The organism is Micromonospora sp. NPDC050417, from assembly GCF_044458865.1.
Lineage (GTDB): Bacteria > Actinomycetota > Actinomycetes > Mycobacteriales > Micromonosporaceae > Micromonospora_G.
This window is the reverse complement of record NZ_JBITIH010000033.1, coordinates 1-55,499: the sequence shown is the minus strand read 5'-3', so window position 1 is coordinate 55,499 and position 55,499 is coordinate 1. Positions and strand designations below refer to the sequence as shown.

Annotated in this window: 43 protein-coding genes; 26 read left to right on the top strand and 17 right to left on the bottom strand. The window is 70.8% G+C overall.

The window, feature by feature from the left end:
- Together ACIBF5_RS30170 and ACIBF5_RS30165 are read right to left on the bottom strand one after the other, a co-directional pair.
- Positions 1-135: glycogen/starch synthase (locus tag ACIBF5_RS30170; RefSeq protein WP_396816330.1), on the bottom strand; the 135-nt coding region annotated here is incomplete at its 3' end.
- Between the two features lie 282 nt (positions 136-417).
- Complete coding sequence (locus ACIBF5_RS30165; RefSeq protein WP_396816329.1) at positions 418-2,352, bottom strand: amylo-alpha-1,6-glucosidase; 1,935 nt, start codon at positions 2,350-2,352, stop codon at positions 418-420.
- A 53-nt stretch (positions 2,353-2,405) separates the two neighbouring features.
- Here ACIBF5_RS30165 and ACIBF5_RS30160 point away from each other — a divergent pair, with 53 nt between their 5' ends.
- The 4 genes from ACIBF5_RS30160 (at position 2,406) to ACIBF5_RS30145 (ending at position 8,993) form a co-directional block, all read left to right on the top strand.
- A complete protein-coding gene (locus tag ACIBF5_RS30160; RefSeq protein ID WP_396816325.1) occupies positions 2,406-5,129 on the top strand; it encodes an MGH1-like glycoside hydrolase domain-containing protein in 2,724 nt (907 codons plus the stop codon).
- Between the two features lie 140 nt (positions 5,130-5,269).
- Positions 5,270-5,803 carry a (2Fe-2S)-binding protein gene (locus ACIBF5_RS30155; RefSeq protein ID WP_396816324.1) on the top strand — a complete coding sequence of 178 codons (534 nt, stop codon included), beginning with the start codon at positions 5,270-5,272 and terminating at the stop codon, positions 5,801-5,803.
- Complete coding sequence (locus tag ACIBF5_RS30150) at positions 5,800-6,792, top strand: FAD binding domain-containing protein (protein ID WP_396816323.1); 993 nt, start codon at positions 5,800-5,802, stop codon at positions 6,790-6,792. Before ACIBF5_RS30155 ends, ACIBF5_RS30150 begins: the two co-directional genes overlap by 4 nt.
- Positions 6,789-8,993: a xanthine dehydrogenase family protein molybdopterin-binding subunit gene (locus tag ACIBF5_RS30145; RefSeq protein WP_396816322.1), complete on the top strand. Its 2,205-nt coding sequence runs from the start codon at positions 6,789-6,791 to the stop codon at positions 8,991-8,993. Before ACIBF5_RS30150 ends, ACIBF5_RS30145 begins: the two co-directional genes overlap by 4 nt.
- Positions 8,994-9,129: 136 nt before the next feature.
- Here the strand turns inward: ACIBF5_RS30145 and ACIBF5_RS30140 are convergent, their stop codons facing one another.
- Genes ACIBF5_RS30140 through pdhA form a run of 3 tightly spaced genes read right to left on the bottom strand, consistent with a single transcriptional unit; the run spans position 9,130 to position 12,754 of the window.
- Positions 9,130-10,521 (bottom strand): dihydrolipoamide acetyltransferase family protein, encoded by a 1,392-nt coding sequence (locus ACIBF5_RS30140; RefSeq protein ID WP_396816321.1) that lies wholly within the window; start codon positions 10,519-10,521, stop codon positions 9,130-9,132.
- Positions 10,518-11,540 (bottom strand): alpha-ketoacid dehydrogenase subunit beta, encoded by a 1,023-nt coding sequence (locus tag ACIBF5_RS30135; protein WP_396816320.1) that lies wholly within the window; start codon positions 11,538-11,540, stop codon positions 10,518-10,520. Before ACIBF5_RS30135 ends, ACIBF5_RS30140 begins: the two co-directional genes overlap by 4 nt.
- The gene (gene pdhA, locus ACIBF5_RS30130) at positions 11,540-12,754 is read right to left on the bottom strand and encodes a pyruvate dehydrogenase (acetyl-transferring) E1 component subunit alpha (RefSeq protein ID WP_396816328.1); all 1,215 of its coding nucleotides are present in this window, start codon (positions 12,752-12,754) and stop codon (positions 11,540-11,542) included. The genes ACIBF5_RS30135 and pdhA overlap by 1 nt, the downstream gene beginning before the upstream one ends.
- Before the next feature lie 72 nt (positions 12,755-12,826).
- Between pdhA and ACIBF5_RS30125 the strand changes: the two genes are divergently transcribed.
- A complete protein-coding gene (locus tag ACIBF5_RS30125) occupies positions 12,827-13,330 on the top strand; it encodes an Lrp/AsnC family transcriptional regulator (RefSeq protein WP_396816319.1) in 504 nt (167 codons plus the stop codon).
- Between the two features lie 3 nt (positions 13,331-13,333).
- On the opposite strand, the gene ACIBF5_RS30120 is transcribed toward ACIBF5_RS30125, so the two are convergent.
- The 4 genes from ACIBF5_RS30120 to ACIBF5_RS30105 form a co-directional block, all read right to left on the bottom strand.
- Entirely contained in the window at positions 13,334-13,903 is a 570-nt protein-coding gene (locus ACIBF5_RS30120; protein WP_396816318.1) for a DUF4291 domain-containing protein, read from the bottom strand.
- A 63-nt stretch (positions 13,904-13,966) separates the two neighbouring features.
- Complete coding sequence (locus ACIBF5_RS30115) at positions 13,967-14,968, bottom strand: hypothetical protein (protein ID WP_396816317.1); 1,002 nt, start codon at positions 14,966-14,968, stop codon at positions 13,967-13,969.
- Entirely contained in the window at positions 14,965-15,636 is a 672-nt protein-coding gene (locus ACIBF5_RS30110; RefSeq protein WP_396816316.1) for a hypothetical protein, read from the bottom strand. The genes ACIBF5_RS30115 and ACIBF5_RS30110 overlap by 4 nt, the downstream gene beginning before the upstream one ends.
- A gap of 73 nt (positions 15,637-15,709) precedes the next feature.
- Positions 15,710-17,401, bottom strand: coding sequence for a fibronectin type III domain-containing protein (locus tag ACIBF5_RS30105; RefSeq protein WP_396816315.1), 1,692 nt, complete (start codon positions 17,399-17,401; stop codon positions 15,710-15,712).
- Between the two features lie 255 nt (positions 17,402-17,656).
- Here ACIBF5_RS30105 and ACIBF5_RS30100 point away from each other — a divergent pair, with 255 nt between their 5' ends.
- Positions 17,657-18,160 carry a hypothetical protein gene (locus ACIBF5_RS30100; protein WP_396816314.1) on the top strand — a complete coding sequence of 168 codons (504 nt, stop codon included), beginning with the start codon at positions 17,657-17,659 and terminating at the stop codon, positions 18,158-18,160.
- A gap of 214 nt (positions 18,161-18,374) precedes the next feature.
- On the opposite strand, the gene ACIBF5_RS30095 is transcribed toward ACIBF5_RS30100, so the two are convergent.
- Complete coding sequence (locus tag ACIBF5_RS30095) at positions 18,375-18,947, bottom strand: snapalysin family zinc-dependent metalloprotease (RefSeq protein ID WP_396816313.1); 573 nt, start codon at positions 18,945-18,947, stop codon at positions 18,375-18,377.
- 169 nt (positions 18,948-19,116) lie between these two features.
- Here ACIBF5_RS30095 and ACIBF5_RS30090 point away from each other — a divergent pair, with 169 nt between their 5' ends.
- On the top strand, positions 19,117-19,851 hold the full coding sequence (locus ACIBF5_RS30090) for a hypothetical protein (protein WP_396816312.1): 735 nt from the start codon (positions 19,117-19,119) through the stop codon (positions 19,849-19,851).
- Between the two features lie 153 nt (positions 19,852-20,004).
- Here the strand turns inward: ACIBF5_RS30090 and ACIBF5_RS30085 are convergent, their stop codons facing one another.
- On the bottom strand, positions 20,005-20,283 hold the full coding sequence (locus ACIBF5_RS30085) for a hypothetical protein (RefSeq protein ID WP_396816311.1): 279 nt from the start codon (positions 20,281-20,283) through the stop codon (positions 20,005-20,007).
- A gap of 130 nt (positions 20,284-20,413) precedes the next feature.
- Here ACIBF5_RS30085 and ACIBF5_RS30080 point away from each other — a divergent pair, with 130 nt between their 5' ends.
- Positions 20,414-20,554: a hypothetical protein gene (locus ACIBF5_RS30080; RefSeq protein ID WP_396816310.1), complete on the top strand. Its 141-nt coding sequence runs from the start codon at positions 20,414-20,416 to the stop codon at positions 20,552-20,554.
- 388 nt (positions 20,555-20,942) lie between these two features.
- On the opposite strand, the gene ACIBF5_RS30075 is transcribed toward ACIBF5_RS30080, so the two are convergent.
- The gene (locus tag ACIBF5_RS30075) at positions 20,943-22,853 is read right to left on the bottom strand and encodes a chorismate-binding protein (RefSeq protein WP_396816309.1); all 1,911 of its coding nucleotides are present in this window, start codon (positions 22,851-22,853) and stop codon (positions 20,943-20,945) included.
- A 338-nt stretch (positions 22,854-23,191) separates the two neighbouring features.
- Between ACIBF5_RS30075 and ACIBF5_RS30070 the strand changes: the two genes are divergently transcribed.
- The 3 genes from ACIBF5_RS30070 to ACIBF5_RS30060 all read left to right on the top strand — a co-directional run bounded on the left by ACIBF5_RS30070 (position 23,192) and on the right by ACIBF5_RS30060 (position 27,758).
- Entirely contained in the window at positions 23,192-24,562 is a 1,371-nt protein-coding gene (locus ACIBF5_RS30070; RefSeq protein WP_396816308.1) for an FGGY family carbohydrate kinase, read from the top strand.
- A gap of 140 nt (positions 24,563-24,702) precedes the next feature.
- Complete coding sequence (locus ACIBF5_RS30065) at positions 24,703-27,339, top strand: nitrate- and nitrite sensing domain-containing protein (RefSeq protein ID WP_396816307.1); 2,637 nt, start codon at positions 24,703-24,705, stop codon at positions 27,337-27,339.
- On the top strand, positions 27,336-27,758 hold the full coding sequence (locus ACIBF5_RS30060; protein WP_396816306.1) for a roadblock/LC7 domain-containing protein: 423 nt from the start codon (positions 27,336-27,338) through the stop codon (positions 27,756-27,758). Before ACIBF5_RS30065 ends, ACIBF5_RS30060 begins: the two co-directional genes overlap by 4 nt.
- Before the next feature lie 89 nt (positions 27,759-27,847).
- Here ACIBF5_RS30060 and nhaA read toward each other — a convergent pair whose 3' ends face one another.
- A complete protein-coding gene (nhaA, locus tag ACIBF5_RS30055) occupies positions 27,848-29,158 on the bottom strand; it encodes a Na+/H+ antiporter NhaA (protein ID WP_396816305.1) in 1,311 nt (436 codons plus the stop codon).
- A gap of 173 nt (positions 29,159-29,331) precedes the next feature.
- The gene (locus tag ACIBF5_RS30050) at positions 29,332-30,336 is read right to left on the bottom strand and encodes a phosphotransferase family protein (protein WP_396816304.1); all 1,005 of its coding nucleotides are present in this window, start codon (positions 30,334-30,336) and stop codon (positions 29,332-29,334) included.
- 686 nt (positions 30,337-31,022) lie between these two features.
- Here ACIBF5_RS30050 and ACIBF5_RS30045 point away from each other — a divergent pair.
- From ACIBF5_RS30045 to ACIBF5_RS30035, 3 genes are all read left to right on the top strand, one after another.
- The gene (locus ACIBF5_RS30045) at positions 31,023-31,511 is read left to right on the top strand and encodes a sigma-70 family RNA polymerase sigma factor (RefSeq protein ID WP_396816327.1); all 489 of its coding nucleotides are present in this window, start codon (positions 31,023-31,025) and stop codon (positions 31,509-31,511) included.
- A 146-nt stretch (positions 31,512-31,657) separates the two neighbouring features.
- Positions 31,658-32,422 carry a hypothetical protein gene (locus tag ACIBF5_RS30040; protein ID WP_396816303.1) on the top strand — a complete coding sequence of 255 codons (765 nt, stop codon included), beginning with the start codon at positions 31,658-31,660 and terminating at the stop codon, positions 32,420-32,422.
- Positions 32,423-32,480: 58 nt separating this feature from the next.
- Positions 32,481-34,601, top strand: coding sequence for a hypothetical protein (locus ACIBF5_RS30035; protein WP_396816302.1), 2,121 nt, complete (start codon positions 32,481-32,483; stop codon positions 34,599-34,601).
- On the opposite strand, the gene ACIBF5_RS30030 is transcribed toward ACIBF5_RS30035, so the two are convergent.
- Positions 34,567-35,709, bottom strand: a complete 1,143-nt coding sequence (locus ACIBF5_RS30030) for a cobalamin biosynthesis protein CobQ (protein ID WP_396816301.1) — start codon at positions 35,707-35,709, stop codon at positions 34,567-34,569. The two genes, ACIBF5_RS30035 and ACIBF5_RS30030, sit on opposite strands and share 35 nt — an antisense overlap.
- 73 nt (positions 35,710-35,782) lie before the next feature.
- Positions 35,783-37,663, bottom strand: a complete 1,881-nt coding sequence (locus ACIBF5_RS30025; protein ID WP_396816300.1) for a ricin-type beta-trefoil lectin domain protein — start codon at positions 37,661-37,663, stop codon at positions 35,783-35,785.
- A gap of 441 nt (positions 37,664-38,104) precedes the next feature.
- Here ACIBF5_RS30025 and ACIBF5_RS30020 point away from each other — a divergent pair, with 441 nt between their 5' ends.
- The 3 genes from ACIBF5_RS30020 (at position 38,105) to ACIBF5_RS30010 (ending at position 43,165) form a co-directional block, all read left to right on the top strand.
- A complete protein-coding gene (locus ACIBF5_RS30020) occupies positions 38,105-39,544 on the top strand; it encodes a LysM peptidoglycan-binding domain-containing protein (RefSeq protein WP_396816299.1) in 1,440 nt (479 codons plus the stop codon).
- A gap of 241 nt (positions 39,545-39,785) precedes the next feature.
- Positions 39,786-41,879: a S8 family serine peptidase gene (locus ACIBF5_RS30015; RefSeq protein WP_396816298.1), complete on the top strand. Its 2,094-nt coding sequence runs from the start codon at positions 39,786-39,788 to the stop codon at positions 41,877-41,879.
- The gene (locus ACIBF5_RS30010) at positions 41,876-43,165 is read left to right on the top strand and encodes a S8 family serine peptidase (protein ID WP_396816297.1); all 1,290 of its coding nucleotides are present in this window, start codon (positions 41,876-41,878) and stop codon (positions 43,163-43,165) included. Before ACIBF5_RS30015 ends, ACIBF5_RS30010 begins: the two co-directional genes overlap by 4 nt.
- A 285-nt stretch (positions 43,166-43,450) precedes the next feature.
- On the opposite strand, the gene eccCa is transcribed toward ACIBF5_RS30010, so the two are convergent.
- Complete coding sequence (eccCa, locus tag ACIBF5_RS30005) at positions 43,451-47,473, bottom strand: type VII secretion protein EccCa (protein ID WP_396816326.1); 4,023 nt, start codon at positions 47,471-47,473, stop codon at positions 43,451-43,453.
- A 236-nt stretch (positions 47,474-47,709) separates the two neighbouring features.
- Here eccCa and eccD point away from each other — a divergent pair, with 236 nt between their 5' ends.
- The 9 genes from eccD to ACIBF5_RS29960 all read left to right on the top strand — a co-directional run.
- Positions 47,710-49,113: a type VII secretion integral membrane protein EccD gene (gene eccD, locus ACIBF5_RS30000; RefSeq protein WP_396816296.1), complete on the top strand. Its 1,404-nt coding sequence runs from the start codon at positions 47,710-47,712 to the stop codon at positions 49,111-49,113.
- A gap of 3 nt (positions 49,114-49,116) precedes the next feature.
- Positions 49,117-50,520, top strand: coding sequence for a type VII secretion protein EccB (gene eccB / locus ACIBF5_RS29995; RefSeq protein ID WP_396816295.1), 1,404 nt, complete (start codon positions 49,117-49,119; stop codon positions 50,518-50,520).
- Positions 50,521-50,659: 139 nt separating this feature from the next.
- Positions 50,660-50,992 carry a hypothetical protein gene (locus tag ACIBF5_RS29990; RefSeq protein ID WP_396816294.1) on the top strand — a complete coding sequence of 111 codons (333 nt, stop codon included), beginning with the start codon at positions 50,660-50,662 and terminating at the stop codon, positions 50,990-50,992.
- Positions 50,993-51,073: 81 nt separating this feature from the next.
- The gene (locus ACIBF5_RS29985) at positions 51,074-51,367 is read left to right on the top strand and encodes a WXG100 family type VII secretion target (protein ID WP_396816293.1); all 294 of its coding nucleotides are present in this window, start codon (positions 51,074-51,076) and stop codon (positions 51,365-51,367) included.
- A gap of 165 nt (positions 51,368-51,532) precedes the next feature.
- On the top strand, positions 51,533-51,910 hold the full coding sequence (locus ACIBF5_RS29980; protein WP_396816292.1) for a hypothetical protein: 378 nt from the start codon (positions 51,533-51,535) through the stop codon (positions 51,908-51,910).
- Between the two features lie 38 nt (positions 51,911-51,948).
- On the top strand, positions 51,949-54,258 hold the full coding sequence (locus ACIBF5_RS29975; protein WP_396816291.1) for a hypothetical protein: 2,310 nt from the start codon (positions 51,949-51,951) through the stop codon (positions 54,256-54,258).
- Between the two features lie 15 nt (positions 54,259-54,273).
- Complete coding sequence (locus tag ACIBF5_RS29970; protein ID WP_396816290.1) at positions 54,274-54,708, top strand: YbaB/EbfC family nucleoid-associated protein; 435 nt, start codon at positions 54,274-54,276, stop codon at positions 54,706-54,708.
- Positions 54,705-55,034, top strand: a complete 330-nt coding sequence (locus ACIBF5_RS29965; RefSeq protein ID WP_396816289.1) for a hypothetical protein — start codon at positions 54,705-54,707, stop codon at positions 55,032-55,034. The genes ACIBF5_RS29970 and ACIBF5_RS29965 overlap by 4 nt, the downstream gene beginning before the upstream one ends.
- A gap of 83 nt (positions 55,035-55,117) precedes the next feature.
- On the top strand, positions 55,118-55,499 hold a 382-nt coding region (locus tag ACIBF5_RS29960; RefSeq protein ID WP_396816288.1), incomplete at its 3' end, for a hypothetical protein.

Here is a 55,499-nt window from a genome sequence, read left to right as displayed (position 1 = left end):
GGCGAGGGCGATGGAGAGGGCGTGGACGTGTCGGCCGAGTCCGCCGACGAGGACGGGTGGGTATTCCCAGGAGAGCATCAGAATCCGCTGCCGGCGGGCGGTCCGGATGTCTATTACCTCGGCCTTAGGCGACATGGTCCGGCCCTCCAAGTCTGTGTGGGGCATGCACGGGTAGGCACCTGGGCGGGTGCCGTGACACGTCCTTTGGGTTGTGGCCAATCCTGCCGGTACCGAGATAACCAGCGAAGACGTGGCCGTTGCGGTCATGTAACGGGCAACGGTCAGCTTTGTCCAGACCGCGAATGAGGTTTTGTCAGACGGATCGAAATATGTGCATCGAGTACGTGGAAGATGCGCGTCGATCGGGTTGCGCGGATGTGTCGGCGGTGTGGCTGTGGAACCTGCGCGGTCGGGAATTCAGCTCCGGCGGACGCGCAGCACCTCGCCCACGGACCACGCTTGGAATGGGCACCCGGTGGCCGTGTGTGGTGGTAGGCCGTCTGCCGTCTCGCTAACCGAGCCTAAGCCAAATTCGGGCAAATGAGAATCTATGCCGATCAACATTTCGTCAGTCGACATTCCCGCCCGCCGACAGGCGTCCAGCCAGGGTCCGATCATCCACGGCCAGACGGTGCCCTGGTGGTACGCGCCGTCCCGCTCGGCCGGGCCACCCCGGTGCCGGCCGAGGAAACCGGGGCTGTCCTGGGCCAGGCTGCGCGGGCCGAGCGGGGTGAGCAGCGCCGCGCCGAGCAGCCGCAGCACCGCCGGGTCCGGCGTCAGCGGCGCGTACGGCAGCGACCAGGCGAGCAGTTGGTTGGGGCGGAGCAGGTCGTCGTCGTGCAGGGTCGCGCCGCCCAGCGGGTAGGTCGGTGCCGGTGCGTCGACCACGTCGTAGAGCCAACCCACCGGGCTCGGGAACCGGTGCCGGAACGACGCCAGCGCCTGCTGGTGGGCCCGGGGCGCGGCACCGGCGTCCTGTTCGAGCAGGTCCGCGACGGCCCCGACAGCGGCGAGCGCGTTGATCCAGAGCGCGTTGACCTCCACCGGCTTGCCCGCCCGGGGCGTCACCGGGATGCCGTACACCCGGGCGTCCATCCAGGTCAGTGCCTCACCGCTGGCGCCCTGGGTGAGCAACCCGTCGTCCGGGTCGACGTGGATGCCGTACCGGGTGCCGGCGAGGTGGCCGTCGACCACCGTGCGCAGCGCCGGCAGCAGCTCGTCGGCGAGGTCGGTGTCCGAGGTCAGCTCGACGTGCCGGGCCACCGCGTGCAGGAACCAGAGGGTGGCGTCGGCCGTGTTGTACTCCACCCGGCCGGTGTCGGCGGTGTTCGCCAACATGCCCTCGGAGAGCGTCGCCGCGTACGCGCGCAGCAGCTCGCGCCCCTCGTCGGCCCGCCCGGTGTGCAGGAACAGTCCCTCGTAGGCGGTCATCGTGTCCCGCGACCAGGCGCCGAACCACGGGTAGCCGGCCACCACGTCCGGCCCGGTGCCGGTCCGCACCACGAACGCGTCGGCGGCCAGGGCGAGGGTCGCCTCCACCGGGCCGGCAGGTTTCGCCGCCGCCGCCACCCGCCGGTTGCGGCGCCGGGCCTCGGCGACGATCTCGGTCGCCACCGGCGGCTCCTCGGCCAGGTCCTGCGCCCAGGCGAGTACGGAGACCGTGTCGCCGGGGCCCGTCAGCTCGCCGGTGAAGGTGCCCGCGTGCCAGAGATCCTCCTCGGCGAGCAGTCCCCGGGCCGCCTCCTCACGGTGGTGCACCCCGTGCCACCACTGGCCGACCGGTTTCCAGTCCGGTCCGGAGAGCCGGTACGCCCCCTCGACGACCGCCCCGCCGGCGACCGGCTCGACCCGGGGCGCCGGCCCGTCCGCGCGCCGCTCGGCGTGCGCGTCCCGCCAGGTGCAGGCCGCGGCGAGGGTGAGCCGTACCGGGCCGCCGGAGATCAGCCGGTGGACCACGGCGACGCAGGGCCGCCCGTACGTCATCGCCAGCTCGCGTTCGATCACCAGGTCACCGACCCGCCAGCGCCAGCGGGGAAGCCCGTCGACCAGTTCGAAGCGTTCGAGCCGTTCGAAACCGCGCGGGTCGACGTCGCCGGAACGCCACTCGTGGGTGGCGAGCCGGACCTGCGCGCCGGAGGGGAAGATGATCGCCGGGTCCAGGCTGACCAGGCCGAGTCGGCGGGTGGCCGGGGTCTCCCCGGCAACCACCAGCAACCCGTGGTAGCGCCGGGTACGCAGTCCGCTGACCGTGCCCATCGCGTATCCGCCCCGGCCGTCCGGGACCAACCACTCCCGGCTGGCACCCGCGCTCAACTGTCCGCAGACCTGTGGACCGAAGCCGATCTCGATCAACGTTCCTCCCGAGAGTCGCCCCACGAGGGTGTCTGTAACACGCCCCAGGAACAATGGCGAGTGTGGTCAAGTTCGTACGAGGGATCTTCCGACGGAAGATCGAGGAAGCGGAGGTGATCAGCGACGTGCCGGCCGCCGCAGACCCGGGAGACAACGCGGAGCGGATCCGGTTGGCTCAGGCCGACTCGGGCGAGCAGGCCTGGCGACAATGGGGTCCCTATCTGTCGGAGCGGGCCTGGGGAACGGTTCGCGAAGACTACAGCGAACACGGTACGGCCTGGGACTACTTCCCGCATGATCATGCGCGCTCCCGTGCCTACCGGTGGAACGAGGACGGTATGGCCGGCGTCTGCGACGACCGGCAGACGTTCTGCTTCGCCCTCGCACTGTGGAACGGCGCCGATCCTATCCTCAAAGAGCGCATGTTCGGGCTCGGCAGCGACGGTGGCAACCACGGTGAGGACGCCAAGGAGTACTGGTGGTACCAGGACTCGACGCCGACCCACTCGTACATGCGCTGGCGTTACCACTACCCGCAGACCCGCTACCCGTACGACGACCTGGTCTCGGTCAACGGTCTGCGGGGCCGGGACGAGACCGAGTACGAACTGGTCGATACCGGAATTTTCGATGACAACCGCTACTGGGCGGTGACGGTCGACTACGCCAAGGCGTCACCGACCGACATGTGCGTGCTGATCACGGTCGCCAACCGGGGTGACGAGGAAGCCCGGCTGCACGTCCTGCCCACCCTCTGGTTCCGCAACACCTGGGCCTGGGGTCTGCCCGGTCGCGACGCCGTCCCGACGATCACCGGCGCCCACGCCCGGCTCGTCGGCGAGCACGGCATCCTCGGCCAACTCGTCCTCGCCGGCGACGGCGAACCCACCCCGCTGCTCTGCGACAACGAGACGAACGCCGAACGACTCTGGGACCTGCCCGGCCGCAGCCCCTACCCCAAGGACGGGATCAACGACCACGTGGTCTCCGGCGCGGCGACGGTCAACCCGGCCCGCGAGGGAACCAAGGGGGCGCTGCACTACGTACTCGACGTGCCAGCCGGCGGGCAGGCGGAGATCCGGCTGCGGCTGACCCTGACCGCCCCGCCGCCGAGCACCACCCCGGCCCCGGCACTCGACCTCGGCGCCGACTTCGAGACCACCCTCGCCGCCCGCCGGGCCGAAGCCGACGCCTTCTTCGCCCGGATCATCCCGGACACCGTCCCGGCACCCGAGGCGCAGGTCGCCCGGCAGGCCATCGCCGGACTGATGTGGGGCAAGCAGTTCTACCACTTCGACGTGCAGCAGTGGCTCGACGGCGACCCCGGCTCGGCGCCCCCGCCACCCGGCCGCCGGCACGGGCGCAACAGTGCCTGGTGGCACATGAACAGCTTCGACGTCATCTCCATGCCCGACCCCTGGGAATACCCCTGGTACGCGGCCTGGGACCTGGCCTTTCACTGCGTCACCATCGCCCGGGTCGACCCGGGCTTCGCCAAGGCCCAACTGGTCCTGCTGCTGCGCGAGTGGTACCTGCACCCCAACGGGCAGATCCCGGCGTACGAGTGGGCGTTCGCCGACGTCAACCCGCCGGTGCACGCCTGGGCGGCGCTGCGGGTGTTCGAGATCGACGGCGGGCGCGACTTCGACTTCCTCGCCCGGGTCATGCACAAGCTGCTGCTCAACTTCACCTGGTGGGTGAACCGCAAGGACGTCAACGGCAACAACGTGTTCGAGGGCGGCTTCCTCGGGCTGGACAACGTCGGACCGTTCGACCGCTCGGCCGCGCTGCCGGTCGCCGGGGTGCTGGAGCAGTCCGACGGCACCGGCTGGATGGCCATGTACGCGCTCAACCTGCTCGACATGGCGCTCGCCCTGGCCCAGCACGACCCCACGTACGCGGACATCGCCACCAAGTTCTTCGAGCACTTCGCGTACATCGCCGCGGCGGCGTACAAGCAGGGGCTCTGGGACGACGACGACTCCTTCTTCTACGACCAGCTCCGCCTCCCCGACGGCAGCAAGGTCCCGCTGAAGGTCCGCTCGGTGGTCGGCCTGCTGCCGTTGGCCGCCACCACCCGGCTCAGCGCGAAGACCCTGCACCGGCTGCCGGAACTCGCCGCCCGGCTGCGCTGGTTCCTCACCCACAAACCGGAGTACGCCGACGTGCTCGGCGCCCGCCGGTTGGCCCCGGACGGGCGCCAGCAGCGACTGCTCTCCATGGTCGGCCCCGACCAGGTGGTACGCCTGCTCGCCCGGATGCTCGACGAGGACGAGTTCCTCTCCCCGTACGGGCTCCGGACGCTCTCCCGGCAGCACCTGGAAAAGCCGTTCACGGTCTCGCTCGGAGGGCAGGACTTCACCGTCGGGTACGAGCCGGCGGAGTCGACCAGCGGCCTGTTCGGCGGCAACTCCAACTGGCGCGGCCCGATCTGGATGCCGACCAACTTCCTGTTGATCCACGCACTGCGCGACTACGCCGCCTTCTTCGGCGACGACCTGTTGATCGAGTATCCGACCAGGTCCGGGGTGAAACGTACGCTGAGCGAGATCGCCGACGACCTCTCGCACCGGTTGATCTCGCTCTTCGTACCGGACGGCTGGGGTCGGCGCCCGATCTACGGCGCCTGCGACCTGTTCCAACGCCACCCGGACTGGAAGGACCTGATCGCCTTCCCGGAGTACTTCCACGGCGACAACGGCGCCGGTCTGGGCGCCTGGCACCAGACCGGATGGACCGCCCTGGTAGCCGACCTCATCCTCACCGCCCGCCGGTAAGGAAGGGCCCCTTGTTATCGCTTTTTGTAGAGGAAGGGGCCCTTCCTAACCGCGTGTGGGGGTAGGTTCTCGGCAGGGCACCCCCGCGTACGTCAGCCCGTGGACACCACCCCTCACACCTGCGGTGAAGGGTCGTATCCATGGTCGTTGGACATCCCGCCGACGTCGACGTGACGCTTCGAGTGAACGGGCAGACGCGGCGGTTGCGGGTGGAGAGCCGCGTCACCCTGCTCGACGCGTTACGCGACCACCTCGGCCTCACCGGCACGAAGAAGGGCTGCGACCAGGGCGCCTGCGGCGCCTGCACGGTCCTGCTCGACGGCAGATCGGTGGTGTCGTGCCTGGTGCTGGCGGCACAGTGCGACGGCCGGGAGGTGATCACCGTCGAAGGGCTGGCACCCGACGGCGGGCTGCACCCGGTGCAGGAGGCGTTCGTCCGGCACGACGGGTTCCAGTGCGGGTACTGCACCCCGGGGCAGATCATGTCGGCGGTCGCGCTGCTCGCCGACGGGGGCACCCGCTCCGACGACGAGATCCGCGAGCTCATGAGCGGCAACCTCTGCCGCTGCGGCGCGTACCCGAACATCGTCGCCGCGATCCGCGAGCTGGCCGGCGCCGCCGCTACGCCCGCCGGAGCCGGCACCGGGCCGCGAGCGGACGGTGAGGCACGATGACCGCCTTCGAGTACGTCCGTCCCGACGACGTCACCGGTGCGGTGGCGATGGTCAGCGCCGACCCGGCCGCCGCCTATCTCGCCGGCGGCACGACCCAGCTCGACCTGCTGCTCAAGGACGGTGTGGTCACGTCGGACCGGCTGGTCGACATCGGCCGGCTCCCGCTGCGCGGAATCACCGAGGGCGTCGGCAAGCTCAACGTGGGAGCGCTCACCACCATGGAGGAACTCTCCGCCGACCCGGTCGTACGGCGGCGGCTGCCGTTCGTCCACGACGCGCTGCTCGCCGGTGCCTCGCCCCAGCTTCGCAACATGGCGACGATCGGCGGCAACCTGCTGCAACGTACCCGGTGCCGGTACTTCCGGGACGCGGCGGTGCCGGCCTGCAACAAACGCGCGCCGGGCTCCGGCTGCGCGGCGGTCGCCGGCCGGGCGCGGATGCACGCGATCCTCGGCGCCAGCGAGAAGTGCATCGCCGTGCACGCCTCGGACCTCTGTGTACCGTTCGCGGCGCTCGACGTCGAGGTGCACATTCGGGGCACCGGCGGCCGGCGCAGCGTTCCGCTGACCGAGTTCTACCTGCTGCCCGGCGACCGGCCGGAGATCGAGACGGTGCTCGCACACGGTGAGTTGATCACCCATGTGGAGGTGCCGCTGCCGCCGTCCGGGACCCGCTCGGGCTACCTGAAGGTGCGCGACCGGGCGTCGTACGAGTTCGCGCTCACCTCCGCCGCCGCGGCCCTGGTGATCGAGGACGGCACGATCGTGTGGGCGAGGCTCGCTCTCGGCGGTGTCGGCACGGTGCCGTGGCGGGCCCGCGAGGCCGAGGCGGTCCTCACCGGCGCGGCGCCGACCGTCGAGACGTACCGGGCGGCGGCGGAGGCGACGATCCGCGACCCGTTCACCGTGCCCGGCACCGCGTTCAAGGTGGAGCTGGTCAAACGTACGATCGTCCGGGTCCTCCGCGACGTCGCCGAGGCCCGACCGTGACCGCCGTGATCGGCCGGGACATCCTCGGCGATCCGGTCGACCGGGTCGACGGGCCGGTCAAGGTGACCGGTGCCGCCCCGTACCCGTCGGACGTCACCTACCCGGGCCTGGTCCACGCGGCGCTGGTGCAGTCCACCATCGGCGCCGGGACGATCAGCCGGATCGACACCGTGGCCGCCGGTGCGGCGCGGGGGGTCCTGACCGTGCTCACGTACGAGAACGTGCCGGCGCTCGCCGAAGCGCCGAAGGTGTTGCTCAGCCCGGCGCCCCGGTTCCCGTTGAAGGACAACCGGATCGTGCACTACGGCCAGCACGTCGCGATCGTGGTGGCGGAGACCGTTGAGCAGGCGGTGGCGGCGGCCCGGCTCGTGCGGGTCGACTACGCGACGACGGAGGCCCTGCTCGACATCGACGACCCCCGGGCCCCGGTCGACCGGAACCCGTGGGGGATGGAGAACAGCCGAGGTGACGTCACCGCCGCCCTCGCCTCGGCCGAGGTGACCTACGACGAGACGTTCACCATCTCGGCGGAGACCAACAACCCGATGGGGCTTTTCGCCACCGTGGCCCGATGGGAGGATGACCGACTGGTCGTCCACGAGTCGACCCAGTGGCCGATGATGGCCCGGCAGGTCCTGGCGACCATGTTCGGCCTCCCCGAGCAGAACGTACGCGTGCTCGTGCCCTTCATCGGCGGCGGATTCGGTGCCGGCCTCCGCCTGCCGCCGCACGCGGTGCTGACCGCACTCGCGGCGCGGACCGTCCAGCGCCCGGTGAAGCTGGTCCTCACCCGACCACAGATGTTCACCTCCATCGGACACCGGCCGGCCACGGTGCAACGCGTGCGGCTCGGCGCCACCCGGGACGGTCAGCTCGTGGCGATCGACCACGAGGGCACCTCGACCGGCGGGATCGAGGAGGGCGGCGTCGAACCCACCACCATGGTCACGCCCGAGATGTACGCCTGCCCCAACGTCGCCACCCACGACCGCCAGGTACGGCTGAACATCCCGAACCCGGGCGCCATGCGGGCGCCCGGGACAGTCGAGGGCAACTTCGCGGTCGAGTCGGCGCTCGACGAGCTGGCGTACCTGCTGCACTGTGATCCGATCCAGCTCCGGTTGCGCAACTACGCCGAGGTCTCGCCGGTGTCCGGCCTGCCGTGGTCCAGCAAGGCGCTGCGGGAGTGCTACCGGGTCGGGGCGCAGCGGTTCGGCTGGCAGCGGCGCAACCCCGAGGTCCGGTCGATGCGCGACGGTGACTGGCTGGTCGGCTACGGCATGGCCGGGGTCACCTTCCACTGGTACCAGGCGCCCTGTCAGGCCAGGATCTCGATCCGCCGGGACGGCACCGCGTACGCCCGCAGTGCGGCGACCGACCTCGGTACCGGCACGTACACGGTCGCCACGCAGCTCACCGCAGAGTTGCTCGGTCTCGACCTCGGCCGGGTCCGGTTCGACCTCGGCGACAGCGACCTGCCGCCGGCACCCCAGTCCGGCGGTTCGGGACTGGCGATGTCGTTGGGCGCCGCGCTGCACGCCGCCGCCGGCAACCTGCTGCGGGCCTTTCTGGGCGTGATCGCCACCGACGAGCGGTCACCGCTGCGGGGCAGGGGAGTGGACGACGTCACCATGTCGACCGGGCGGATCCACCTGGTCGACGACCCGTCGGTCGGGGAGACGTACACCGACATCCTGACCCGTCACGACCTGGCCGAGCTGACCGCGGACGGCGCGGTGGACCCGACGCCCGAGGGCGCGGACGTGGAGCCGGTGGGCGCGTTCGCCGCGCGATTCGTCGAGGTCCGGGTCGACGAGGAGATCGGCCGGCTGCGGGTCGCCCGGATGGTCACGGCCGTCGACGGTGGCCGCATCCTGAACGAGAAGACCGCGCGGAGCCAGATCACCGGTGCCACGGTGATGGGGATCGGAATGTCGCTGCTGGAACAGACCGAGTTCGACCCCGGCACCGGCCGGATCGCCAACGCGACACTCGGCGACTACCTGGTGCCGGTCAGCGCGGACGTGCCCGATCTCGACGTCGTCTTCGTCGGCGAGCGGGACCGGTTCAGCCCGGTCGGGATCAAGGGGCTCGGTGAGGTCGGGATCGTCGGGGTGGCGGCGGCGATCGCCAACGCGGTCCACCACGCCACCGGCCGTCGCATCCGCTCCCTGCCGATCACCGTCGAAGACCTGCTGTAGACAGCCGCGCCGGTCAGCCCCGCGCCGGTCAGCCCCGCGCCGGTCAGCCCCGCGTGGAGCTGACCCGGCAACGCGCCGGCCCAGGTGCTGACACGCGCCGGCCCCGGTGCTGACCGGAGCCGGCGCGTCCGTGCGGTCAGGCGTACGCGATGAGCATGGCCGGGCGTTCGACACAGTCGGCGACGTGCCGCAGGAAGCCCCCGGCGACGCCACCGTCGCAGACCCGGTGATCGAAGGTGAGACTGAGCTGGGTCACCTTGCGGACCGCGAGCGCACCGTCGACCACCCACGGTTTGTCGACGATGCGACCGATACCGAGCAGCGCCGCCTCCGGGTGGTTGATGATCGGGGTCGATCCGTCGACACCGAACACGCCGTAGTTGTTCAGCGTGAAGGTGCCACCGGTCAGCCGGGCCGGCGGCAGCGTACCGGCGCGGGCCGCCGCCGTCGTCGCGGCGAGTTCGGTGGCGAGTTCGCTGGTGGTGAGCTGCTGGGCGTCGCGCAGCACCGGGACGACCAGGCCCCGGTCGGTCTGCGCCGCGATGCCCAGGTGCACCCCGGCGGACTGGATGACCCGTTGGCCCTCGGTGTCGACCCGGGCGTTGAGTTGCGGGTAGTGACGCAGCCCGCTGAGGCAGATCCGGGCCAGCAGCGCGAGGATGCTCACCGGCTGTTCCGGGCGGGCCGCGTTGATCGCCGCCCGCGTGTCGAGCAGCGCGGTGGCATCCACGTCCACCCAGATGGTGACCTCGGGGATCTCCCGTCGGCTGCGGGAGAGCTTGTCCGCGATCACCTTGCGCACCCCGGTCAACGGGATGATCACATCCGTGGTGGCCGGTTCGGCCGACGTGGCTGTCTCGTCCGGCGGCGCAACGGTCGCCGCTCGTGCCGCCAGTGCGGCGGTCTCGACGTCGGCCCGGCGGATCACGCCACCGGGTCCACTGCCGCCCAGTCCGGCCAGGTCCACGCCGTGTTCCCGGGCAAGCCGCCGGACGATCGGCGACAGGACCAGCGGCGCCCCGCCAGCCGGCCGCGCCATCACGGTGACCGGGCCAGGCGCCGGGGTCGGGGTCGGGGCGGGTGCGGGGGGCACGGCCTGCGGCCCGGGTGTCGGGCGCACCTGCTCTCCGGCCACCGCCCGGGGACGTCGGCGGCGCCGACCTCCGCCGCCGTGGCCGGTGCCGTACCCGATCAGCACGTTGCCCGAGCCGGCCCGCTCCTCCTCCCGGTAGGTGGCGTGCGCGACGGGCTCGGCCGGGGTGTCCGATCCGGCGTCCAGGGGCGCCACGGTGATCAGTGGCTGACCCACCGGGCGCACCTCACCCTCCGCGCCGTGCAGGGCGACGACCCGGCCCGCGTACGGGCAGGGCACGTCGACGACCGCCTTGGCGGTCTCCACCTCGACGACGCTCTGGTCCACGGTCACCAGGTCACCGACCGCGACCCGCCACTGCACGATCTCCGCCTCGGTGAGACCTTCCCCCAGGTCGGGCAGGAGGAACACCCGCTGGGTGCCGACGGTGCTCATGCCGCGCTGCCTTCGAGCGTCGGCAACCAGCGCCGGTCTGGCTGGTCGTCCCACTGGAGCCGGGCGACCGCGTCGAGCACCCGGTCGACGTTCGGCAGGTGGGTGTGTTCGAGCATCGGTGCCGGGTACGGGATGTCCAGCCCGGTGACCCGCAACACCGGCGCGTGCAGCGAGTGGAAGCAGCGTTCCTGCACCCGGGCGGCGATCTCGGCGCCGACGCCGGCGAAGCCCTGCGCCTCCTGGATCACCACGCACCGGCCGGTACGGCGAACCGAGGCCGTGATCGTCTCGTCGTCGAACGGCACGATCGTGCGGCAGTCGACGACCTCAAGATCCCAGCCCTCCGCGACGGCGGCCTCGGCGGCCTCCAGGGCGACCGGCACCGAGGGTCCGTACGCGACGAGGGTGGCGTCGCGTCCGGGGCGACGGACCACGGCGCGACCGAACGGCTCGGCGGCCACCGGCAGGGCGGCCTCGTCACTGGCGAAGTAGAGCTTCTTCGGTTCCATGAAGACGACCGGGTCCGGATCGGCGATCGCCTCGCGCAGCAGTGAGTACGCGTCCGCGACCGTGGCCGGGGTGACGACCTTCAGGCCCGGGGTGTGGGCGTAGTACGCCTCGCTGGAGTCACAGTGGTGCTCGACCCCTCCGATGCCTCCGGCGTACGGCACCCGGATCACGATCGGCACGCTCAGCGCGCCCCGGGTCCGGTTGCGCAGTTTCGCGACGTGCGAGGCGATCTGCTCGAACGCCGGGTAGGCGAACGCGTCGAACTGCATCTCGACCACCGGCCGCAGCCCGGACATCGCCATCCCGACCGCGAAACCGACGATGCCGGCCTCGGCCAGCGGTGTGTCGAAACAGCGTTGGTCGCCGAACCGGGCCAGCAGCCCGTCGGTGATCCGGAAGACCCCGCCGAGTTGGCCGACGTCCTCACCGAAGACCACCACCCGCTCGTCGGCGGCCATCGCGTCGGCCAGCGCCCTGTTCAGCGCCTTGGCCATCGTGGTGCCGGCCATCAACGTGCTCCCTGCTCGTCGTCGGTGCCCTGCTCGTCCTCGGCGGCGAGTTCGGCGCGGATCTGCTCGCGTTGTTCCCGCAGTTGCGGCGTGGGCTCGGCGAAGACGTGGTCGAAGAGGCTGAGCGGGTCAACGGTCGGTTGGGTGTTCATCCGCGCCCGCAGGTCGGCCGCGTACGCCTCCGCCTCGGCCGCCAACGCCGCCTCGGCCGCGTCGTCCCACGCACCGGCATGCCGCAGGTACGCCGCCAGCCGGTTGACCGGGTCACGGTCCCGCCAGGCGTCGACCTCGGCGCCGTCGCGGTAGCGGGTGGCGTCGTCGGCGTTGGTGTGCGGCTCCATCCGGTACGTGTGCGCCTCGACGAGGAACGGCCCGTTGCCGGCCCGCGCGTGGGCGACGGCCCGGTTCAGCACCGCCAGCACCGCCACCGGGTCGTTGCCGTCGACCTGCTCGCTCGGCACGCCGTAGCCGACGCCCTTGTAGGCCAGCGACGGCGCGGCGGTCTGCCGGGAGAGCGGCACGCTGATCGCGTACCGGTTGTTCTGCACGAAGAAGACCACCGGCGCCTTGAACACGGCGGCGAAGTTGACTCCCTCGTGGAAGTCGCCCTCGCTGGTCGCGCCGTCGCCGATGAACGCCAGCGCCACCGTGTCCCGGCCCTGGTACGCCTCGCCGTAGGCGAGCCCGGCGGCGTGCACGGTCTGGGTGGCCAGCGGGGTGCACTGCGGGGCGGTGTGGCGCGCGGCGGGGTCGTACCCGCAGTGCCAGTCTCCGCGCAGCAGGGTCAGCACCTCGACCGGGTCGATGCCCCGGGAGACCAGCGCCATCGACTCGCGGTAGGTCGGGAAGACCCAGTCGGTCGGGCGGACCGCGAGCATCGCGCCGACCTGGCACGCCTCCTGGCCGCGCGCGGACGGGTAGACCGCCAACCGGCCCTGCTTGGTCAGGGCGGTGGCCTGGGTATCGAACCGCCGGCCGATGACCATGCGTCGATACAGCTCGCGCAGCGTGTCGATCGGTGGTTCGGCGTAGTCGGCCCGGTCGGGCAGCCGGTTGCCGTGCTCGTCGAGCATCCGGACCGGGTCGGCGTTGGGCAGCAGGGCGCGGGCCGGGTCGGGCGGGGTGGCCGCCCGACGGGTACGCGGGGATGCCCTGCGGACCGCCTGGGGTGTGGTCGTCACGGCGGGGACCTCCTGGACGTGTGGTGGGCCTATGCTCACGCCCTCGGATGTTTGACTCAAGATCCCCAGAAAACGCGGGACGAATGGCAGAGGGGATGCGTGCAAATGGATCAGGACGACCAGTCACCCGGCCCGTTCCTGGCGGAAACGGGACGATCGGCCCGACCCCTCGACGAGGTCGACCGGCGGATCCTCGACGAGCTGGTACGGGACGGCCGGACGTCCATCCGTACCCTCGCCGAACGGATCCACATCTCCAGAACCAACGCGTACGCGCGGGTGGAGCGGCTGCTCCAGGACGGTGTGATCACCGGGTTCCGGGCCCAGGTGGTGCCGGAGCGGGCCGGGTTGGGCACGTCGGCGTACATCGCGCTCAAGATCGAGCAGAACACCTGGCGTGAGGTGTCGGCGGAGCTGGGGCGGGTGCGTTACATCGAACACGCCGCCCTGCTCGGCGGGGATCACGACGTGCTGGCGCTGGTCCGCGCTCCGGACAACGCCGCGTTGCGGGACGTGGTACTCAACCGGGTGCAGGGCATAGCCGGCGTGCTCTCCACCCGGACCTGGCTCGTCTTCGAGGAGTTCGACGGGGCGCCCGCCTGGACCTGAGCGCTAGTCCGTCAGCGGGTACGGGCGTTCCTCCGGCAGCAGGGCCGTGGCGCCGCGTTCGTCACCGGCGCGCAGCAACTCCCGGATCCGGCGTACGGTCGGGGTCACGTCGGTGATCGTCACGGTCCACTCGTCGACGTACCGGTGGACGGCTTCGCCCGACAGGCCGACCTGCAACGAGCGGTACGGCAGCGCCCCGAGTCGCAGTGACCGTTCCGGATCCCACTGCACCCGTACCGGACTGGTCTTCAACTGTCGGGCCCAGGCGGCGCGGTCGGTGTGCTGGTCGCGGTCGAAGTGGCTGAGGCAGGCGTGTGCGAGCGCCCATGCGAAACCATCGCGGGTGATCTCGACCGCCAGCACCCGTTCCTGGCCCGGTTTCTCCGCCCAGCCGCAGCGGTACATCATCCAGAGGAACGACGGCTTGATCCAGGTCATCCGCTCCCGTTTGAACGGCGCGACGAACCGTCCCGCCGCCAGCGCCGGTTCCGCGATCGCTGGCGAAAACGCCTGGTACACGGTGATCGTGTCGGTGGTGTGGAGTGCGCGGATCTGGCGGGCGGGGACGGTCACCACGGCATGATCGCCGACGCCACGCGACGCCGCACCCGGGTTTTGCCCGGTGGCCGCCGTCTCTCAGGTGAGGATGGTGAGGGCGGCGGCGACGTAGAGGCAGCCCCCGATGGCGACCACCACACCGGCGGCGGCCGGCACCCAACCGATCAGCTTCGCGACCGGCGACCAGCGGCGGGCCCGGCCGGCGAGCAGCGCGTACCCCCGGATGGTGAGCACGCCGACCCCGGTCAGGGTGACCGCCATGCCGACGCCGAACACGATCACCAGGATCACGGCGTCCAACGCCCGTCCGGTGAGCAGGCCGCTGACCAGCACGAGGAACGCCGACGGTGACGGCAGCAGGCCACCGGAGAGGCCGAGTGCGAGCAGCCCTCGGCGCGACCACGGGTTGGTCAGCTCGGGTGCGTCGTCGTGGTGATGGTGGTGGGCCGGCTCCGCCCGCGTGACGGGGTCGGCGGTGAGCGTGGCGGTCGCGGTACCCGACCCGGCGTGGTCGTGGTGCGCGTGCCCGACGGTGACCTGGTCCGACTCGTGGTCGTGCGAGTGATCGGCGTCCGGCCCGTGGTCGTGCGAGTGATCGGCGTCCGGCCCGTGGTCGTGCGAGTGATCGGCGTCCGGTCCGTGGTCGTGCGAGTGGTCAGGGCCGTGTGAATGACCGTGCGAATGACCATGGGAGTGCGAATGGCCGTGGCCGTGGCCGCGCAGGTGACGGTAGGTGAGGTGGGCGCCGACACCGATCACCACGAGTCCGGCGAACACCTGGAGCCAGGCGGTGACCGACTTGGTGCTGAAACTCGCGGCGCCGGTCAGACCGACCCAGACCAGGGCGAGCACGAGTACGGAGAAGGTGTGCATCAGGGCGACGATCGCGCCGAGGCGCACCGCGTCCCGGTAGCGACCCCTCGTGCCGACCAGGTACGCGGCCGTGACGCTCTTGCCGTGCCCCGGGGCTACCGCGTGGGCGGCGCCGACACCGAGCGCCACCAACAGGGCGAGCCAGAACACCGCCCCGCTGTCGAAGAGCGCGATCAGGTGGTTGTCCAGCGCGTTGATCCCGGTCATGCCGTCCTCCTCGTCCGTCGCCGACGGCTGACCAGCACACCGGCGAGGATTGCCACTGCCGCGACGCCCGTACCGGCGGCGACCGTGCCGACCGCGGACGGGCTGCCGCCGCCCTTACCGGCGTTCAGCCGGACCTGGTGGGTGCCCTCGGTCGCGGTGAAGAGCGCCTCCGAAGGCGTCATCTGGATGTCCGCGGTGAGCGCCGTGCGGTACGCCTCGTTCAGGTCGGTGAGCGCGCTGACCGTGACCTCGACGTCGGAGACCGGTTCGGGGCACTCGAAGCTGACCCGGGCGCCCTTCTTGAGCAGTTGTTCGAGCGTGTCGAGGCGGCTCGCGCAGCGCTTCCCGGCCTGGCTGACCGTGATCCGCTCCAGCAGGTAGTCCCGCACGGCGGGGGAGCGCTGGAGCTTCTGTTCCCCGGTGAGCCCGGTCTCCACCTTGCCCGTGGCCGGGTTCTCGAACGCGCCGAGCGACTGGCCGAGGGCCACCCAGTCGTCCTCGGCGGCGTGCCAGGCGATGCTGACGTGCGAACCGTCGCCGTCGAGTTTGGCGGTGGCCGGTGGGCCGAACGGGTGGGCGGAGGCCGGGGTGGCCGGGAGGGTGACCGCGACCAGCGCGGCCAGGGCACCCAGCAGCGCACCCGCCGACGCGCGCGTACGGATGGTCACGATGTCTCCTGTCCGGGAACCGGACCGGGTGCGGAGCGGCCGTGGTGGCCGATCCGCACCCGGGACGGGACTGCTACTTGCTGATGGTGATCACCGGGGTGGTGATCTTCTGGGTCTCGCTGACCAGGTAGATGACCTGGGTGCTGCCCTTCTTGGTGCCTTCCGGCACGGCGAAGGTGTAGTTGAACTGACCCAGCTCGTCAGCCTTCTTGGACGCGATCAGGACGCCCTTGTTGCTGTCGGCCGCGGTGGTGCTGCGCAGGTACACGCTCACGGTCTCGTTCGGGTCGTAGTTGTACGCCTTGACGCCGACCTTCTCGCCCACCGCGACGGTGGTCTTGCTGGCCAGGGCCCGCTCACCGGTGGTGTTCTCCGGGGTGCGGAGCTCGTTGACGGTCCGGACACCCGCGTCGTTCTTGCGGATGAGGAAGCCGTCCTGGTGCTCACCGTTGGCCGTGCGGGCCTCGAAGCGGATCGAGTCCTTCTCGACGTCGATCATCTGGTAGAGCTGGATGTTCTCGTCCCGGTTGGTGATCTCCGCACCGTTGCCGGTCCAGTTCTCGCCACCGTTGAGCTCGTACATCTTGCCGCCGGAGACGGAGACGACGTAGGCGGTGCCGTTGTGCACGGTGGTCGACTTGCGGTTCGCCGCCACGTTGCCCCGGGCGTACGAGTGGTCGTGGCCCTGGAGGACCAGGTCCACGCCGTACTTCTCCAGCAGCGGGCCCCACTGGTCGCGGACCTGCGGGTTGTTGCGGGTGCCGGTGTTCGAGTAGACCGGGTGGTGGAAGGTGACCACGGTCCACTTGTTCGGGTTGTTCTTGAGGACACCCTCGAGCCACGCGGTCTGCACGGCCATGACCTCGGGGATGCTCTGCACGTTGCTGTTCAGCCCGATGAACCGCACACCCTGGTAGTCGGTGTAGTAAGCGGTCTTGTCCAGGGCCGACTCCATCCCGGCCGGCCACTGCGGGCCGTTCGCCGGGAACGGGAACTGCGGTGCCCAGAACGACGAGAGCGCGGAGCCGCTGTACTCGTGGTTACCCGGGATCGCGATGTTGTTGACCTGGCTGTTGATGAAGCCGTCAGCGTCGAACCACTGGCCCCACTGCTCTTCGCTGTTCGCGCTGTCGATGAGGTCACCGGCGTTGACGATCATCTTGGCCTCGGGCCGGTCGGCGAACGCCTGCCGGAACACGCGCGGCAGCGCCGAGTCGAGGTAGTTCTGCGCGTCACCGTAGTAGATGAACGAGAACGGCGAGAATCCCTCGGCGGCGGTGGTGAAGTCGGACCACTCGCCCCAGTTGGTGCCGTCGCCGACCCGGTAGGTGTACCGGGTGTTCGGCTTCAGGCCGGTGAACTCGACGGTGTGGTAGTTCGAGGCGTAGCCGAGCGAGGTGTTCACCGACGAGTTTGCGCTCGCCTTGACGGTGGAGACCGCGCCGGCGGCCGGCACGACCTCGCCGAGGGCCTTCGGCGCCTCAAGGATCTGGGCCTGCGCCCACTCGGCGGAAGCCTCGGCCCGCCAGGTCACCTTCTGCGAGGTGGCCGGGGTGGCGGTCGGGGTCAGGATGACCCGGTCGGGCATCGGGGAGGGCTTGTAGATCTCGGCCGCCGGGAACTTCGTCGGCGCGGCGTCACCGAACGCCGACGGGCCGAACGCGACGCCGCCAATGATCAGCGCGGCGGCACCCACGGCGGCGAGCTTCGCGCGCCGCGAGCCCGTGATCCACGGTCGCTTGTTGTCGTTCAAGGTAGGGGTCACCCCTCAAGAGAAGTGGACTGTCCGCCAGCGGGAGCGCGGCGAACCTCCGCATTGAGTCGGAGTACCCCGACAGCTAACCGACGTCAGGCTGACCACCAGGTGAACTGAAGATCACTTTGGTGATTCCAGAGTGGGGCGTCATTCGCCGGTTGCCGGCCGGACGGGTGTTGTCCGCTGGACGTTAACGAACGCCCGCCTACCATGCGGCGGGGTCCGCCCGGTGCCCCGTACCGCCGCCCAGAACAGGTCGCATCGATGACTCTCGCCCTGCCGAACCCCCTGCTGAGGAGTCGTCGCCGCTGGGCCGCGATTGCCGCCGTGGCGTTGATCGGGGTGTTCCCGAGGGCCGAGCCGCCGCAGCCGATCGCCGTCAAGGGGGACGACTTCATCAGCGCGGAGACCACCGGCATCCTCAACATCGAAGGCGGCGAGTGTTTCTCCGACCCGGCCTATTCCGCGCGGTCGAATGACGTGGTGGTGGTCTACAAGGCGTGCGAGGAGCGGGCCGACAACGAGTCGTACGGCTTCGTGCACGTCGAGGACGGGCCCTGGGACCGGCCGGCGGTGGCCGCGTACGGCTGGGCCGAGTGCGGTAAGGACTTCAACCGGCGTTGGGTCGGCCGGGAAGAGTCCGGGTTGGACTACTTCCCGATCCTGCCGACCGCCGAGACCTGGGCTGACGGGGACCGGGACATCATGTGCGTGGTCTACAACCCGGACGGGAAGATCACCCGGAACATGGTGCCGCTGGTGCACTGAGACGGTGCACCGAGGTCGGGCGCGTGGCCGGCGCGGTGACATGCCCGTCTTGTCGATGATGGACGTACGACGGCCCTTGCCCTGAGCTGCTAGATCCCGGTGCGGACCGGGCACCTGATCGCGGGGACCGGGGGCCGGCGCGGAAGGCGCCGGCCCCCGGTCGCGGTCCCGCCACGGGGAGGAGGGCAGGGGACCGGGTGGGGGACTGGAGGGGTCAGCCCACCGGTGCGGCGGAGAAGATCGGCCAGCTGTCGCGGAAGACCTGGCTGCCGGTGTCGGTGCTGGCCAGCGTGCCGGCGAAGAGGTTGCTCACCCGGTTGGCCTCGGCGGTGCTCGGGTACGGGTTGGTGCAACTGGTCCCGGCGCTGCCGCCGGACATCAGCAGCGCGCAGTTGCCGTTGTAGTTGTCCGGCAGGCCGAGAATGTGGCCGATCTCGTGCGTCATGATCCGCAGCGGGTTGTACTGCGCGGCCTGCTGGGTGTCGATGTAGACCCGGCCGTTGCCGAGGCTGGTGCGTACGGCGTACGAGCCGCCGCCGGTGATCTGGTAGATCCGCAGGTTCGAGCCGCAGTTGGAGAGGGTCAGGTTGACGGTGGCGTTGTTCCAGATCGTCGCGGCCTGATTGGCGATGCCGGCGAAACTGCCGGCCTGGCTGGTGTTGTAGCAGACCGTGGCGGCGATCGACGCGTCGGCCGAGGCTGCCGACGGGCTGGCGACCGTGGCACCGATCATGGTGCCCGCCGTCAGGAGTGCAACCAGGAGCCGGCTGACTCTTCGTGAGGTCATAGCTCACTCTCCAATACGTGCTAGGGGTGCCAGGATCTTAAACATCTAGATATGTCGATTTCAATATCCTCTTTTGTCCAGTGATCTGGTATGACTACGGATCTTGGGCGATCTGTACGTTCCCCGCCCCGCTGGTAAACCGGTCGGCGGCGGTACGCGTCACAGGTGCATGACTCGTCAACGCGTACCGATGCTCTTCTTCGCCGCGGTGCTGCTCGCCGCCGGCTGCTCGACCGCCGGCCCCGCCGACCCGCCCAGCCAGCCGCCCCCCGCCGCCACCACGGCGGCCGGAGCGGGCACGCCCGGGACCGGCCCAGCGACCACCCCGTCCGGCCCGGCCGCCTCGACCGACCCACCCGACCCGGCGAGCCCCGGCCCCGGCGTCAGGGACTACCGGGTGACCTGGAACTGGGGCGTGCCGAGCGAACCGGTGCACGTCGACAACAAGGTACGGCTGCCGGTCGTGCCCCCACCCGGCCCGCCGCTGCCGCTGCTGGTCGAGGTACGTGTCGGCGACCACCCCGACGAGGACTTCACCCGGATCACCTTCGCCTTCCGGAACGGGACACCCGGCTACCAGATCTCCTACGTGCCCCAGGTGACCACGGTAGGCAGCGGCGACCCGGTGAAGCTGCCCGGCAACGCCTTCGTGTACATCGAGTTCAACCCGGCCCAGGCCCACGACGAGCAGGGCAGATCCTCGATCGTCAGCTCACCCGACCCGCGACTGGGCCATCCCACCCTGCGCGGTTACGGCTCCGCCGGCGACTACGAGGGCTACGTCAGCTACGGACTCGGTCTGCAGGTGCCGGCCGGCAGCGACCACGCCCTGCCGATCCGGGCGCTGCAACTGACCCGCCCGGACGGAACCAGGATCGTGGCGGTCGACGTACGGCGCCGCTGACCGGCGGCCCCGCCGGCCGACGTACGGCGGATCACCGGGGCGGCCGTTCCGGACCGACCTGACCGGCTCCACCCGCCGGAGCCGGTCAGGTGTCGAACCGGGAACCGGTTCAATGATGGACCTCGTCCGGTTCAATGATGGACCTCGTCCGGTTCAATGATGGACCTCGTGCCGGACGATCGCGATGGCCACCCGACAGAACTCGTCCATGTCCGGGGTGAAGCCTTCCGCGATGTCCGGGTGCAGGCCCGACCGGGTCTCGTCGAGCAGCCGCCGGCAGACCTCCTCCACCGGCTCGCCCGCGTACCCCGCCCGAATCCGGTCCGCCGCCGCCCTCAGCGCCGAGCTGAGCTGCTGCTCCAGCGGCTCCCGCAGACTCTCCAGAGCAGGGCTCAGCCCGCCCGGGTCCAGTGTCACGTGTGGCTCCGACATAGGTGCTCCCTTCGTCGGGTCCGCGGTACCCAGCCGCGGCGCCGGTCAACCTGTCGCCGGCAACGCGGCAACTCGAACCAGATACCACCTGCCGTCGGCCGGCTCCTCCCGGTACGGTCGCGGCGGTTCGATGCCCGGCCGGACCGACATCCGCCGGGAGCCGCCGGTCGTCGACGTACAACGCCAGATCTACCAGGGGCACCAGCTGGGTGAGGTGGAACAGGTGTTTTCCGCCCCGGCCAGCGGTCGGACGGGAGGCCGGGCCGGCTGACCCCGGACCGGGGGCGGCCCGGCCGCCGGGCACCAGCGGCGGGCCTCGATGTTTCGGGATACGTGCAGCGGGTAGGCCGCGGTCGCCACGAAGCGGGCGAGGGGGGTTACCTGATGACGAGCCGGACCAGTGCCGCGATGCTCCGTCGCGCCGCCCGCTCGGCGATCACCGCCGCCGACCCCAGCGGCCGGCCGACGGCCGGCGCCTGACCACGGAAGACGAACCGGTGGTCCGAGCGAGGGCTCTCAACCCGCTCGGACCACCGGCTTGTCTGATGCCTACCCAGGAACACGCGGACTATGCGCAGCCCGACTCCCGCCGACGGAGTCGGGCTGCGCCACGCCGGGGGCAAGCGGAGGCGGTGGCGCCACGCCGGGGCGCCGAGACGTCAGCGCGGCGGTGCCGCCGACGCGGGAAGCAGCCGGCTGAGCAGGTCACCCAGGGCGGCCAGCCCGTCCTGACTCAGCACCGACTCGGGGTGGAACTGCACCCCAGCAAAGGAACGGCCGCGCAGGGCGTGCACCGCGCCGTCCGTCGCGTCCCGGGCGACCCGGACCGGCCCGTACGGGGTGACCAGCTCGTCGGCGTCGGCGTGTGCGGTGAAACTCGAATAGAACCCGACCCGACGCACTCTCCCGAAGAGGTCGACCTCGCGTTGCAGCCCCTGGTAGGATGCCTCCCGGCGGCCAAGGCGCAGCCCGAGCAGCCCGGAGAGGAGCTGGTGGCCGAGGCAGATGGCGAGCATCGGGCGTCCCTGCCCGAGCAGGCCGGTGAGGAGCAGCCGAAGGGTGGCCATCTTCGGGTCGTCGACCCGGCTCGGATCGCCCGGACCGGGACCGACCACGACGAGGTCGGCGTCGGCGAGCTGTGGCAGGGTCGGGTCGTACCAGGGGCACAGATCGACGGTGAGCCCCAGGGCCCGCAACTGGTGGGTCAGCATGCCGGTGAAGGTGTCCTCCCCGTCGATGATCAGCACCCGCCGGCCGGCGAGCGCCGGCACCAGCACCGCCCCCGGGGCACGCTGCTCCAGCCAGAACCGGGCGAGCCGATCGTTGCGGGCGGCCAGGGCGGCCTGCACCTCCGGGTCGTCGGCGAGCCGGTCCGGCACCCCGGCTCCGCCCGCCGGGGCGGCGGGACGCAGGCCGAGCGCGGCGAGCACCCCGGCGGCCTTGGCGTGGGTCTCGGCCACCTCCCCCTCCGGGGTCGAGTGACGGACCACGGTGGCCCCGACCTGCACCCGCAACGCGCCCTCCGGCGAGATCTCCGCCGTCCGGATCAGGATCGGCGCGTCAAGGGTCTGCCGGCCCTGGTCGTCGACGCCGAGCAGCGCCAGCACCCCGGCGTAGTAACCCCGCCCCCGGCCCTGCTCCCGACGGGCGATCACCCGGCAGGCGTTCTCAATCGGGGAACCGGTGACCGTGGGGGCGAACATCGTCTCGCGCAGCACCTCGCGTACGTCCCGCGAGCCCCGGCCGGCGAGCAGGTACTCGGTGTGCACCAGATGCGACATTTCCTTCAGGTACGGCCCGACCACCTGTCCGCCGTGCTCGGCGACCGTCGCCATCATCTTCAGTTCCTCGTCGAGCACCATGTAGAGCTCGTCGATCTCCTTCGGGTCGGCCAGAAAGCGCAGCAGCGCCGCCCGGTCCGCCGGCCCGTCCGGATGCCGGAAGGTGCCGCTGATCGGGTTCATCATCACCAGCCCGTCCTCGACGCTGACGTGCCGCTCCGGGCTCGCCCCGACCAGGACACGGGTCCCGGTGTACGTCACGAAGGTCCAGTAGGCGCCGCGCTCGGCGGTGAGCAGCCGGCGCAGGGCTGCCAGCGCGGCGGTCAGCGGCGGGCCGACGACGGTGGACCGGTAGCTGCGGTGGACGACGAAGTTCGCCCCCTCGCCCCGGCCGATCTCCTCCCGTACGACCTGTCGGGTGATCTCGGCGTACTCCTCGTCGCTCAGGTCGAAGGCGCCGCCTTCCGTGCGTACCGCCATGTCGGGCAGGGCGGCCAGCGCCTGCGCCAGCGGCACCTGCTGCTGCGCCCCGATGGTCAGACACTCCAGCGGCGTTCCGTCGTCGACGCAGGCGAAACCGCGCTCCACGATCTGCCGGTACGGCACCAGGGCCAGGGTGCGGGGACCCGCAGGACCCGAGGGCAGCGGGATGTCGGCGAGTTGTTCGACCGTACGAAGCTCGCCGGTGAACACCTTGAGCTCCGGGGCGTCGCCGTGGCGGATGATCGCGAACGGCCCGGGATCGGTGCCGGCGGCGATCGACGTGAGCAGGTACGAGAGCAGGTCCATTGTCGTTCCCTCGGCTCAGGGGCTGTCCGACGTGACGGCCGGGGAGCGGGGGGAACGGCGGCCGCCGCGCTGGGCGGCCGCGTGGAAGAACTACGCGCGGAGGTCGGCCGCCAGGTTGGCGGGCCACCAGGATCGCGAGCGCGTGAACATGTCCCGGACGCTACGAGCCGTCCCGGACAATGCCGGCGACCGGCCCGGCCGGCGTCCACAGGGTGGACCGGACCCGGCGAACCGATCGCCTCCGGTCGATCGATTCTGGGGGACTGGGGGACCGGGCCGGCGCGGTCGTCCGGCACCGTGGGAGTACCGGAAACCCCAGCCGGGTACGGTGGCCGGCGATGAACATTCTCGCGCTCGATCTGGGCACCTCATCGGTACGGGGGCTGGTCCTCGACGCCGACGCCGTGCCGCTGCCCGGTGCTCTGGCCCGCCGGAAGATGGCCATCACGATCGGCGACGACGGTGCCGCCACCCTCGACGCGGCCGAATACCTGGCCGCGCTCGAAGCCTGCCTGGACGAGCTGCACCGCGCGGGACACCTCGACCAGATCGGCCTGGTCGCCACCGCCGCCCAGTGGCACTCGGTGCTGCCCCTCGACCACGACGGCAGCCCGCTCGGGCCGGTGCTGACCTGGCTGGACAGTCGATCGACCCCGACCACGGGCGCGACCGGCCCGGAGGACATGAAAGCCTTCCACCACCGCACCGGCACCTGGTGGCACCGGTTCTACTGGAGCGTACGACTGCCCTGGCTGCGCGAGAGGCTGGGCGGGCGCCCGGCCCGTTTCGTCGGACTCGTCGAGTACGCCTTCGGCGCCCTGCTGGAGGACGCGCCGATGTCGGTCTCCCAGGCGTCCGGCACCGGCCTGCTCGACCTGCGCACCCTGAACTGGGACCCCGAGGCGCGCGAGCTCGCCGGCGCGACGCGCGACGAGTTGCCGGAGCTGGCGCCGGTGGACTGGACCGGCCGGCTCCGCGCCGACCTGGTGCGTCGCTGGCCGTCGCTGGCAGGTGTCCCGTGGGCCGCGCCGACCGGGGACGGGGCGGCCTCCAACGTCGGATCCGGTTGCGTCGACCCGTACCGGGCCGCGGTCACCGTCGGCACCTCGGCGGCCGTACGTCTGGTCCAGGCGGCCCCGGCCGGCGCGATGCTGCCGCCGCTGCCGAGCGGGCTGTGGCGGTACCGGGTGGACCACCGGCACATCGTCACCGGGACCGCCTATTCCGCCGGAGGTAATCTCTTCGCCTGGGCCAACAAAGTGCTGCGGCTACCGGCCGGACCGGAGCTGGAAGCGGCCCTTTCCGCGATCACACCCGGTAACACTCTGGTGGCGGATCCGCGGCTCGGCGGTGACCGGCCACCGGGGCTCGCCCCGGCCGGCTCCGGGCACGTCCACAATCTCGGCTTCGGCACCCGGGCGGTCGATATCTTCGCCGGCCTGATGGATGCCCTGTGCAGGCAGGTGGCGGCCGACCTGGCCGAGATCGAGTCCACGGTGGACTACCCGGTCGAGGTGGTACTCGGCGGTGGTGCGGTGGCCGCCTCCAACTGGTGGCGGGACGCTTTTGTGGCCGCGTTGAAACCACGGAGGGTGAGCCACGTAAGGAATCCGGAGATCGGCGCCACCGGAGCCGCATTGATCGCCATCGGTCGGTTTCACGACGGGGTCACGCTCGAACGTATCAGCCGGACGGATGAGGGTCACTAGGCGAGTCCGGCACCCGCGACTGGGCCACAGTATCCTTCCTGTGCCGCGCCGCAGTTCGGATGGTTGACAGGGATCTCTTGCCTGGTTGAGATGAACCCCGCTCCTCGACGTGCCCGGCATCGAGGAAAGTAGGAGGCGTGGTGGCTGCTGCTCTTGACCCCTCGGGCAGCGGGGTGCCCACCCATCGGCGCCGCCGGCTCGACGTACGCGTCGTGCCGCATCGGCGGCGATCGCCGCTGCGGCTGCGCGACTGGCGACTGCGGGTCAAACTCGGTGCCGTGCTGATCATCCCGTCGGTGGCGTTCCTGGTGGTCGCGACCGTGCAGACCGGGACTCTGCTCGGCCAGGCCAACGTCCTCGGTGAGTTCTCCCAGGAAGTGACGATCGGGCGGCAGATCACCGCGCTGGTCCACGAGTTGCAGGCGGAACGTGACCGCACGGCCGGTGAACTCGCCGCGGTGGCCCGCTCGGGCGGTCGGGCCGATCCGGGGCAGATCCAGGCCGCCCTGAAGTCGACGTACGACGCCGCCAACGTGGCCACCACCCAGTTGCAGCAGGCGGCGCAGCCGCTCGTCGACGTCGACGCATCCTGGCGGGTCTCCTACTCTCGGGTCCAGGACGCACTGCGCCAGTTGCCCGACGTCCGGGCGGCGGTCCCGGCCGGGGTGCTCAGCGTCAACACCGTGCTGGGCAACTACAACCGGTCGATCGACGCCCTGCTCACCCTCCTCGCCGAGCCGTCGCCCGGCGACGACCAGCCCGACCTGACCAACCGGGTGCTGCGGTACGTGCAGATCGCACGGGTCAAGGAGATCAGCTCACGTATCCGGAGCACCCTCTACAGTGCCGCCCGCGCCGGCCGGTACGACCTCGACGACGGGGTCGAGCTGACCGATCTGCGGGCACAGCAGCTCACCGCGCTCGGTGACTTCCGGGTTGCCGCGACCACCCCGCAGATCCAGCTCTACCAGCAGGCCGCCGCCGACCCCGCCTTCCAGAACGCGATCAAGATGGAGGAGGAGACCATCGCCGTGGGCGCCGGCACCCCCCAGGTGCTGTCGGCGGACGAATGGTGGCGGGTCAGCCAGCACCGGCAGGATCTGCTGCGCCAGGTCGAGGCCGCCGTGCTGGGCGACGCCGCACGTGCGGCCGAGGAGCGAAGCTCGGACCAGTTGCGCGAGACCCTGCTCGTCGCCGGTGGTGTGCTGGGCGTCCTCCTGATCGGGTTGGCCACCTCGGTCGTCATCGGCCGATCGCTGAACAGCTCTCTGCGTCTGCTGCGGGCACAGGCCCTGCAGGTTGCCCAGATCGATCTTCCCGAGGCGCTGGAGCGACTCCGTACGGTCGAGTCCGGGGTGCCGCAGATCGAGGTGCCACCGGCCATGGTCCGCTCGATGGACGAGATCGGTGAGGTGGCCGAGGCGTTCGTCGCGGTGCACCGCAGCGCGGTGACGGTCGCGGTCGAGCAGGCGGTGATGCGGCGCAACGTCAACGCGATGTTCGTCAACCTGGCCCGACGCAGCCAACTGCTGGTCGAGCGTCAGCTCGAACTCCTCGACGACCTGGAGCGAGAGGAGAGCGACCCCGACCAGCTCGACAACCTGTTCAAACTGGACCATCTCGCGGCGAGAATGCGGCGTAACGACGACAGCCTTCTGGTGCTGGCCGGCACCGAGTCGACCCGGCGCTGGAATCGGCCGGTGCCGCTCTCCGCGGTGATGCTCGCCGCGGTCGCCGAGGTGGAGCAGTACCAGCGGGTACGGCACGAGAGCGCCGACCAGCTCCACATCGTCGGGCACGCGGTGGCGGACCTGGTGCACCTCCTTGCCGAACTGCTAGAGAACGCGGCGACCTTCTCCCCGCCGGAGACCCTGGTGCGGATCTCCGGCCGAGCGGAGGCGCCGGGGGCGGGGCTCATCGAGATCGTCGACGACGGCCTCGGCATGAGCCAGAGCGCCATCGACGAAGCGAACGAGCTGCTCGCCGAACCGCCCGCCGCCGACGTGGCCGCCTCCGAGCGGATGGGGCTCTTCGTCGTCAGCCACCTGGCCGCACGGCAGCACATTCAGGTACGGCTGCGGGCGCTGGAACACGGGGTGCTCGCCTCGATCCTGCTGCCACCGGCGCTGCTGGCCGCACCCCCGTCGCAGGCGGAGTTGGAGCAGGCCGTTCCGAACCGGCGGATGCTGGCCGGGCTGCCGGCCGGTGCGTCCGGTGGGCCCCGCGCCGGGTCCGGGATGCCCAACGGGTTGCCCGGACTCGACGAACAGCCGATCGCCGGGCGTCCGCCGGGTCGCAAGACCACCCGCCGGCCGTCCCGGAACGTGCCGACCCGCGCTGAGGACGTCTTGGCCCCGGCGGCCGGTGGTGCGATGGCCGGCAGCACCTGGTGGTCACGGCAGGGCAAGGGCAACGCTGGCGCCCCGGTGGCAGCCACTGCCGTCGCCGCCCAGGCTGGCGGTGCCGCCGCGTCAGCGGCTGATGCCACCGCGCCACCTGCCGCCGCCGCCCCGCCGGTCCGGGTGGCGGGAACGGCGCAGGTCACTGTCAGGGTGAACGCGAACGGCCTGCCGGTCCGGGTGCCGATGGCCCAGTTGCCGTCGGCCAACGAACCGTCACCACAGGCCGCACCCGTCCCACGGCAGGAACCCGATCCGGAGGCGGTGGGTGGCATGCTGTCGAAGTTCTACGGGGGCGTGCGGCGGGCCGAGGCCGAGGAGACCACCGAGATAACCATGGCGCCGGCCGGCGCTGGCAAGGAAGAGGAGCAACAGTGACGACGCTCAGTCAAGCGGCACGAGACCTCAACTGGCTGGTGAGTGGTTTTGCCGAGCGGGTGCCCGGGGTAGCGCACGCGATCGTGGTCTCAGCGGACGGCTTGCTGGTCGCAGTCTCGGACCACCTGCCTCGCGATCATGCCGACAAGCTGGCCGCCGTCACCTCGGGGCTGATGAGCATCACCGCCGGCGCTGCCCAGATGTTCGACGGTGACATCGTCAAGCAGACCGTGGTCGAGATGGGGCGCGGCTACTTCCTGGTGATGCAGGTGCGGGACGGTTCCATCCTGGCCACCCTCGCCGCCACGGACGCCGACATCGGCGTCGTCGGCTACGAGATGGCCCGGCTGGCGAAGCAGGCTGGTGAGATGCTGACGCCGGCCCTGCGGGCCGAGTTGCAGCAGGCGTTGCCCCGCTGACACAGCGGGAGGGGGAGGCCCGGCCGGACCGGCGCCGAGCGGTACGCCGCCGGCCGGGTGCGTCGGGCCCGCCTCGCCGTCGCGGGTCTTCAGCGCGGCGGGTCCGAGACCTGGTACGCGTCCGGTACGCCGTCGGCGTCGATGTCGCGTTCCTCGACCTCACAGAGGTTCTGGTAGTGGCGGTTGCGAGCCCGCAGCACCACCGTCGCGAGTAGCGCCGCAGCCAGGGAGCCGAGCAGGACACCGATCTTCGTGTGCTCGTCGCGTTCGCTGCCGGGGCCGAAGGCCAGCTCGCCGATGAGCAGCGAGACGGTGAAGCCCACCCCGGCGAGTAGGGCGAGCCCGAGCACGTCCCACCAGCTCAGTCCCTCGGCGAGACGGGCGCGGGTGAAGCGCTGCACCAGCCAGGTCGCACCGGACACCCCGATCGTCTTCCCGGCGACGAGGCCCACCGCGACGCCGAGGGTGACCGAGTCGGTGACGGTCGCGCCGAGGCCGCCGGCTCCGGCCACCGAGACCCCGGCGGCGAAGAAGGCGAAGATCGGTACGGCGACGCCGGCCGACAGTGGGCGGAAGCGGTGCTCGAAGTGTTCGGCAAGCCCCGGACCGGTTCCTTCCGCCCGGCGGAGCACCGGCACGGTGAAGGCGAGCAGGACCCCGGCGACGGTGGCGTGCACCCCGGAGGCGTGTACGAGCGCCCAGGTGAGCGCGGCCAGTGGCAGCAGCAGCCACCATGATCGGACCCGGCGTTGCACCAGCAGGCCGAAGAGGGCCAGTGGGACCACCGCCAGACCGAGCGGGACGAGGTCCAGTGAGGTGGTGTAGAAGATCGCGATGATCAGGATCGCGATCAGGTCGTCGACGACGGCGAGGGTGAGCAGGAAGGTTCGCATCGCCGCCGGCAGATGGGTGCTGATCACGCCGAGGACGGCGAGTGCGAACGCTATGTCGGTCGCGGTCGGGATCGCCCAGCCGCCCAGGGTGCCGTGCGTACGGGCGTTGAACGCGACGTAGATCAGCGCGGGTACGGCCATTCCACCGATCGCCGCGGCGACCGGGAGTGCCGCCCGGCGCGGGTCGCGCAGATCGCCCGCGACGAATTCGCGTTTCAGTTCGAGGCCGGCGACGAAGAAGAAGATCGCGAGCAGCCCGTCGGCCGACCATTGCCCCACGGTGAGGTCCAGGTGCAGCGCCGCCGGCCCGAACCCGGCGTTGCCGATGTCCCGGTAGGTGTCGCCCCAGGGGGAGTTCGACCAGGCGAGGGCGAGCACGGCCGCGCCGAGCAGCAGCGCCCCGCCGACCGTCTCGGTACGCAGAATGTCACCGATCCGGCGAACCTCCGGCCAGCTACCGCGCCCGAACAGGCGTTGGCGGTCGGTGTTGCCGGATGGTGCGGACATGGGAGGCTCCTCCGGAAGGGTCGACGAAAGCATCGCCGACCAGACTTCCCGGCACACCGTTGACCAGCCTACCGGTCCGGGATTCGGCACCGGGGCGGGTCCGGATCGAGGCTCGACAGGGCTGGCTCGCGGCGTGGGTGATGTCGGGTCACGGCCTTGGGTGATGCCGTGGCCTAGCCGAGCTGATCGAGCTGGGCCGTCAGCAGGCCGGCCAGCCGGTCCTCGAACCTCTCCCGTTCCGGTCCCTGCCAACCCCGGGTCGCACCCTCCGTCAACATGATCAGGTAGAGATAACAGGTGTAGAGGGCGAGTCGGTGCCGTACGTCCGGGGTCAGTTCGATCGACTCGTGGCCGGCGCCCCGGTAGGCGGCGACGAGATCCGGGAGTTCCGCCGGGTCCCGCAAGAGCGTCATCGACACGAACTCGGCCACCGGGTCGCCGTAGAAGGCCCGTTCGCCGTCGATCAGACCGGTGACCGTCGCCCCACCGACGCCGTCCGGCAGCACGAAGACGTTGCCGTCCCAGAGATCGAAGTGGATCAGTGCTGGTCGGTCGACCTGGTCCAGTAGATCCGCGCGGCGTAGCCGTGCCCCGATCTCGTCCACGCCGATCGGCAGCCTGGTGCCGAGGCGCAGGGCGTCGTCCAGGATGTCCCGTACCATCGCCTCGAACGCCATCCGCCAGGTCGGCTGCCAGCTGCGGCTGTTGCGCAGCGGATATCCGTACGCCGGGCCGGTGATCGTGTGCAGGTGGGCCGTTTCGGCGGCGACCTGGGCGCGCACGGCGGCCAGGCCGGTCGGACTCAGCGTGTCCCGGACGGTGTTCAGGGCGACGCCGTCGATCCGGCTGAGGAAGACGAAGTCGCTGCCGACCAGGTCCCGCTCGGTGTCCGCGAAGACCACTTCGGGTACGGCGACACCGCCGGCCCGGGCCCGGCGGAAGAAGTCGATTTCGGTACGCATCAGATCGACCTCGTGGCTGAGCAGCTTCAACCCCGGCGGTGGTGCGATTTTGAGGACCAGGTCGGCGCCATCGGCGAGTTGGATCGCGTAGGCGACGTTGTAGTGCCCCTCGGTCAGTTCCCGCCACTGTGCGATCCGGGCGTCCGGGCCGAACCCGCGTCGGACCAGCGCGTCGAGTTCGGTTTCGGTGACCCGCAGTTTGGTCAGACTCTCCACGATGCCCATCCTTGATGCGTGACGGTGCGCCCGGTAGAGCGCTCTCGCGGTTTCACCGTAACCCACCCCCGCGTCGGCGAAGCTCGACGGCGCGGGGGCTGTGTGGCGGGTTGGCCTCCCGTTTCTCCGTCGGATCCGCTTCGTCGACGACAGGTGGGAAAAGACGACAGGTGGGAGAAACTCGTCGCGATTTCCCTGGGAGTCGCCTCGGCGCAGGAGTGTCCGGGAGGAAAGTTGATTGCGCTGCGTGAGCATTTGGGCAGGCACCAAAAGGGTGGTCATCTGGCAATGGCCGGCATGCCCGGCAATGCTGGAGGAGTCCACCACGAGCCAAGCGGGGTGGATCCGTCAGTTGAGCCCGCCGAAAGTCGATTAGCTGCGGAAACTCTGGTGGACGACGTTCTCCGGCGGTGGCCGCTCCAACCCGATGGCTCGTAACGGCAACGTGGTATACCAAAACTTGTCTTTTTGAATTGCTTGATTGGACCCGCCGCGACCCTATGCTTCCCCGAACCATCGGTTGGTGCGCCCAGTGCGGTGCGGACGGAAACATCGACCGGGAACCATGAGGTTGTTGACTGAGAGGCAGTTCGGTGATCGTGGCTTCCCACGTCGACAGAGTGCGAGAGTCCACTGTGCCCAGTCTCGATGGCGCGTGGTTGGCCGACAACTCGGCGTCCGGGCGGATGCAGGCGCTGCACGCCGATCACGCCGAACCGCTCTACCGGTTCCTGCTGCGGCTGACCTGGGGCGAGCGGCACGTGGCGGAGGACCTGTTGCAGGACACCATGCTGCAGGCGTGGCGTCACCTGGACCGGCTGCCGCCCGAGAGCGAGGCGCTGCGGCGCTGGTTGTTCACGGTCGCCCGGCGGATCGCCATCGACGCGGCTCGGGCCCGGAAGGCCCGGCCGACCGAGGTTGGTATGCCCGATATGACGCAGCTCCCCGAGAGTGCCGACGTCACTGACGGTGTGGTCGCCACCCAGACTGTCCGGCGCGCTCTGCCCAAGCTGAGCGCCGCCCATCGGGCCGTGCTGATCGAGCTGTACTTCCTCGGCCGCTCGACCGACGAGGCCGCCGCCAGGCTCGGCATACCAGAGGGGACGGTCAAGTCGCGGGCACACTACGCATTACGGGCACTACGTGCGGCGATCGGGTCGACCGAGGCCGGCTGACGCCCTGGTCCGAGAAGTTGATCAGGCATCATAGTGAACCCGATTCAGGTTTTGTGCGTCTTACGGTTGATGTATGTTGCCAGGCCCACTACTGAGCGGACACGATCGTTGGACAGGTCATGCCATCTAGTAGATCTGTCGCACCGATGAGTGACGACAGCGAAGACCGTTACGGTCAGTGCGCGAACAGCGCACCGTACCTCCTGGGTGCCCTCACACCTGATGCCGTGCACGCCTTCGAGCAACATCTCATCTACTGCGCCAACTGCCAGGACGCCTGTGATGACCTCGGCCCGGCCGCCAGCGCGTTGGGTGGGCTCTCCGAAGACGACGTACGCGAACTGCTCGACGAGCGGGTTGCCGACGACGGCGACCGGCGCGACCCGCTGACGGGACCACCCCCGCCGGCCGCCGGGCCCGGATCGCGTGGCCCCGGGGCCCGGCAGCCGGTCGGCGTCTCCCCCTCCGGCAACGAGCGCCCACCAACCCGTTCGATCGTGTCCGGTCGCCCACCCATCAGCGGCTCGGGTGAGAAGCAGCCACACCCGTGCATACTCGTTCGGTCCTGGGTCCGGTTGGGTCCGCGGCGGCTGCGCGTCGCCGTCGCCCTGGGCATGCTCGCCCTACTCAATGTCTGTGCCACCGTCGGAGACCAGCACGGCCGTGGAGAGACCTCGTTACTGGCGTCGCAGGCTGCCATGGTCACGTATACGCAGGCCAGCCGTGACCCGGCCCGGCTGGCGGAGCGGCTGGGCGGGCCCGGCCTCCGCGAGGTCGAACGCGCGCTGTCGGTAACGGCGGATTCGCTGGTCTGCGTCGCGGTCACCGGCACCGAGGGCGCGGTGACGGTGATGGCTTGGATGGACCACGCGGTGGCATCGGCCGAGACTCCCACCGCCGGCTGCGTCTGACCCGGGACGCGGCAGGCCCACCTCGCCACGCCGCTCGGCCGTGCGTGAGGATGGCGTGATGCGCAACCGGACCGATCAACCGCGGGTTCACGGGTACGACCGGGTCACCCTCATCGTCCGGGGCAACGCGATGCCACCCGAGCTCACGCCCGCCCGCCTGCCCCGCGAGCGGGATCGGCACACGGTCATCGTGGCAGCCGACCCGCCGCTGGACCTGCCGACCCTGACCGCGCTGCTCAGCCACCACCTGCCGGTACGGTGCGCGTCGATTCGGCTCGTGCTCTCCGAGGCCGGGCGGGTAGGCATCGCCCAGGTGATCGCCGACGAACTGCGCATCGAGGTGCTCGCCCCGGCCGGACCGGTGATGCTGCTGCCCAGCGGAATGCTGTTCGTCACCGAGGGGCAGTGGTGGCGGTTCCGGCCGGGCGAGGCGGGGGAGCGACAGGGAGCCCGGCAACCGGCACCCGACTGGGAACGACTGCTTCCGCTGCACCCGAGGGTCCTGCCGTCGGAGATGCGGGCGACCGCCGTACCGGCCGGGCTGTGGCTGCACGACGCCGAACCACCCGTACCGCCGCTGACCGCAGCGCTGCTGTCCCTGCCGGTGGATCCGGAGCGGCCGACCGTGGTGATCGGCCGCCCGGCCGGTGCGCCGCTACCGCCCGAACCCGTCTACGCCATGCTGGAGGCGCTGCCCCGGACGCTGCGGCGCCGGATGGTTCTGGTGCCGTACGGGGCCGAGGGCGGTACCGCCGACACGGTGGGGGAGTGGCTGGCCGCCCGTACCGGAGGCACCATCGACGTGGTCGGTGGGGTGAGCGAGGTCGGCGGTGTCGACGGCGGGCCCGTACCAGCCGACGCTGACGACCGGCGACGGTGGCGCCCGTTCGCGCGTCGGTTGGTCTACCGCGCTGGTGCTACGCCACAGGTGACGCAGTGGCGTGACCCGCTACCGGGCGCGCCCGGCACGGCCGGGGTGCAGCGGGTCGATCCGGACTGGGCGGTCGAGGTGATCCGCGCCGGGCTGTGGCTGCGGTCGGCGGACGACGATTCCGAGCAGGACGTGATCCGACGGCTGCCGATCGATGACCGTCATCCGCTGCTGGTGCTCGGCGCGGCGGCGGTCGAGCGGCCTCACCAGGCGTTGACGGTACTCGACACCGTGGTGGACCGGTTGCCGGTGGACACCACCGGCGTGCTGCGACTGGCAGTGACGCGTCCGCCGGACGAGGGCGATGTCGCGCTCTGGGTGCCGCTGGTCGAACGGTACGGGCCGTTGCTGGCCGTGGTCGGCCCCGGCCACCTGGTCGAGCTACCCAGTCGACCAATCGCCGTGTCGGAGCCCGTGCCCGTGCCTGCGTCGGAGCCCGTGCCCGTGCCTGCGTCGGAGCCCGTGCCTGTGCCCGTGGCGGAACTGACATCCGAACCCGAACCCGGCCCGATCGCGGAGACGATCACGGTTCCGGTCGCGGAGACGATCACGCAGCCGATCCCCATTCTGATCCCCACCCCCATCCCGGAGCCGAAGGCGATCCCGGAGCCCGTGCTGAGCCCGCTGCCCGGTGCTGGGCGCGTGCCTCAGCCCGCGTACGCGCCGGGTCCCGAGATGCCGTCAGGGCTGGAACCGGCACCCGAACCGGTAACGGAGCCTCCGGCGAACTCCGTCGCCGCGCGGCAGGATGATGTGCCTGCCCGGCCCGACGTCGATGGGGGACGGTACACAGGCGCCGTGTTCACCGACTGGCGTTTCGAACCGATGCCGGACTGGGGTCCGGGACAGGAACTGCACACACCCGAAACGCTGATCGGCACCACCACGCCGCATCCGTCGGCGCCCGAAGGGCCAGCACCGGCTGGCCCGGAGCTGGTCATCTGGTCGGTCACCGGCCAGCGGGCGACCGACACGGGGTCACAGACGGGGCAACAGGTGCGGTTCGCTCCCGGCAGCCGGGTGCGGGTGGTCGAGGTCGAACATCTTGGCCACGACGAGCCGGTGTTGGTGCTGCTGCGCGACATCACACCGGACCCGGCGTACGACGTACCGGAGCCCGGCCACGACGAGGTGCTGGACCGGCGGGCCCGTTCGGCGTTGAGGCGGGCGGTCGACGCGGTCCGACGTACCCCCGCGACCAGCGACTGGCCGTTCAGTCCTGGTCGCGGATACCGAGCGAGTCGATGATCGAGCTGCACGCCATCAGCCAGGCCCGGCGGGTCGGTAGGGCGAGCTTGTCGTACTCGATCCGACCGCCGGATCGGACGAGGCGGTCGTACGGGATGACCGCCACGTCCCGGACCACCTGGCGGTAGCGTTCGACGATGTCGTCGAGGAGCGCGGTATCCGGCTTCGGGTCGGCGCAGGAGACGATGGCCACCGCGTTCTCGGCCAGATCGGCCCGGCCGGTGCGGATCAGGTGGTCGAGCATCCAGAGACCGCTGTCGGCCACGTCCCGCTGCACCGTGGTCGGCACCACCAGGCAGTCGGCCACCGCGGTCGCCGACTGCCAGTTCGCCGCGCGGATGTTGTTCCCCGTGTCGATCACCATGAGCCGGTAGAAGCGGCACAGCGCGGTCCAGAGCTTGCGGAACGCCTCGGCGTCGATGATCTCCATGCTGCCTGCCGCGTCGTCCGAGGCGAGTACGTCGAACCGAGCGCTCTGCGGGCGCAGGTACGCGGCGAGCTGCCCCACGCTCCCGGTGGTGGCCAGGAAGTCGTCGATCTGGTGCAGCAGGTCGACCACGGTCTGCTGGTGGGTGGATGCCTCCGCGCGCATTCCGAGGGTGCCACGCGTCTCGTTGTTGTCCCAGGCCAGCGTGTATCCGCCACGGTAGAAGCCGAGCGTCGCCGCAGCGATCAACGCGGTCGGGGTCTTCGCGGCACCGCCCTTCGGGTTCGCCACCACCACCGACATGGTCCGGCTGAACGAGCGCAACAGCCGTCGCCGCGCCGCCCGGTGGACCAACTCCTCCCGGGTGGCGGTGAGAGCCAGCGAACCGCCGGTGAGCCGGTTGGCCCGCCCACGCCAGCCCCACTCCGCGGCCTCCTGCCCGGGGCTGCCCGCCGGCTCGTCCGCACCGGCCGGACCGGGCGGTGCCGTCACGGCCGTCGCGCCGTCGCCCCTCGGGCTGGCCGGCTGGCTGGGAACCTGCCAAGCCGCACCGGCCGAGGGCAGCACGACCGGACCGGGTACGGGCGGCCCGCCGTTGCCCGGTTCCTGGGGTGACGGGGTGGCGGAGGTGCCGGCGGTGGGGGCCGCCGGGCCGGCCTGCTGCCCGGGGTGCGCTGTCATGATGACGGTCTACTCCTGTCGACGAGAGGCTGCCGCCGAGGGTACCGGGGTGGCAGGGGCGCCGCGCTCGGGTTCACCGGTGCCACTTCTGGTTGGAGGTACCCGCACAGTCCCACAACTGCAACCGGGTTCCGCTGCCGGTGAGCTTGTCGACCACGTCGACGCACTTGTCCGCTCGCTTGTTGACCAGGTCGTGTGCGTTGTTCAGGGTGAACAGCTGGGAGCTGCTGCCCGAACAGGTGCTCAGTACGATCTTCGCGCCGTTCGTGGTGGAGCCGCCCGCCACGGTCATGCACTTGCCGTACGCCCGGACCGTGCCGTCGTTGTAGATCGTCCACTGCTGGTTGGGTCCGCCGGTGCAGGTCCAGATCTGCAACTGCGGGTTGTTCTGGTAGGCGCCGTCGGTCACGTCGATGCAGCGGTTGCTGCCGTTCCCGATGATCGGCCCGGCCCCGCCGACCGGCTGCGGCTGCGGGTTCGCCGGCGGCGCCGGTGGCGGCGGTGGCGGTGGCGGCGGTGCCGCGTTGGTCCGGCTCGGGGTCGGCACCGGCGGCGGGGCCGGCTGTCCACCGGGCGCGGGTTGTCCGGGTTGTCCACCCGGTGCTGGTTGCCCGCCGGGTACGGGTTGTCCGGCAGCCGGCGGTGCCGCAGGCTGGCCGGTGCCGTTACCCGGGCTGACCGGGCCACCCGGCGACGCGCTGCCGGACGGGGTCGACGGCGAGCGCGGCGTACCGCTCGGGCCAGTGGTGGCGAGCGGGGTGCCGCCGAGACGTGGGTCGTGTTCGTAGGTGGCGGCATAACCCTGCACCAGGGCGATGAAGTTCCGCACCTCCGGCGCGTCCGGCACGCCGCCGGCCCGCTGCACCGCCTCCGGGCCCCACTGGAACGCGGCGAGCGCCGCCGGGTACGGGTCGCCCTGCCCGGCCTGACTCTGCTCCTCGACCAGCGTGCACATCACCACGCTCAACGCGGCGATCGCCTGCTGCGGATCCCACGGCGAGAGGGTGCCGGCGTCCGGTGCGTACCGGGCCCAGACCGTGGGGTTGAACTGGGCGATGCCCTGGGCGCCGTTCCGGCCGAACAGGTTCGGGTTGAACGCCGAAGACGCCATCAGCTGTGCGGCGATCCGGGCCGCCGGCACCGCCGGGCAGGTCCTTCCGGCAGCCATGACGGCCGCCAGGTAGTCGGCGGGTACCGGCGCGGCCGGGGTACCCGGGTGCGGTTCCGCTCCGCCGACCGGCCCTGGTGACGCACTCGGGCCGGTGGGGGCGAACTCCGGCCGGCGGGCGTACCAGGCCGCGTAGCCAGCCACCGTGGAGACGTACCGGTCGGCGCGGGCCGGCACCCGGCCGGCGTCCCGTACGGCGGGCAACCCGGAGTGGTATGCGGCCAACGTCAGCCGCCACTGGTCGCCGCCCACGCCGGCCTGCCGTACCTGGCCGGACAGGTCACACATGTGACGGGCGAGCGCGGCGATGTTCGCCGCCGGGTCGCTGCGCTTCGCCGCCGGGGCCGGCTTCCAGGCGTTCCACACGCTCTCGGTCAAGCCTGCTACGCCCTCGCCGCCGCCCTCCGTCCGGGCGGCGGGGTTGAACCCGGACGCGGTCATCAGCTGCCCGGCGAGCCGGGGCGGGGTGAGGACCGGGCAGGAGAGTGCCGCGGCGGCGATCGTCTGCACCTGGCTGGCCGGGACCGGCAGGCCGGCGCGAGCCGTGTCGTCGGCGGTCGCGGCGCCGAACCCGGATGCCGCCACCACACCGGTCGCCGCGCTCAGGACCAGCAGGACCCCGGCCGCGACGGCCCGCCGCAGTGGGCTGTCGAGCCGGTCCAACCCGCTACGCAGGAACTGCGCGACCCGGCGCAGCAGGGTTGACCTGCGCTGGGCTCGGGAGGACATGTCGAGGAGCAGCGTGCGCAGCTTCGACAGACCACCGGTGCCGGACGTGACTCGCATCCTGGTTGCTCTCCCTCGCGTACGTCTTCGAAGTAGCACGACGGCGCGGGCTGGCTGCTGGTTCACCCGCCGAACGATTTGCTTGTCCGGTTGCTCGCCCGGTGTGTGTCGTGGCACCGATCGGGTTTGCCGGTTCGATGGTCGGAGGCCCAGATCGGTCTATGGGGGCGGCAACTCCCACTGATCGCCGTCTGCGCCCGGGCCCGCGGCTCGGCTACTCTGCTGCCTCGGCAGCCCTGGCCGGTTCCTGGGCTCCTCGCAGGTCCCGTGGCGCGGAGGTCGGCCGTCCGTCCCGCACACTTCCTCCGCGCCGGCGTCCGGGACGGCCACCTGCGGGGGCATGTCGGTCCGGCTACGGTCTGGGCCGTGCGGAGAACGAAGGATGGTGCGGCTATGGATGGCTCGGGCAGGGTCCCCCCGGGACGTGGCGAATCCAGCCTCGTGACGCGGATCGGCGGGGTCGCCTCTCGTGCGTGGCTGCTCGGTACGGTGCCGCTGCTGGTGGTGGCCGTACTCGCGTTGGCGGGGACGCCAGCGCGGGCGGTGCCGCTCGCCGTACCGAGCCCGAGTACGACCCCCGGCTCGGGCGTGATGCCGAGTGCGGACCCGAGCGCGGCCGGGGGAGTGCGCTACTACGTGGTGGGGTCGGGCCAGGAGGGCCAGCGCGAGTACCTCTACCAGATCGCGGTGCAGACGCTTGGGGACGGCAACCGCTTCCGGGAGATTTTCGAGCTGAACCGGGGGCGCGTCCAGCCCGATGGTGGTCAGCTGACGGACCCGCTGTCGCTGCAACCGGGGTGGATCCTGGAACTGCCGGCGGACGCGAGTGGTCCGGGAGTGCAGATCGGGCCGCTGCCGTTCCCGTCGCCGTCGTCGTCGCCGACGGAGGGCGCTGCCGCCGCCGATACGAGCGGTGTGTCGCCGTACCTGATGTGGGCCGGCGGCCTCGGGGTGATGGCGCTGCTGCTCGCTGTGGCACTGCGTCTGCTGCGACCCAGGCGCGGAACCCGCGCGTCCGCCTCGGCACCGGCGCCAGCCGACGCACCCGCCGGCATCGATGACATACTCCCGGCCGTGGTTCCGGCTGCGGTGCCGGCCGTGGTTCCGGCTGCGGTGCCGGCCGTGGTTCCGGCGGCGGTGCCGGCCGTGCTCCCGGCGGCGGTTCCGGCTGCGGTCCCGGCCTCGACTCCGGACCTGGCTCAAGTGCCGCGTTCGGCGCCGGAAGCGGGGTCTGCGCAAGCGAGGGCTGCGGAAACGGGGCCTGGGACAGCGGCAGAACGCGCACCGGCGCCGGAACCGCCGGCGTTGCCACGGCGCGGGTGGGTGGTCGTGGCGCTGTCCCCGCTGGGAGCCGAGCCGGACCACCTCGATGTCCGTCTGCTCGCGCGGGATGCTGGCGGCGCCCACGTCCCGTACGGCTGGCTCGGCGACGGGCCGACGGCCGGGCTGATGCCGGTCGTGCTCGGCCGGCAGGACCGGTGGCGTTTCCGTCTCGACCTCGCCGCCACGCCGGACCTCTTCACCGTCACCGGCTCGGCCCCGGCGGTCCGGCGGCAGGCGTTGAGCATCGCCCGGCAACTGCTGGCTGCCGGAGTGACCGTGACGGTTGTCGGGAACGCCCTCGGACCGGACCTGCCGCCCGGCTGCCGCCCGGTCGATGCCTTTCCGGCGCTGGAGAGTTTCGGTCCGGCGAGCGGGCCTGAGGTGGTCATCAGCGGTCCACCGCGTGGCGCGGAACTGACCGCCGCCCGGAGCCTGACCGCCCGGACCGCGTCCCGGGTGGTGCCGGTGCTGGTCGGCGAGGTGTTGCGGTCCCGCTGGTCGGTCCTGGTAACCGCCGCCGAGGCGGACCCGGCGGCCGGCGACGACCCGGGGCGGTGACGGCGAGCCGGTGATGCCTGCGCCGGGCGTCGGGCCGCGGGAAAGTCTCCGAGCCCGGGGGTGGATCCCGGCGCGGTTCGTCGGCCCCGACTTCGGCGTAGGCCGTCGGCCCCGAATTCAGCGTGGGTTTGTCGGACCCGAATTGAACCGGCAGAGGCCCATGAGCGTCGTCGGTGTGGGCGGGCAGGTCGATTCCGGCCAGGGCACGCGCGAGCACGTAGCGAGGCGAGGGAGGCTGTCGGTGACGGCGAAGGTGCGGGTCTGGTCGAGCCTGTCAGGGGTTGCCCTGTTGGCGGCACTGACCCTGATGAGTGGCGTGGAGCATGCGTCGGGCGCGTCCGTGCCGGCTCTGGCGCCGACCGTCACACCCTCCGCACCATCGACATCGACATCGACATCGACGACGGCCTCGGTCTTCGGCGAGGAGTTCGTCAAGTACTACTCCGTCGCCCAGACCGATCAGGGACGGCCGGAGAGCCTGACCGAAATCGCGGGCCGGCTGTTGGGCGCGACCGGTCGGGCGAAGGAGATCTACCACCTCAACACGGGCCGGCAGCAGCCCGACGGCGGAACGCTGACGGACGCCATGCTGCTGCGGGCCGGCTGGTACCTGGTGCTCCCGTGGGATGCGGTCGGCGACGGGGTCCGGTACGGACTGCTTCCGACCGAGCCCGGCGCCGCGTCGGTGACCTCCGCCCCGCCGTCGCAGGCACCGTCGCAGGCCCCGCCGTCGCAGGCACCATCGCAAGCCCCGCCGTCGCAAGCCCCGCCGGCGCAGGTTCCGCCGCCGGCACAGATCCCGCCGCCGTCGGCAGGGGCACCCGCGAACCCGGGCACCCCGGCACCGCCGGCTAGCTCCGGACCTGCCGTACCGGCGAAACCCGGTAACGATCAGCCACCAGCGGACGCCCCGGTCGATCCGAAGCCTCCGGCGGCAGGCCAGACGTCCCCCGCGATCGGTGGCCAGACACCTCCCGCGACCGGCGACGAGCCGGGCAAGGACGGACAGCCGGCTGCTCCGGGATCGTGCACCTCGTCCGGGCCGCCCCGGTCGGACTCCCACTGGGCGTACGACCGTATGGCGACCGACCAGGCGTGGGGACGTACCCAGGGCGAAGGGGTGCTGGTCGCGGTCATCGACTCGGGGGTCGACGCCGACGCACCGGAACTGAACGGTCGGGTCGCCATCGGGGCCGACATTCCCGCCGGCACCGAGCGTGGAAACACCGACTGCCTCGGCTCGGGTACGGCGATGGCCGGCATCGTGGCCGCCGCGCCCGGCACGGCGGCGGCGGCGGACGTGGACAGCCAGATGAGTGGGCTTGCCCCGGCCGCCACGATCCTGCCGCTGCGGGTGGTGAACGAGACTCTGCGGTCCAAGCCGGCCGACGCGGCAACGGCGATCGAGGTGGCCGCCTCCGCGGGTGCCCGTGTGGTCACCCTCGGGGCCTATGTGGACCTGGCCGACCCGGCGGTGCTGGGCGCGCTGAAGTCGGCGCTCGCACACGACGTGGTGGTGGTCGCTCCGGCGCCGACCGTACCGACGGGGGATGCGAGCGCGGCGCCGACGCCGAAGCTGGAAGGTCTGCTCCTGGTCGGCGGTGTCGGGCCCGACGGGCAGCCGGCGGCGAACTATCGCCCGGGCACGGTCGACGTGATCGCGCCCGGCATCGACGTGGCGAGCCTCGGGACCAGCGGGTCGGGGGCCCGGGCCAGCAGCGGTTCGCAGTATGCGGCGGCCTTCGTGGCCGGTGCGGTGACGCTGGTCCGCTCCGCCTATCCCAACCTGAACGCGGCCCAGGCGGTGCACCGGATCAAGGCCACCGCCGAGCGTGCCGGACAGGACGGCCCGGACGCGGCAGTCGGCTGGGGCATGATCAACCCGAATGCGGCGGTGACCATGCAACTCGTCGCGGAGACGCAGGTGATCCGCACCGGCGGTGGAGGCACCAGCCCGATGCGGGCACTCACCATCGGCCTCGTGGTGGTGACCGGGTTGGCCGCCGTCGCGGTTCTGGCCCGGCGCTCGCCCTCCCGGGTGGCGGGGGCGGCCAACGCCACATCGGCGACGGCCAAGATCAGGACCGAGTCGGGCGGTGGCGCGGAACCGGCCGGTGCCGCCGCCAGCGGCGTCCCGGGCGCCGGATCGTCAGGGCCGGCTGCCGGACCGATCGGCGCGGTACGGACCGGCACCGGTGACCCGGCGTCGGCGGTAACCCCGAACGCCACCGCACCGGGGGCGCGGCTCGTGGGCTCGGACGACCAGCCAGGATCGGCCGGTCCGCCGGACGATGGGTCTTCGTCGACCGGTTCCACCACACCGGTACGTCGGTGAGCCGATCCGCGCTCCCGTCCCGGCGTCGCCTCGGCGGAGCGCGTCGGTTGGCGGGCGCGGGTGCGGCGCTGGCGATGGCCGCGCTCGCCACGGCGGCGCCGGTCGAGGCGGCCCAGGCCGGGCCGACTGTGTCCGGCTCGGTGCCGGGGGAGCGGCTGGCGCCGGCCCGGTACGCTTCGGCGCCGAATACTGAACCGCCGCCGCTGCCCCAGGTCAGGGACGGCTGTGTCGGTGAGTCACCAGCGGTGGCCGTCAGTCCACCGTGGCCGGTGCGGCGTACCGCGCCGCAGGCGGTGTGGTCACTGACCCGGGGCGAGGGTGTGCTGGTCGCCATCGTGGACACCGGGGTGAGCGCTGCGGCCAGTGGCCTCTCCGGTGCGGTGCGGCGCGGTGCCGACGTGGTGCGGCAGGGGCCGGCCGATCAGGACTGCGTCGGCCGGGGCACCGCCCTCGCCGGGGTCGTGGCGGCCCGTCCGGTGACCGGGAGCGGGTTCGTCGGGGTGGCACCGGCTGCCCAGGTGTTGCCGGTGCGGATAGTGGACGGCCAGGGCCGGCTGGGTCCTGGTGCCCTGGCGGCCGGTATCCGGGCGGCCACCGAGGCGGGCGCGGGTGTGATCCTGCTCGGCGTCGGCACCGCCGAGCCCGACGCGGCGCTCCGCGCGGCGGTAGCGGCTGCGGTCAAGCGAGACATCGTGCTGGTCGCGTCGGTTTCCGACACCAAGCCGTCGAGCACCGGGCAGAGCGCCGCGCCGTGGTACCCGGCCAGCGACGACAACGTGCTCGCGGTCGGTGGCGTCGGGCCGGACGGTGCGCCGACCGAAACGTCGCCACCGGAGGCCGGGGTGGACCTGCTCGCGCCCTCCACTGGCGCGGTGAGCGTCGCGCCGCGCGGCAACGGTCACTACTCGGTTGGTGGACCGGCGGTGGCGGCGGCGTACGTGGCCGGAGCGGCGGCGCTGGTCCGCGCGTACCACCCGGAGTTGAACCAGGCCGAGGTCCGGCACCGGCTGGAGTTGACCGCGGAACACCCGCTCGGCGGAGAGCCGCAGCCTGGTGTGGGATACGGCACCCTCGATCTGTACGAGGCGGTCGCCGCGTTGGAGACCGGTGAGGAGCGGTTTCCGGCTGGCGGGTCCGGGATGATCACGCTGCCGGAGCCTCCGCCGGCGGATCCGGCGAAGGCGGTCGCCGCGGCGGTCGCCGCCGGCATGGTGGCGACCGCGGCAGCGGCGTACGTGTCGGCGCAGATAGTCAGGCGGGGTCGGCGTCGCCGCTGGCGTCCGTGACCGACCGCGCCTTTCTCTGACCCGCCGGGTTCTGTCTCGCGAATCCCATGTGGCCCCGCCGCTGGGTGCGAGCGAGCTGACGAATCACGAGTGGGCGGCGCGGGTGCCACTGTGCGGTCTGCCGCTGTGTTGCCGGCCCACCCTGGGGTGGGGCCGACTCATCCCGGGGTTGTCCAACGCTCAGCCCTGGTTCCGGACGCTGACATCCGGGTGTGGATCGACGGTTGGCACACGACCCACACCCGAACGTCTGTCCGGACCCGTACCGCCCGGGAAGCGATATCCCTAGTGGCCCGCGTCGATCAGCTCCTCCGACGGGCTCCACGGGGTCTGGATCAGGCGGGCGCCGCGCCGGGTGCACAGCAGCGCACGCCCGGGCGGCAGATGGCGCGGCTTGGTGTTGCCGAGCAGCGGACCCTCGTTGGGCGGGCAGGAGAGCGCCAGATCCGGGCTGTTCGTCTCCTGCAACCGCCGGATCAGCGGATCCATCGACATCCGCATCACGTTCGCCGCACCCCGGGTCAGCACCAGGTGGAAGCCGATGTCCGCTCCCTGGGAAAGGAACGGCACCAGTGGCAGCAGCGGGCTGTCGTGCCCGGCGAGCAGGTCGTAGTCGTCGACCAGCACGAACAGGCGTGGTCCCGTCCACCAGTCCCGGCGGCGGAGCTGTTCGGGAGTGATGTCGCTGCCCGGTACCCGGGGTCGCAGCCCGAGCACCGCGTCGGCCACCGTCGCCTTGGTCGAGTCGACGGAGACGGAGTAGCCCAGCCGGTACGCCTCGGGTACCGCGTCGAAGAGTTGCCGACGATAGTCGACGATCATGATCCGGGCCTCGGCCGGGCTGTAGCGGGACATCACCGACCGGGCCAGGTGACGCAGCAGGTTCGTCTTGCCGCTCTGACTGTCGCCGAGCGAGGTCAGGTGCGGCAGCTCGGCGAAGTCGTGCCAGACCGGCTGCATCCCGGCCTCGTCCAGGCCCAGTGTGACCCGGAGGTCACCGTGCGGTTCGGGCAGTGACTCGACCGGCAGCACGTCCGGCAGGGTACGCACCGGCGGGGCGGCCTCACCCGCCCAGAACTCGCCCACCATGGACACCAGGGCCCGCACCCCGTCGGTCAGGCTGTCCGCGTCGGCAGTGCCGTCGATACGCGGTAGCGCGGCCAGGAAGTGCAGCTTGTCCGCGGTGAGGCCCCGCCCGGGCAGCTGCGGCACGGTGGCCGCCATGCGCAGGTCCACGGTCGAGTCGACCGGGTCACCGAGGCGCAGCTCCAGCCGGTTGCCGATCTGGTCCCGCATCGCGTGGTGCACCTCGGACCAGCGGGACGCGGTGAGTAGCAGGTGGACCCCGAAGTTGAGCCCCTGAGCGGCGATCTGCCGGATCGCCGCCTCCAGCGACTCGAACTCCTGCCGCAGGGTGAACCAGCCGTCCACGACGAGGAACACGTCACCCAACGGGTCGTCGGTGATCCGGCCATCGGCCCGCATCTGCCGATAGGTCGCCATGCTGTCGACGCCCAGGCTTGAGAAGCGTCGCTCCCGCTGGATGATCAGGGTCGTCACCTCGGCGACCGTACGGCTCACCCGGTCGGTGTCGAGCCGGCCGGCGACGCTGCCCACGTGTGGCAGGTCGGCGATGGCGCTGAGCGTGCCGCCGCCGAAGTCGAGGCAGTAGAACTGCACCTCGCGGGGGCTGTGGGTGAGCGCCAGGCTGGTGATCAGCGTACGCAGCAGGGTGCTCTTACCGCTGCGCGGTCCGCCGGCGATGCCGACGTGCCCGCCGACGCCGGACAGGTCCACGATCAACAGGTCGCGTAGCTGCTCGAACGGCTTGTCGATGAAGCCGACCGGTGTGATCAGCCGGCCGTTGCCGGGCCAGTCGAGTGCGGTGAGCCCGAGTTCCGGGTCGGGCACCAACGTCGGCAGGAGCTGATCCAGCGTCGGTGACGCGCCCAGCGGGGGCAGCCAGACCTGGTGTGCCGGCGGCCCGTGGTCGATCAGTTGGTCCACCAGGGTGGCGAGCAGGGTGCGTTCCTGCGCCGTCTCCATGCCGGACTTCCCGGCATTCGGCCCCTGGTCGGTCAGTGGTTGGCCGGACACGGCGGCGAGCAGGCCGCGTTCCTGCGCCGTCCCCGTGGCCTCCGCCGTGGCGGCAGGTGCCTCGCCGTCCGGCAGCGGCGCCGATTCCGGGGGCGCTACCGGCTCCAGCCGGTACGGCACCACCTGCTGCTGCACGATCTCCTGCCGGACCCGGTTGGTGGTGTCCCGGTACGCCCCGGAGACGTACCCCGCCTTGAACCGGATCAGCGTCGACACGTCGGTCCGCAGGTAGCCGCTGCCGGGTGACGGGGGCAGTTCGTAGGCGTCCGGTACACCGATCACCGACCGGGACTCCATGGCGGAGAAGGTACGCAGGCCGATCCGGTACGACAGGTGCGACTCTAGTTGCCCGATCCGGCCGTCGTCGACCCGCTGGCTGGCCAGGAGTAGGTGCACCGCGAGCGAGCGGCCGAGTCGGCCGATCATCACGAAGAGGTCCATGAAGTCGCGGTGCGTGGCCAGCAGTTCGCTGAACTCGTCCACCACGACGAAGAGCGTGGGCAGCGGGTCCAGCGGAGCGCCCTGGGCGCGGGCCCGTTCGTAGTCGAGTGCCGAGCTGAAGCCGCCTGCCTGGCGCAGCAGCTCCTGCCGCCGGACCAGCTCGCCGTGGAGCGCGTCCTGCATCCGGCCGACGAGCGCGGCCTCGTCGGCCAGGTTGGTGATCACCGCCGAGGTGTGCGGGAGTTGGTCCAGGCCGAGGAAGGTGGCCCCACCCTTGAAGTCGACCAGGACGAAGTTGAGCGTCTCGGAGGAGTGGGTGGTGGCCAGCGCCAGCACCAGCGTACGCAGCAGCTCGCTCTTGCCCGACCCCGTCGCGCCGATCAGCATCCCGTGCGGGCCCATGCCGCCGAGCGCCGACTCCTTGATGTCCAGCTCGACCGGATTGCCGCTGGCGTCGATGCCGATTGGCACCCGTAGCCGTTCCCCGACCGATCGGGGCCCCCACAGCTTTGTCAGGTCCAGCCGCCGCACATCCGGGATGTTCAGCATCGTGCCCAGGTCGAAGTCGGATGCCAGGGTGTCCGCCGCGGTCTCGGTGACGATACCCAGCCGGTACGGTGACAGGATCTGGGACAGCGCCGTCGCCCGGGCCACGCCCAGCCGGTCCGGCCGAGCCAGTCGGGTGCGTACGTCACTGCCGACCCGGTCCCGGCGTACCATCAGCAGGTCGTCGCCGTCGACCTCAAGACAGAGCGTCCCCTTGCCGGTCGACGGGGTCGAGTCGTCGAGGTCGATCAGCACCGCGTTGCGGTAGCCCGTACTGGCCATCCGGCTGCCGTTGCCGACCCGGCCACCGTCCCGGATCACCACCACGTACGGCTCGTCACGGCTCGGGGACGCACCCGACTCCCACCGGGGCCGTGCGCTGAACGCCTCGCCGAAGTGCCGTTCCACCGCCTCGATGGTGTCGCCGACCAACCGGACCGCACCCGCGGCGTCCTGCTCGGTGTGGTGTTGCAGGTGCGGCAACCACTTCGCCCACTCCCAGGCGGCCACCCCGTCGCCGTCCACGCAGAGCGCCAGTCGGACCTCTTCCGGTGCGTGGAACGTGATGAGCTGGCTGAGCAGCGCACGGACCACCGCGCGGCTGTCCTCCTTGTTTCCGGTCACCCGCACCTGGCCGAAGCCGCGCAGGAACAGCGCGATGGGCTGGTCGGCGATGGTGGTGTAGGCCCGGATGAACCGACGCAGCGACTTTGCCGACAGCGGCTCCAGGTCCTCGATCGGCTTGGTCTGCAGTGGCGTGATCCGCACCGCCATCCGCTGATCGCCGGTACCGACCCGTAGTTCGAGGAAGTCGGGGTGGGTGGGGCGGCGCTCCCAGCGCCGAGAGGTCATCACCAACGACCAGAGCGAGTACGGGTCCGGATGTTGCCAGTCACTGGCGTCCCGTTGGCGGGCCACGTCCTTCCGTACCCGTTTCCGGTTTTGGGCCAGGTAGCGCAGGTAGTCGCGACGGTCGCCACCCAGGCGCTTCTTGCGGTCCATTCCGCCGAACGCGACCTGGCCGACCACCATGGCGCCCATGGCTACGCCCATCAAGCCCAACATCACGAAGGTGAGCGGCCCCCGGGACGAGTTCATGAACATGAGCATCATCACGCCGGACATCAGCGCCATCGGCAGCACCACCATCGCCTGGCGCATGCCGTTGTTCTGCGTATCGGGTAGCTCCGGCGGCTCCTGGATATTGATTTCGCCGGCTGGCATCTCCGGCGCGTTACGTCGGGCGGGGCGTCGGAACAACACCGTGCTCAAAAGGGGTACCTTCCGCTCTGCGGGACAGCACGTGTCCGGGGCCGGGGCCGAGCGGTCGCCGCGGGCCCGACCTCTACAACGGATGCCGACCGTGATCGGGTCAACGCCGTCGTGCGTCGGCCCGGGACGTGAGCAAGATAAAGCACATTTTTTTGAACTCCACGACACATGGCTGCGTCGTCAGAGTCATGAGTGTCGCCGCTGCGGAGATGTGCCGCCTCGTGGTCCATGGGCCGGGGCGGCAGTTACAGGTCGCGGTACCAGCCGATGTGCCGGTCGCCGACCTGTTGCCGGCGTTGCTCCACCATCTCGGCGACAATCTCGCCGATGCGGGGTTGGCCCACGGCGGCTGGGTGCTGCAACGGCTGGGTGCGCCGCCGCTGGACGAGGAGAGCAGCGTCGCGGCCCTGGGCCTGCACGACGGAGACCACGTCTACCTGCGTCCCCGCTCGGACCAGATTCCGCCGGTGCACTTCGACGATCTCGCCGATGGCATCGCCACCGGCGTAGGCAACCGGTCCGGGCTGTGGCGACCGGAGATGATTCGCTGGTCCGCGTTGGGTGTGCTGGTGGCCCTGCTCGCCGTCGGGTTCGTCACCCTGGCGATGTCCGGGCCGCCGCTGCCCCGCACGATCGCCGCCGGGACGGTCGCGCTGATCTGCCTGGCCGGGGCGTTCGGCTTCAGTCGGGCCGCCGGTGATCGCGGGTTCGGCCTGGTCGCCGCGTTGGGTGGGATTGCGTACGCCGGCCTGGCCGGCATGATGGCACCGGGTGTCACCGGGGACGGCGCGGCAGGCGTGGCACTGGTGAGCCGCGCGCCGCAGCTGTTCGCCGGCATGGTTGCCGTGGCGGTGACCGCGCTGCTCGCCGGGGTGGTCCTCGGCTGGGCCGGCCCGCTCGTCGCCGCCGGGTTCAGCGTGGCCCTGTACGCGACTCTCGGCGCGGGGCTGTCCGCGTTCCTGACGCTGCCGACCGGTGAGGCGGCGGCGGTGGTCGCGGTGTCCGCGACGGTGCTGACCGTGCTGGTCCCGATGACCGCGTTCCGGCTCGCCCGGATCCGCCTGGCCCCGCTGCCCACCGAGCCGGAGCACCTCCAGGAGGACATCGACCCGGAGCCGAGCGATGCGCTGTTGGCCCAGACCGCACAGGCGGACCGGTACATGACCGGCCTGTACGCCGGGAACGGGATCGCGACCGGGGTCGCGTTGGTCCTGCTGGTGCTGAGCGGCGGGTGGGCTGCCTGGACGCTGGTCGGACTGGTCGCCGTGGTCCGGTCACTGGCGCTGCGCCCGATGACCAGCGCCTGGCACCGGCTGGCGCTGGCCGCGCCGGCTCTGCTCGGGCTGCTGCTGATGGCCACGCGCACGCTCGCCGACGTGGCGCCGCTGCTGCGGCTGGGCCTGGTCACCCTCGTACTGCCGGTTGCCGGGGCGCTGTTGTTCACGCTCGGACGCAAGCTGCCGCACCGGCGGATCATGCCGTACTGGGGGCGGATCGGGGACGTGACGCAACTGATCACCACCGTCGCCATGCTGCCGATCCTGCTCGCCGTGCTGGGCGCGTACGGCGCCGCCCGGTCGTTGGGGGGCTGAGCCGTGCAGTCCCGTCGCGATCAGGTCCAGGCCCAGTCGTACGTACTCGGCCGGTTGACCGGCGCCCTGGTCTCAGCCGAGCCGGACGGGCTGGAGAACCCTCACCGACGGATGACCGTCGGGACGATCTGCGGCCTGCTGGTTGCGGCCCTGGTCATCGCCGGGTTCACCATTTACGGCTTCATCGTTCCCGGCGGTGCGAGCAAGTGGCAGGCCCCGGGGGTGCTGGTGCTGGAGAAGGAGACCGGCACCCGCTACGTCTACGCCGCCGGGACGCTGCGTCCGGTGCTCAACTACGCGTCGGCCCGGTTGCTCTTCGAGAACCCGCCGACGGTCGTCTCCGTTTCCCGCCGTTCGCTGAAGGACGTGCCGCACGGCCAACCGGTCGGCATCGTCGGCGCCCCGGACGCGCTGCCGGCCGTGGGTACGGTGGCCAGCCAGGTGTGGACCGTCTGCGCATTGGCCGCGCGGGACCAGGCCGGCACGCTGTCGACCGCGACCACGCTCACCGTCGAGAAGGCCGGTGTGGGGCGCCGGGACCGCCCGCTGGGCCCGACCGACGCGGTCGTGGCGACCGCCGGTGGCGAGAGTTTCCTGATCTGGCGGGGGCGGCGGTTGCGGCTGGCCGAGCCGTGGTTGGCCCGGGTGCTCGGCTACGACCGGAGCGTCACGCCGGTCGAGGCCGGTTGGCTGGAGTCGGTGCCGGCCGGACCGGATCTGGCGCCGGCGCCGGTGTCCGGACGGGGCTCTCCCGGGCCGACGGTCGACGGGCAGCAGTCCCGGGTCGGCGAACTGTTCGTGGCCCGGACCGCCGGGGGGCAGGAGCAGCGCTACCTGCTGCTGGACGACGGGTTGGCGGAGCTCAACCCGGTCGCGTACACGATCGTCGCGGCCGACCCGGAGACCACGAAACTGTACGGGGGCCGTGCGGTGACGCCGGTCGAGTTGAGCCCGGCCGCGCTGGCCCAGTTGCCGGTCTCCCGCCGATCGGTGTTGCCGGCCGGGGTGCCGGAGTCTCCACCCCAGCTCGCGCAGCCGCCGACCGGCGCCGTCTGGTGCGTGCGGCACACGATGGCCGATGGCGGGGTTGAGGTAACCGCCGACCTGCCGGTGCTCGCCTCGGCGACCGTACGCGACGGGGTCGGGTTGACCCGCACCTCGCGCACGGCCGCCCGGATCGCGGTCGAGCCGGAGGTCGGCGGCCTGGTGCTGGTCGGTCGGCTGGACCAGGCCGCTGGCTCCGGGTTCTACCTGGTCACCGACGCCGGGGTGAAGTATCCGCTGGCCTCGGCCAAGGTGGCCGAACAACTCGGGTACCCGCCGGCCGGCGCGCGACCGGTGCCGCGCCGGTTGCTGGAGATGGTGCCGACCGGGCCGCTCCTCGAATCGGCCCTGGCGGGGAGGTGACCGGTGCCCGACGGCGGCCGGCACGAGACGGCCCGACTTTCCCGCCAGCCGAAGGCGCGAGTGGTCGGTAGCCACGAGTTTGGACGACTCCACGGGGAGCCGTTCCGGAATGCAAGCAGGAGAGAGAGGAAGCAGCATCATGGCGAATGGTCAGATTACAGCCGATAGTGGCAGCTCAGCTGTACTGGTTGGCGCCTTCACCGAGATGGACGGTGATCTGACGTCGGCCGAGGGAGTGCTGAAGGACGCCTATGCCGAGCTTGAGCTGGTCCACCGGGGCGGGTCGGGCACCGTGTACCGGCAGGGGCTGGACGAGATCCAGCAGGGGCTGACGAAGGTCCGCAACGCACTCGGCATCCTCCAGGGCGGTGTGCACGGGACCGGCCAGATCAACACCGGGACCGAGGAATTGAACCGCGCCAGCGCTGGCAACGTCGGGCTGTCGGCCCCGCCCGTCGCCAGCTGGACCTGATCGGACCGGCGCCATCCCGACGAGGACGGCGCTTCCCAATTTCGGCCGTAGCGGCCAAATACCGACCGGAAAGGAAAGACGATGACCGACTTTGACGTCGTACCCAGCGGTATGGAGGGGGTGGCGGACCGACTGGCTGGACTCCCCGGCCAGATCAACAGCGCCATCAGCGACCTGATGGGGAAAGTCAACCAGTACGGCGACCTCAACAACGGTACGGCGATCCAGGCCTACCAGGCGGCCCAGTTGGAGTGGAACCAGGGGCTGGGACTGGTCAATGACGGCGTTGGGAAGTCCGCCCCGATTCTGAGGTCGATCGCTCAGGAGTTCATGGACGGCGACCGCAGGGCAGCCCAGCAGTACCCCACTGCCTGAGTCGACTCAAGACCGGCACACGGGGCGGGGCGGCGCGGGAATCACTTCCGCGCCGCCCGTCCCGAGCCACAGCCGGGCGAGCATCCGTCTCGCCCGACGCGTTGTTTGTAGCCCGACCCGTTCAAAATTGCTGACACAACCGATCCGCTCGGAAAGGAGCCCGGCATGCCACCCCGGATTACCCATGATGACAAGAGAGTCGCGGACGCGACGGTGAAGATGAACAATATCCGCAGCCAGAACGCCGCCGCCCGGGCAGGGATCAACCCCGGCGACACGGGGCACCCGCACGGACTCCCGTGGGCCAACCTGACGGTCTCCGCAGGCGGTGAGAACTTTGCCAGTGGCGCCTATCTCAAAAAACGGCTCGCTGAGATCGGCACCGCGGTGGACAAGGTGCTGGCGAGCTACGAAACCCGGTTGGCCACTACCTCCCGGGCGCTGAGCGACACCAGGCGAGGGGCGACGGATACCGAACGGGACAACGTTTCGCACGCCAACGACCTGACCATCCCCCCGCCAGCGGCGACCTGGACCAACTGACCGCCATTCAACGTCCTGTCTGACCGGGAGAACACTCGATGACACAGCCGACGCCGCCGCCGGCCACGGGCCTGGATGGTCTTAAGTGGGAGGACGGGATGGTGGAGGTCCTGAAGGCGCCAGCGACGGACCGGAGCCTGTTCTACAACCCATCCTGGATCAGCCTGATCACCACCCGCGTGGTCTCCCGGGAAGATCTTTTTTCGCAGGACGCCAACACCTCAAACAACGAGTTCCAGTTCACCCAATACATGGGTGCGAGTCCAGAAGACCATTGGTTGAGGGTTGCGGGTCGGATCGACTGGTACATCGGGGAGAAGGGCGCAACCCCGCACGAGCGTTTCTGGAACGAGTTCTGGAACCACTCCCGGGACACTCTCGAGAGGCCGCCGAGCCCGCTGCCCCTGGATCCGAAGACATTTCATGTCGTGGCGGAGTCGATGTACAACCTGGCGATGTGGTTGGAGGACGCCACCGCGGAGTTGCAGCGGGAGATCAATAGTCTCGACGGTGGCGGAGGCTTCGCGGGTGCGGCGGCACAGGCGTATCGAGAGTCGTTGGAGACTACGCGTAAAGAAATGCTGATCCTGCGGGACGACCTTGAGTCGAGCAAGAACTGGCCGCAGATGCTTCATGACAACGGGGATACGGCGGACAAGTTCTGGCGGGAGGTGCGGCGCGCCTGGTCCGAGTGGTCGAACTATGTGACCAATCAGCCGAGCGAGATGATCCGCCGGGTGTTGGCGCAGATTGAGGGCCACATGGACAACAATGTGTCCGGCGGGACGCTCGATCTGGATTTCGGGAACGGAACGAAGACGTACGACTTCCGAAATGCAGGGGCACTGGCCGAACTGAACAAGGACATGCACGACTATTTCCAGACCAGGGTGAATTTGCTGGATCAGGAAATGCGCACCCAATACGGCACCCTGCGAAACAGTTTCAACGACACCGCCACGAACTTGTTGGATCCACGAAACGCACCGCCCCCCACGCTGGGCGGCGGCGGCCCGGGGGGGAACACGAACATCCCCAACATTGGTGGTGACGGCACTGGCGGCGGCACCGGTGGCGGCGGTGGTGGTTCGTTCGATGCCGGCGACCTGGGCGGTGGTGGCGGCGACCTCGGCGACCTCGGCGGTGGCGGCGGTGGTGGCGGTGGCGGCTCGTTCGATGCCGGCGACCTCGGCGGTGGCGGTGGTGGTTCGTTCGATGCCAGCGATCTGGGCGGTGGTGGTGGCGGCACCGGCGGGTTGGGCGGCCCACCCCCCGGTGGTTCGTTCGACCTCGGCGAACTCGGTGGGGCCGGTGGTGGCGGCACTGGCGGGTCGGGTGGCCCACTCCCCGGTGGCAGCTTCAGCGGCGGTCTGCCCGGCACGGATGGCACCGGTCTTGATGGATTGGGCGGATCGTCTGGTGGAGGGGGCGCTATCCCCGGCGGTGTATTTGCCGGTGGTTCGGGTCTCGGCGGCCTGCCCTCGGTGGGCGGTGGACGTCCACCTGGTCGAGACGAGCCCGGTCTCGGTTCGGGCGGAATAGGCAGCGGCAACGGCGATTTCGAGGAAGGTCCGAGCACGATCGATCCGGACGATCTGCCGGGTGGGAGTGGTTCGTTCCCGAGCCTGCCCGGTGGCAGCGGCGCTGGGTCTGGTGGATCTCTGCCTGGGCTGGGCGGCTCGTCGGGTTCGGGCATTGGCGGTTCGCTCCCGGGCCTGGGCGGCTCGTCGGGTCCGGACATTGGTGGTTCCCTCCCGGGCCTGGGCGGTGGTTCGTCCAACATCGGTGATCTGCCGGGCATCCCGGGCAGCGGTTCCGGTGGTGACTACTTCGGTGGCGCTTCGGGCAGCGACGGTATCGGTGATGGTTGGTCCGGTGTCGACTGGCAGTCCGGCTCGAACTCCGGGGTGCCGGGGGGCTCGATGCAGATCGGTCCGCTGGGTCCGGCGCCGTTGGCGACCGATGGGCTCGCTGCTGCTGCCGCCGCCAATGGTGGTTCGGGCCTAGCCGGGTTGGGGGCAGCTGCCGCGGCGGGTGCCGCCGGTGGTGCGTTGGCCGGGGGCACGGCAGGTTCGGCCGGGATGGGTGGCATGGGCCCGATGATGCCGCCGATGGGCGGCGCGGCGGGCGGCCAGCAGCAGGAAAAGGACCGGGAGCGCAAGACGTGGTTGGCCGAGGAAGAGGAGGTCTGGGGTACGGATCCGGACGTGGCGCCGTCGGTGATCGGCCGGGACGACGTTCCGGACGCTCCCGGTGTGGAGCGGACTCGGCCGACCGGGCCGCAGAATCCCACTTCGCCGTACGGCCCGGCGCGCGGTACCGGCCGGCAGAGCAGTCGTGGTTACTGAGTGAGGAGCGTGATCATGTCCAGTCCCTTGCACGACAGGTTTGAGCAGGCGTTCACCGAGTTCGAAGAACAGAAGGTTGCCCTCTCCGATTTCGAGCGGAAGCTCGCGGAGTCTTCGAAGACGGTGACCGCGAAGAACCGGGCGGTCAGTGTCACCGTCGATGGTCAGGGTGACCTCATGGAGCTCAAGTTCCCGACCAACGCGTACCGAACCATGGCTCCGGCCGAACTGAGCAGCCTGCTGGTGGAGACCATCAGGGAGGCTCGGGAGCAGGCACGTGCGAGTACGACCGAAATGTTGGAGACGTACCTGCCAGGTGGTATGGCGTCCTTCGACATGCTCAACAACCCGATCGACTTCGAGGAGATTCTGGGCGAGGCGTTGCGTACGGCCGACCGGATGTTCTCTGGTATGCCGTCCAACACCGACCGGACGGAGGAATCGCGATGAGGATCGCCGCAGATCTGGATGTGATCAACAGCGGGCCGCTGAAGTACTACCAGGAGCAGGTCGAGAAGGCACAGCGACTTCTGGATGAGGCCCTGGCGGAGAACTGGCCACCTGGGCATGCCCGGAGCAGCGTCGACCACGAGGTTTTGGAACAGATGGGGCCGGCGATTAAGGGGCTCCGTAACCTGATCGGGGCGTACAACGCGTTGTCGGCTCAGGATGCTCATAGCGTTGATGTGCTGGGCAAGGTGTTGGCGGATACCTCTGACCTCACCGTGGACCTGGCCAAGCAGATCAACGTGGATAACGCTCCAAACCGTGTCTGAGTTGGCAAATCGTTAAGTGCAAAAAAAGGGAGGGCTACACCGTCCTGACGGTGTAGCCCTCCCTTGATTGGGGTGTTGGTGTCGTGCCGTTGCTTCGGGTGCCGGATTGGCTTGCTCAGTTTTTCAAGTGGTTTTATGGTGAGGAGTTTCCGGGTCTTCTGGCGGAGTTGTTCTACAGGCTTGCGTTGCAGCTTTTTTTGGTTGCGAGTGTGTTGGAGGCTGCGGGGAGGTCGTTCGCTGCGGGGGTGAACGCGATTCGTGGTGGGGTGCGGGGTGAGTCTGAGAGGGCTTTTGTTGCGGCGGCGGATCGTGTGTCGGGGTTGTTGCGGGCGGGTCCGGAGTTTGTGCGGACTATGGGTCAGGCGATGGTGCAGTTCGCGGCGTTGTTTCTTTATGTTCAGGTTACTATTTTGGCGATTACGGCGTTGTTGTTTATTGAGTTGTTGATTGCGTTGAAGTTGTTGT

Excerpts from the sequence above, each read along its gene's own strand:
- ACIBF5_RS30160 (WP_396816325.1), top strand. The coding sequence starts at position 2,406 with ATGGCGAGTGTGGTCAAGTTCGTACGAGGGATCTTCCGACGGAAGATC.
- ACIBF5_RS30155 (WP_396816324.1), top strand. The coding sequence starts at position 5,270 with ATGGTCGTTGGACATCCCGCCGACGTCGACGTGACGCTTCGAGTGAAC.
- ACIBF5_RS30150 (WP_396816323.1), top strand. The coding sequence starts at position 5,800 with ATGACCGCCTTCGAGTACGTCCGTCCCGACGACGTCACCGGTGCGGTG.
- ACIBF5_RS30140 (WP_396816321.1), bottom strand. The coding sequence starts at position 10,521 with ATGAGCACCGTCGGCACCCAGCGGGTGTTCCTCCTGCCCGACCTGGGG.
- ACIBF5_RS30135 (WP_396816320.1), bottom strand. The coding sequence starts at position 11,540 with ATGGCCGGCACCACGATGGCCAAGGCGCTGAACAGGGCGCTGGCCGAC.
- ACIBF5_RS30125 (WP_396816319.1), top strand. The coding sequence starts at position 12,827 with ATGGATCAGGACGACCAGTCACCCGGCCCGTTCCTGGCGGAAACGGGA.
- ACIBF5_RS30115 (WP_396816317.1), bottom strand. The coding sequence starts at position 14,968 with ATGACCGGGATCAACGCGCTGGACAACCACCTGATCGCGCTCTTCGAC.
- ACIBF5_RS30100 (WP_396816314.1), top strand. The coding sequence starts at position 17,657 with ATGACTCTCGCCCTGCCGAACCCCCTGCTGAGGAGTCGTCGCCGCTGG.
- ACIBF5_RS30095 (WP_396816313.1), bottom strand. The coding sequence starts at position 18,947 with ATGACCTCACGAAGAGTCAGCCGGCTCCTGGTTGCACTCCTGACGGCG.
- ACIBF5_RS30090 (WP_396816312.1), top strand. The coding sequence starts at position 19,117 with ATGACTCGTCAACGCGTACCGATGCTCTTCTTCGCCGCGGTGCTGCTC.
- ACIBF5_RS30085 (WP_396816311.1), bottom strand. The coding sequence starts at position 20,283 with ATGTCGGAGCCACACGTGACACTGGACCCGGGCGGGCTGAGCCCTGCT.
- ACIBF5_RS30080 (WP_396816310.1), top strand. The coding sequence starts at position 20,414 with ATGCCCGGCCGGACCGACATCCGCCGGGAGCCGCCGGTCGTCGACGTA.
- ACIBF5_RS30075 (WP_396816309.1), bottom strand. The coding sequence starts at position 22,853 with ATGGACCTGCTCTCGTACCTGCTCACGTCGATCGCCGCCGGCACCGAT.
- ACIBF5_RS30070 (WP_396816308.1), top strand. The coding sequence starts at position 23,192 with ATGAACATTCTCGCGCTCGATCTGGGCACCTCATCGGTACGGGGGCTG.
- nhaA (WP_396816305.1), bottom strand. The coding sequence starts at position 29,158 with ATGTCCGCACCATCCGGCAACACCGACCGCCAACGCCTGTTCGGGCGC.
- ACIBF5_RS30045 (WP_396816327.1), top strand. The coding sequence starts at position 31,023 with ATGCAGGCGCTGCACGCCGATCACGCCGAACCGCTCTACCGGTTCCTG.
- ACIBF5_RS30040 (WP_396816303.1), top strand. The coding sequence starts at position 31,658 with ATGAGTGACGACAGCGAAGACCGTTACGGTCAGTGCGCGAACAGCGCA.
- ACIBF5_RS30035 (WP_396816302.1), top strand. The coding sequence starts at position 32,481 with ATGCGCAACCGGACCGATCAACCGCGGGTTCACGGGTACGACCGGGTC.
- ACIBF5_RS30030 (WP_396816301.1), bottom strand. The coding sequence starts at position 35,709 with ATGACAGCGCACCCCGGGCAGCAGGCCGGCCCGGCGGCCCCCACCGCC.
- ACIBF5_RS30025 (WP_396816300.1), bottom strand. The coding sequence starts at position 37,663 with ATGCGAGTCACGTCCGGCACCGGTGGTCTGTCGAAGCTGCGCACGCTG.
- eccCa (WP_396816326.1), bottom strand. The coding sequence starts at position 47,473 with ATGCCAGCCGGCGAAATCAATATCCAGGAGCCGCCGGAGCTACCCGAT.
- eccD (WP_396816296.1), top strand. The coding sequence starts at position 47,710 with ATGAGTGTCGCCGCTGCGGAGATGTGCCGCCTCGTGGTCCATGGGCCG.
- ACIBF5_RS29990 (WP_396816294.1), top strand. The coding sequence starts at position 50,660 with ATGGCGAATGGTCAGATTACAGCCGATAGTGGCAGCTCAGCTGTACTG.
- ACIBF5_RS29985 (WP_396816293.1), top strand. The coding sequence starts at position 51,074 with ATGACCGACTTTGACGTCGTACCCAGCGGTATGGAGGGGGTGGCGGAC.
- ACIBF5_RS29980 (WP_396816292.1), top strand. The coding sequence starts at position 51,533 with ATGCCACCCCGGATTACCCATGATGACAAGAGAGTCGCGGACGCGACG.
- ACIBF5_RS29975 (WP_396816291.1), top strand. The coding sequence starts at position 51,949 with ATGACACAGCCGACGCCGCCGCCGGCCACGGGCCTGGATGGTCTTAAG.
- ACIBF5_RS29970 (WP_396816290.1), top strand. The coding sequence starts at position 54,274 with ATGTCCAGTCCCTTGCACGACAGGTTTGAGCAGGCGTTCACCGAGTTC.
- ACIBF5_RS29965 (WP_396816289.1), top strand. The coding sequence starts at position 54,705 with ATGAGGATCGCCGCAGATCTGGATGTGATCAACAGCGGGCCGCTGAAG.